This is a genomic window from Streptomyces sp. NPDC041940 (genome assembly GCF_055589465.1).
The window spans coordinates 1-57,671 of sequence record NZ_JBVJBP010000035.1; the positions used below are offsets into that span (position 1 = coordinate 1).

Here is a 57,671-nt window from a genome sequence, read left to right on the forward strand (position 1 = left end):
CCCCCCCCCCCCCCCCCCCCCCCCCCCCCCCCCCCCCCCCCCCCCCCCCCCCCCCCCCCCCCCCCCCCCCCCCCCCCCCCCCCCCCCCCCCCGGCTCCGGGCGATCCGCGGGCAGGCGGCAGGGCCTCCGCGCCCACCCGGCGGGACCCTTCTCACCGGCCGCGCACGCGCCCCAGTTCCGCCAGGGTCCGTGCCGCGGCGCCGGCCAGGCGGGGCCGGTTGCGTACGAAGCGGCGCGCGGCCCGGGCGGGCTCCCGGCCCAGCCAGTGGACGGCTCCGCCCGGCACCGGCCGTACCACCGCCCCTTCGTACACCCGCAGGTCACGGGTCTTGAGCGACTCCTTGTAGCGGGCGGGTCCGCTCCCCAGGTCGACCGTCCCGACACCGTCGGCCGCCGCGGCCTCCAGCATCTTGAGCTGCAGCACGAGACCGGGGGAGTACTTGGCGTAGGCGCGGTCGTACGCCGGGAACCACCAGGACAGCACCGTGCGCGAGCGCAGGCCGAAGTGCGCGGCCACGGGCCGGTCCGCGGCGTAGAGCACGGACAGCACGCCACGGCACTCCGGTTCCTCGCTCTCCCCGAGCAGCGTCACCAGCCGGGTGATCCACTCCTGCGCGAACCGGTCGCGCCGGCCGGTCCGCCGGTACTGCGCCGACTTCCACTCCATCAGCGCCCGCAGAGCGTCCGGGTCCCGGGCGTCGTACACGAACCGCACCTCGCCGACCTGCCGGGCCAGCTTGCGCTCCTTGGCCAGGGTCTGTCTGAGGAAGCCCGGCGACTTCGCCCGCAGCCGCTTCGCGTACAGCTCGAAGCCCTCACCGATGTCTACGACCGGGGAGGCGAGTTCCTCGGCCGCGTGCGGCACGAACAGCCCCTGGCCGGCTTCGAGGTTGTCGAACTCCCAGGACGACAGCGCGCAGGACCGCAGCAACCCGCGGGCGTCGAGCCGGATCCCGGGCCGCAGCACGGCCCCCTGACTGTCGGACACCCCGAGCCCGATGGCCCGGCCCTGCCCCAGGGGTCCCCTCTCGTACGGGAAGAACCCGACCGGGGAGCCGTCGTCGAGCAGTACCGCCACTCTCGCTCCCGGCCTGACCTGTCCCACCGCGGTGGTGAACGCCGGGTCGAGAAAGGGATTCGCGGGGGCCGCGGACTCCGTCCGTATCTCCCGCCACATCTTCTGGTCGTTCGGGCCCAGTTCGTCCGGCCGCAGAACGAGAACGCGCTTTCCAGGCAACTCTGCCTCCTGTGTCATCGGCATGGGGACACCCGAAGGCCTGTACATCGCCGCGAATCGGCACCAGGCAGTACTCAGGCCGCACGGCGCAGGCCCCTGTCGGTACTGCCGTCACTCAGCAGCGGAACGTCTGCAGCTCCACGGTGTTCGGGGCGGAACCGGCCGTCCCCGTACACCGGCTCGTCCCCGCCGCCCGGAGGTACGTACCGCCCCGGTCCGCCACGGTCGTCCCGGTCACCACCACGCTCGCCCCGGCCGCGCCCGCGGCCCTCGGTGTCCGTGCCGCCAGGCACCGGAGCGACGGCTCCGCCTCGCACGGACAGGGCTCCCCGGCTCCTTCGGCCTCAGGTGTCGATGCCGCACCGGCCGCCCGCACCTCCACGGCTGCCGTGACCGCGGTCCCCGCCGTGCGCTCGCCCTGCGCGGGCCCCGGGGCGACGAGGTGCAGCAACAGCAGGCAGGCCACCAGGCCCACCACCGCTGCCCATCGTCGCCGCACCATCAGACCCCCCGACACGGCCGCTGCGCCTACCAGTAGGCCGAGCGCATCTCGCCCGCGTCAAGCCCTTGTGGGCCGATTCGCCCCGGTCGGCCAGTTGCTGCCGAAATCCAACGGAAAGCGCTGCCGCCCTCCTCGCCGGACGGGTCAGCCGCTGCCGCCGGGCAGGCTCAGCACCTCGCCCGCCTTCGGCGCCCGGATACCGAGGGGCTCGTCGAAGGCGCTGAACGCGGTGGTGGTGTGCTGTGCACCGTTCTTGTAGACCGTCTTGAGCAGGTAGGGCTCGCCTTCCTCGGCCACGTAGAAGGTGTACGTCCCTTCCTTGTCCGCCTTGTCGGTCACGATCAGCTCGACGGCCTTCGTGCCCCCGACCCGGGTGGAGCCGCCCTTCCTCGCCGTGCCGAACGAGTCGAAGGGCCGTTCGCAGGAGGTGAGGCCGTTGCCCGAAGCGGCCGGGTCCACCGGCGTCTTCACCCACATGCTCTGCTCGCCCGTGACACCCGGGTTCTTCTTCCACTTCTGCAGGTAGGCCCGGTTCGGCCGGACGAAGTCGGTCCGGCCCAGACGGATCTGTTCCAGGGCGGCGCCTCCGGGCATCTCGGTCTTCGACCTGCACCGGCTGTCCAGGTCGGTCTCCAGATGGCTGGTGACGGTGCCTCTGGTGGTGCGGTTGGTGATGTCGACGGTGACGGAGTCCAGCTTTCGCATCGTCGCGTTGGCCTCGTCGAGGAGGTCGCCCGCGGACTTGTCCTCGCCGGTGCCGCCGGAGCCGCACCCCGCGAGGACCGCGCCCGCCAGCAGGCACGCGAGCGCGGTCGTCGTCACGGTAGCCATGGCCCGCACGGAGCCCCCCAGATGTTCGTGTCGGCCGATGATCAGCACGGGAGCCTACCGGTCCGCCGGTGCGCGCGGCGGACAGGCTGGGTTCATGCTCCGGTACCGGTCTCCCGGACCAACTCGATCGCCCGGCCAAGGGTGTCGAGCCGGTCGTCCAGGCTCTCCCCGGCCGGATAGAGACGGACCGTGTCCACGCCGGCGTCCCGCCAGACCCGCAGCCGTCGCCGCACCATCTCCTCGGTGCCGATGAGCGTGGTGGCCAGCACCATCTCGTCGGTGACGAGACCCGCCGCGCCGTCCCGGTCGCCCGCCTGCCAGCGCTCCCGCACCTCCGCGGCGACCTCGGCCCAGCCCTGACGGCCGTAGGCCCGGTTGTAGAAGTTGGTCGACGCGGAACCCATGCCGCCCAGGCTGAAGGCGAGTTCCTTCCTCCGGTCCGCGATCATGGCGCCGAGCGCCTCCTCGTCCCGGGCGAACGCGACCTCGGCGCCCTGGCAGACGTCGAACCCGGCGCGTCCGCGCCCGGCTGCGGCCAGCCCCTCGTCCAGCGGAGCGAAGTAGGCGTCCGCCGCGCCCTCCGGTACGAAGCTGGTGCCGAGCCAGCCGTCCGCGACCTGGCCGGTCAGCCGCAGCATCGCGGGCGACAGCGCGGCCAGGTAGACGGGGACGGGGTGCTCGGCCCGCATCGACAGGCGCATCGGCACCGCTTCCCCGCCGGGCAGCGGAATCCTGAACTCGGAGCCCGAATGGGAGATCTTGCCGCCCGCGACCACCTGCCGCACGATCTCCACCGTCTCGCGCGTCCGGGCCAGAGGGCGGGCGAACGGCACGCCGTGCAGGCCCTCCATCACCTGCGGTCCGGACGGACCCAGACCCAGCAGAAAGCGCCCGCCGGACAGGTTGGACAAGGTGATCGCCGCCTGGGCGAGGGCCACCGGCGTGCGCGTCCCGACCTGCATGACCGCGGAGCCCAGCAGCATCCGCTCCGTACGGGCCGCGTAGAAGCCCAGGGCGGACGGGGCGTCCGACCCCCACGCCTCGGCCACCCAGCAGACGTCGAGCCCCAGCTTCTCCGCCTCGACGACGAAGTCGGCCTGCCGTGACCAGGAACCGAGGGCCGCCGCCTCGACGGTCGTCGCCGTGCGCATCACGCCTCCGCCCGCTGCCTGATGTGCTCCAGCGTGGCGGTCATGCCTCGTTCGAACTCCCGCAACCTCACGAACACGATCTTCTGCTCCTTCTCCGGCATGGCGTCGATCGCGAAGGAGAGGCCGGAACGCCCCGGCCCCATCCGCATCCACTGCGACAGCTCGGTCCCGCCGTCCCCGGGTCGCAGCCCGAACCGCCAGACGGCACTGGGCTCGGCCGGATCGCCGACCGCCCAGGCGAACACCCGTTCCGGGTCGCATGCGACGACCGTGGAGGTCGTCTCCCACTCACCGAGCGACTCGTGCCTGCTCCGGCCGGTGAAGCGCGCCCCGACGGCCGGCCCGGCGGCTCCGTCGACCCACCCCGCCCACTGCAACTCCTCGCTCAGCTCCGGCATCCGCGTCACATCCGACACCAGCGCCCACACCCTCCCCGGCGGAGCGGCGACCCACGTCGTCACCTCCACCGTCGGCCCGTCCGCGTACCGCGCGCCCGTCCACTCCATCGCGTGCCGGCCTCCTCCTCGACAGGGGCTGTGAGCATCAGAGTTGCGTAATGAGACTCACGAGGTCAAGGGAGCGTGGGTGTCCGGTTCCCCAACGGGCGGTGAAGGTGAGCACCGGCGTGCCCCGGTGCGCGGATCCCCGCTCGCAGGGCCGCGTACGCTACCGATGGCTGCACCCCGGGGGATCTTCACGTCTGACGTGCCCGCCGGTGGGGAGTCATCAGGGACGGCAGTGGCCGAGCCGATCCGTCGGCGGGCACCATGACGCACGGCCGGGCGTGGCAGCGAGGGGCGCCCGAGCCGGTCTTCGAGCGGAGGAACGAGATGGGATCGGCGATGGGCGAGCGGGATCACCGCCGGCAGAGATGGGCGGCCAGGGGAGCCCTGGCCGCGGTCGCGCTGGCCGCGTTGCTGCCCCTCGTCTCCGGCGGCCTGAAAGGACTGCTGCTGCTCCTGGCCGGCCTGGCGGGACTTGCCCTGACCGCGGCGGCCCTCTGGTGGGTCCTGTCCCGCCGCGGACCGGCACGCATGGCGGCGGCCGTGCTGGCCGTCGTCGCCCCCGTCGGCGTCATCATCCTCTTCGCGGCCGCGAATCTGATCTGGGTGGTCTTCGCCTCGCTGCTGCTGTGGTGTCTCGCGGTCTGGAGCGGCCGCTACGCCCTGCGCAGCACGGGCCTGCGGCCGGTACGGGTCAAGGAGTACCGCACACCGCCGCCGCAGCGCCCCTTCCTCCTGCTCAACCCGCGCTCCGGCGGCGGCAAGGTCGAGAAGTTCTCCCTGAAGGAGAAGGCCGAGGAGCTGGGTGCCCAGGTCGTCCTGCTCGACCCGGACCACCACCAGGACGTCACCGCCCTGGCCAAGGCCGCCGTGGCCGACGGCGCCGACCTCCTGGGTGTCGCGGGCGGCGACGGCACGCAGGCGATGGTCGCCGCCGTCGCGGCGGAACACGGCCTTCCGTTCCTCGTCATCTCGGCCGGCACGCGCAACCACTTCGCCATGGACCTGGGCCTGGACCGGGACGACCCGTCCACCTGTCTCGACGCCCTCACGGACGGGGTCGAACTCCGCGTCGACCTCGGCTTCGCCGACGACCGTCCCTTCGTCAACAACGCGTCGTTCGGGGTCTACGGGGCCGTCGTCCAGAGCCCCGGCTATCGCGACGACAAGGTGGGCGCCGCGCTGGAGCGGCTGCCCGAGCTGCTCACCCGGCAGAGCGGCCCACGTCTGACGGCCAGCGCCGACGGCACCACCATCGCCGACCCGCAGGCCGTCCTGGTCAGTAACAACGCCTACCGCATGGACGACCCGTTCGGCTTCGGCCGGCGCGAGCGGCTCAACTCCGGGAAGCTGGGTGTGCTCGCGGTCCGCGTGGACAGCGCCGTGGAAGCGGCCGAACTCCTGCTGTCCCCGCGCCCGGAAGGCCTCACCGTGCTCACCGCCCAGCATGTGGTCGTCCACTCCGACGAACCGCATCTCGAAGTCGGCCTCGACGGCGAGGCGCTCACCCTGCCCGCCCCCGTCCACTGCCGCATCGCACGCCGGGCCCTGCGCGTCCGGGTGCCCCGCGACCGCCCCGGAGTCCCCGAGGCGCCGCCGCGCCTGGACTGGCGCCGGCTCCGCAAACTGGCGGCCGCGGTCGGCCGTACCGCCGCGCCCACGCGCTCCCGGCGCCCCTGAGCCTGAATGTGCGAGGTCCCCCATGCCTGAAGCGGCATGGGGGACCTCGCGCGTGTGCTCAAGCGGGCTACGCGCTCTTCGGCCCCGCCTGCTGCACGACCTCGAAGGACCACAGGGTGGAGTCGCTCGCGGCGGGCCTGGGCCGCTCGCCGCCCTCGCCGCCGCCCTGGTGCGCGGCCTTCATCGGCCCCTCCATCCAGGCCTGGAACGACGCCTCGTCACGCCACCGCGTGTAGACGAGGTAGGTGTCGGTGCCCTCCACCGGGCGGAGGAGCTCGAACCACTCGAACCCGTCGGAGCTCTCCACGGTGTGCGCGCGGGAGGCGAACCGCTTCTCCAGCGTCTCCCGCTGCTCGGCGGGCACGGTCAGCACATTGATCTTGACTACGCTCATGGCCCCATCTTGCCCGATGGCACGTCCGCGCCGACCGGGACCTGTGCCCTCGGATGTTTTGAACGCGTTCAAATATGGGCTAGGGTCGATCCCACACGTCGAGGGGGAGACCTTCATGAAGATCGTGATACCCGGCGGGACCGGACAGGTCGGCACGGTCCTCAAGCGCGCGCTGAGCGCGGCCGGACATGACGTCGTGGTGCTGAGCAGGCGCCCCGCCCGCCCGGGCGAAGTGCACTGGGACGGTGCGACCCCGGGGCCGTGGACGGAGGAGATCGACGGCAGCGACGTCGTCGTCAACCTGGCCGGCCGGAGCGTCAGCTGCCGCTACACCCCGGCCAACCTCCGCGACATGATGGACTCGCGGGTCGACTCCGCCCGGGTCGTGGGCGAGGCCATCGCCAAAGCCGCCCGGCCGCCCCGGGTCTGGCTCCAGATGAGCACCGCGACCGTCTACGCCCACCGCTTCGACGCGCCCAACGACGAGGCCACCGGCGTGATCGGCGGCGCCGAATCCGACACCCCCGGCTACTGGTCCTACAGCGTCGACATCGCCAAGGCCTGGGAGCGGGAGCAGGAGGCGGCCGACACGCCGGACACCCGGAAGGTGGCCCTGCGCGCCGCCATGGTGATGAGCCCGGACCGCGGCGGAGTCTTCGACGTCCTGCTGCGCCTGGCCCGGCTCGGCCTCGGCGGCCCGGTCGCCGGCGGCGCGCAGTACGTGTCCTGGATCCACGACCGGGACTTCGTCCGGGCGGTGGAGTTCCTCGTGGCCCGCGACGACATCGCGGGCCCGGTCAATCTCGCTGCTCCCACGCCCCTGCCGCAGCGCGCCTTCATGCGCGCCCTTCGTGCCGCCTGGGGAGTGCCCGTGGGTCTGCCCGCGACGCGCTGGATGGCCGAGGCCGGCGCCTTCGTGCTGCGTTCGGACACCGAACTGCTGCTGAAGAGCCGACGCGTCGTCCCCGGCCGTCTGCTCGAAGCGGGCTTCGGTTTCGACCACCCCGGCTGGCCGGAGGCCGCGGACGACCTCGTACGGCGGCTGCGGGTCCGGGGCGATCGGCCGGAGTGAGCCGGTGTCAGCTCTGCCACTCGGTCAGCGGCGGCCGCGGAGCTTGCCCAGCAGGCGCTGTGCCTGGGCCCGCTTGCGGGGGTCGGCTGCGGCCCGCCGCGCCTGCTCGACGGCCCGTCGCCCCTGCGGACTCCGGGCGAACTGCTTGATGCGATCCAGGATGTTGGCCATGAGGCACCTTCGCTCGTGTTCTGACGTGCTGATTGTCTGTAGCCCGCCTACCCCTCCGACGAGGTGCTCAGCCCTCACCCGGCCGGATGGTGCGCGACCGAACGTGTTTGGCGACGGAGTCAGAGGCAAGTCGGTGTCCATGACTGAACAGAACAAGCGCACGAATCAGAAGCCGACCACCATCCGGACGACGGAGTCCAAGGCGCGCAGCGCGGCGGACAAGGCGACCGCCCCGACGTCCCAGGCCGCCAAGCGCGCGGCGGCCAAGGCCGATGACGCGGGGTCAGCGGTCAAGGCCGGCGCCGAGCGCTCCGCCGAGGCCACGACGGCGGCCATGCAGACCGCTGCCAAGGGCGTCGAGGCCGGCCGCCAGGCGGTCGTCACGGCCTCGGGCCATGTCGCGGCCACGGCGAAGACGGCCTGGACGGTCATCGCCCACCGCAAGCTCGTCGCCGCGGGCGTCGGAGCCGGCCTGACCGCCCTGAGCGCCGCGTCCTACGCGGTGGGACGCCGCTCGGAACGCGGCACGCACGGCCCCGTCACCCGGTTCACCGGCGGACGGATCTGACCACGGCACGGCGTTCGACGTGACGGCCACGAGGAGGGCAGGCGGCGCGGCGCGCATCACCGGACTTCCCGGTGGTCCGCAGCGCCGCCTCCTTGTGGTCCCGGGCGCGCCTCGGCACCCGAAGGCACCGCCTCCGCGTGCTCCATAGCAACTCCCGCCGCCCGAGGTGCCTCCTTCTCGTGGCTTGGCGCACATCCGGCCCTCGTAGTGGTGTCCCCCTCGCGCGGCACCGCCGTGACGAGGAAGGATGAGACCGCAAGCGAAGGATCAACCCATGCGGAGGAGCGGGCCCATGCAGCACGAGCGAGCGGGCGATCCGGCCGGTTTCGAGGATCTCGTCGATGTGGCCCGGCTGGTGACCGCGTACTACGCGCTCCACCCCGACCTGGACGACCCGGGGCAGCGCGTCACCTTCGGGACCTCCGGACACCGCGGATCGTCCCTGGCGAGCGCGTTCAACGACGACCACATCGCCGCCACCAGCCAGGCCATCTGCGAGTACCGAGCCGGCCAGGGCATCGACGGCCCCCTCTTCCTGGGCGCCGACACCCACGCACTGTCGGAGCCCGCGCGCGTCACCGCCCTGGAGGTGTTCGCCGCCAACGAGGTGACGGTGCTGATCGACGACGCCGACGGCTACACGCCGACCCCGGCCGTCTCGCACGCCATCCTCGCCCACAACCGCGGCCGCACCACGGGGCTCGCGGACGGCGTCGTGGTCACGCCCTCCCACAACCCGCCCGCCGACGGAGGGTTCAAGTACAACCCGCCCAGCGGCGGCCCCGCCGCCTCCGACGCCACCTCCTGGATCCAGGACCGGGCCAACGAGATCATCCGGGGCGGTCTGAAGGACGTACGGCGCATCCCCTACGCCCGGGCCCTCGCCGCCCCCACCACCGGCCGCTACGACTTCCTGGGCACCTATGTCGCCGACCTGCCCGGCGTGCTCGACCTGGACGCGATCCGGGCGGCCGGGGTGCGGATCGGGGCGGACCCCCTGGGCGGGGCGTCCGTCGCCTACTGGGGCCGCATCGCCGAACAGCACGGCATCGACCTCACCGTCGTCAACCCGCACACCGACCCCACCTGGCGGTTCATGACGCTGGACTGGGACGGCAAGATCCGCATGGACTGCTCGTCGCCGTACGCGATGGCCTCGCTCATCGAGCGGCGCGACCGCTTCGACATCTCCACCGGCAACGACGCCGACGCCGACCGGCACGGCATCGTCACCCCGGACGCGGGCCTGATGAACCCCAACCACTACCTGGCCGTCGCCATCTCCTACCTGTACGCCCACCGCGACCGCTGGCCGGCCGCCACCGGCATCGGCAAGACCCTGGTGTCCTCCGCCATGATCGACCGTGTCGCCGCTGACCTGGGCCGCGAACTGGTCGAGGTGCCCGTCGGGTTCAAGTGGTTCGTGGACGGACTGGCCGGCGGCACCATCGGCTTCGGCGGGGAGGAGTCGGCCGGGGCCTCCTTCCTGCGCCGGGACGGCTCCGTGTGGACCACCGACAAGGACGGCATCATCCTGGCGCTGCTCGCCTCCGAGATCACGGCGGTCACCGGCAGGACACCGTCGGAGCACTACGCCACGCTGGCCGCCCGCTTCGGCGAGCCCGCGTACGCCCGCATCGACGCTCCGGCGTCCCGCGAGGAGAAGGCCCTCCTCGGCAAGCTCTCCCCGGCCCAGGTCAGCGCGGACACCCTGGCCGGAGACGCGGTCACCGCCGTCCTCACCGAGGCTCCGGGTAACGGTGCCCCCATCGGCGGCATCAAGGTGACCACGGACAACGCCTGGTTCGCGGCCCGCCCCTCGGGCACCGAGGACGTCTACAAGATCTACGCCGAGTCCTTCCTCGGCCCCGACCACCTCGGCCGGGTCCAGGAGGAGGCCAAGAGCGTGGTGCTCACGGCACTGAAGGGCTGAGCACCGACAGGACCGCACACGGCCCGGGCCACGACGACGTGGCCCGGGCCGTCCGGGCTGCCGGCTCGTCGTGGCGGACCGCGATACAGGACACTGAAGGCAGATCCGATCCGGGAAGGACCGTCACGTGATCATCTTTGGCACCAAGGGGTACCTCTACCAGCTGGCGATACTGACGCTGGTCTGCGGGCAGTGCGGCAACCCCGCCGCGCACACGCTCAGGAAGCGCGTCACGAAGTTCACGCTGTTCTTCGTGCCGCTGTTCCCGATCTCGACGAAGTACCTCACGCAGTGCACCTTCTGCGGCGCGGAACAGAAGGTGACCAAGGAACAGGCGGAGCAGCTGCAGACCCAGAGCGCGGGCGGCCAGGACGGTCAGCCGTACGGGCAGCCGGAGCAGCGGCAGCACCGCTTCTAGGCACCGAAGGCACAGATCTGTGTGGCAACCCCAAGATCTCGGGTACCCGCCCCGCCACGGGCCCGGACCGTGAAGCGGGCCGATGGGCCTCCTGCAGTCGACCGGTGAAACGGAGGCATACCGAGATGAGCACCATCAGGGAAACCGTGGAAGTCGACGTTCCCGTCCACACCGCGTACAACCAGTGGACGCAGTTCGAGGAGTTCCCGAACTTCATGGAGGGCGTCGAGGAGGTCAGGCAACTGGACGACCGCCACAACCACTGGACCACCAAGATCAGCGGAGTGCGGCGCGAGTTCGACACCGAGATCGTCGACCAGCTCGCCGACGAGCGCGTCACATGGCGCACGACCAGCGGAGACGTCGATCAGAGGGGCTCTGTCCGCTTCGAGCGCGTCGACGACACCCACACCAGGGTCGAGCTGGTGATGGACATCGAGCCCAGCGGAGCCGCGGAGAAGGCGGCGGACATGACGGGCACGATCGACCGCCGGGTCAAGGGCGACATGAAGCGCTTCAAGCAGTACATCGAGGAGCGCGGAGCCGAGTCCGGCGCCTGGCGCGGGCGCATCCAGCCCGGCGGCACCGGTCCCGCCCTCTGACCTGAACGCTCGCACCGGACCCGGCCTCCCTCGTGGAGGCCGGGTCCTTCTTCGTCCGCGCACGCGGAGAGAAGGTGATGATCCGGCCACGTTATGACATGCACCTGTCTATTTCGGTCTCCTGGTGGCACGCTGCCCTCTGACTGTCCGCAGTGACACCCCTGCCTGACCGGGCGGACGGTTCCCCGCCGCCCGGCCCCCGCAGCAGAAGGAGACCGCGTGATAGGCAGACCCCGCAGCCTTCGATCGTCCGGCGGCACCACCCGCGTTCGCCACACCGTCCTCGGCGCGCTCGCCGGCGTCGCCGCGCTCCTGGCGACCGGTGTCACCGCCGCACCGGCGAGCGCCGCACCCGAACCGGGAGTCATGGCACCCTCGGCGCGGGAACGCGCCCTCGACTTCTGGACCCCGCAGCGGATGCGCGCGGCCACCCCGCTCGACGTCCTGTCCGTCGACCGCTCCGACGTACGGGCCTCCGCACCGCGCAAGGGCGGGGCGACCGTCGTGGCACCCAGCGCACCCGTCTCCGACGTGGGCCCCATGGCGATCCCGCACGGCGGCGGCCCCTGGTCCGGCGGGGGAGCGGTGGCCAAGACCGCGGGGCGGGTGTTCTTCACCTACCAGGGGCGGACCGCCTCCTGCTCCGGCAACGCCGTCACCAGCGCCAACAAGAGCACCGTCCTCACCGCCGGGCACTGCGTGAAGATGCAGGGAGCCTGGCACACCAACTGGGTGTTCGTGCCCGGCTACCACGACGGACAGCGCCCGTACGGCACCTGGGCCGCGTCCAGGACCCTGTCCACGCCGCAGTGGACGGCCAGTGAGGACATCAACTACGACATCGGCGCCGCCGTCGTGGCCCCGCTGGACGGGAAGCGGCTGACCGACGTCGTCGGCGGCCAGGGGCTGGCCTTCAACACCGGCTACAACAAGCCCATGTACTCCTTCGGCTTCCCGGCCGCCGCTCCGTACGACGGCGAGAAGTTCGTCTACTGCAGCGGAACCACCTTCCGGGACTTCCTGCTCTCCAGCGACCACGGTCTGACCTGCAACATGACCGGAGGCTCCAGCGGAGGCCCGTGGTTCACCCAGTTCGACGAGGCCACCGGGACCGGCCTGCAGTCCTCGGTGAACAGCTTCAAGTACAACTTCCTGCCGAACGCCATGTACGGCCCGTACTTCGGCGCGGACGCGCAGAACCTGTACCAGAGCGCCCAGTCGTCCTGAGCCGTCGTACCAGCCGGGAGCCGGGTCCTCCGCCCCACGCGGTCGAGGACCCGGCTCCCGCGCGCGACGCGCCGGGTCGGCCCCGGGCCACCGCGAGCCGCTCTCCCGCCTCGTAGATCATGTACGGAACACCGCCGTCGGTGCCGAAGGAAGGCGCCCGGGCACGCCCGTTCTCCGGCGCCGCGCCGCGCGAGTTGCAGCAGGTGCGGGCCGCCGACGTTGACCGCACCGACGTCACTGTGCCGGATCAGCGGCGTGGTGGCGTACGACGCCGTCCATGTCGACGATCCGTACCGGCCGGAGTTCCTTCCGCAGACGGCGGTGCGTCCGGGTGCCGTAGACGGTGTGGGCGGAGGTGCCCGCCAGGACGTGGACCGCGGCGGGGTCGGCCCTGAGAGACCGACCGGATCGTGCCAGGCGCCTCGCTGGAGCGGATCCTCGCCGTCCGCGCCGAGGCGGAGCGGGCGGTCGTCGCCCAGGGCGTCGCCGCCGAGGGCGTCGAGGTCGAGGTCACCGTCGACCACAGACCAGCACCGTGCGCGCGGTCGCGACCTGGCCGCGGCGGCACGGAGCCGTTCGGTGTCGTCGGCACGGTGGGCCCGGTCCTGGGTGCGCAGTTCGCTGGCACCGCCTCGCACGGGCGACGGCCCGCCCCGGGTGGTGGAGCCCAAGCCCGGCACCGACACAAGGCCCACGCCGTCCGGCAGCTGACGCCCTTGGCCGGCCGCGGCACGTGGCGGCGGTCCCGGGGGTCCGTTCCGCAGGTGCCGCGAAATGTGGCTGTCAGCTCCAGCCGAACCGGCGGTCCACCACCGCCGCGAACTCATCGAGGGTCAGTACCGCGTCCCCGTTCTGGTCGGCGGTGTCGAACAGCGCGGAAGAAGCGTCGACGTCCTGCACCCCCCAGAACGGCAGCACGCCAGAGGCGGCCAGGGACGGTCCGTTCGTCCGCAGGGCGACGATCACCTCCACGCGGGTGAGAACCCCGTCATGGTCGAGGTCGAGCGCCTCGAACAGTCTGCGGGCCTTGTCACTCATCCTCGTCCCCTCACCTGTCGGGAAGACCGGTGGATCCATCCCGCTCACTGAGGAGGACGCCCCGCATGGCGACCGGGTTGCCCCATCGGGAGCCCCGAATCCACCGCGCAGACACGACCAGCGAACGCGGGGCAACCTTCGCCCGGCTCGCCGGCCTTCCTCCTCGAAGCGCTGAGCAACGGCCCACGGGCCCCACAGGCCCCACGGGCCTGAAGCGCCGCAGCCCATCCACTCCACGCACCACCCACACCACACCGGCGATTCTCGGACCCCTGCCCCCGTACACCGTGTGTCGTCCGCCCCGCCGGGCCACACTGGGACCCATGCGGCTGGTGATCATGACGGCGGGATCGCGCGGCGACGTCGCGCCGTACACCGGGTTGGGCGCGAGGCTGGCGCGGAGCGGGCACGAGGTCACGCTCGTCACCCACGGACTGTTCGAGCCGCTGACGGCCGGCTCCGGAGTGCGTTTCCATCCGACCCCGGTCGACCCGCACGCCGAGTTGCACTCCGAGCGCGGCCGCGGCCTGCACGCCAGTACGACAGGGCTCGGCAAACTGCTGCGCGTCGTCTCGATGGCCCGGTCGGCGGCCGAGGAGATGACCGACGACCTCGTCCGGGCGGCCCGGGGCGCCGACGCCGTGCTGGCCGCCGGTGCCGTGGCACCGCTGGGCCGCGCCATCGCAGAGGGGCTGACCCTGCCCAGCCTCGGACTGTTCCTCCAACCCCAGCACCCGACAAGGGAGTTCGGGGCACCCATGCTCGGCGGACGCTCGCTCGGCGCCGTGGGCAACCACCTGGGCGGAGTGGCCGTCACCACCGCCGTCGACCAGGTCTTCACCCGGGCCGTGCGCCGACTGCGCACCCGGCACGGCATGACGCTGCCCGGCCTCGCCGCGATCCGCCGGGCCCATGAGCGGGCGAGGTGGCCGGTGCTCCACGGCTTCAGCGAGGCGGTGGTGTCCCGCCCGCGGGACTGGCGGCCCGGGCTGGAGATCGCCGGGTACTGGTGGCCGTACGACACCCGGACCCTGCCCCCGGAACTGGAGGAGTTCCTCGCCGCCGGGCCCGCCCCCGTCTTCGTAGGACTGGGCAGCGCCACCGTGCCGGACCCGGAGCGCCTGAGCGGCGAGATCGTGCGCGCCCTGCGCGCGGCCGGACTGCGCGGCATCATCCAGCAGGGGTGGGCGGGCCTGGCCGCCCGCACCGACGACATGATCACGGTCGGCGACGTGCCGCACGCGCAACTGTTTCCCCGTACGGCCGCCGTCGTCCACCACGCCGGAGCCGGCACCACCGCGGCCGTCCTGCGCGCGGGTGTCCCGACCGTGCCGGTGCCGGTGCAGTTCGACGCCGGATTCTGGGCGGCCCGTCTCGTCGCGCTGGGCACCGCGCCCTGCGCCGTCCCGCTGCGCCGCCTTACCGCCGACGCGCTCGCCCCCGCCCTGCGCCGGGCCGTGGGCGACCCGGCCCATCGCGGCCGCGCCCAGGAGGTCGCACGCCGCCTGGCCGAGGAGGACGGTGCGGCACCGGTCCTGGCGGCACTCGACCGACTCGCGTCGTGAGCGGCGACCGGGCGCGGCGGCCTACGACAGCGGCACCGTCGATCCCCTGATCACCACCCGGCAGGGCAGGGTCTCGACACCGGAGCGGCGCGTGCCGCCGGAGATCGCCGTGAACAGGGCGTGCGCGGCGGCGCGCCCGACCTGTTCGAGGTTCATGTCGACACTGGTCAGCGGCGGCCGGGACGCGGACGTCAGGACCCGCCAGTTGTCGAATCCCATGACCGCCACGTCCTCCGGCACCCGCCGGCCGCGCTCGCGCAGGACGTCGATGACGCCCCGGGCGATCTGGTCGCTGCCGCACAGCACGGCGTCCACCTCCGGGTGCTGGTCGAGCAGCATCGCGGTGGCCGCACGCCCCCAGCCCTCCGACCACGCCCCGAAGCGAGGCTCGCCCACCAGGGCCAGTCCGGCGCCGTCGAGCGCGCCCCGGGCACCCTCGGCCCGCTCCTGCGCGGCGGCGTATCCGGGGTCGCCGGTGATGTGCGCGATCCGGGTACGGCCGCAGGCGAGCAGATGCTCCACGGCGATCCGGCCCGCGCCGACGCTGTCCGGGACGATGGACAGATCCTCCGGATTCTCCGACGGCGCGTACGCGTACACCACGGGGACCGGCAACTCCCGTCCCAGGGACGGACGTGGGTCGGTCCGGCTGCCGACCACGATGAGACCGTCGACCCTGCGGCCCAGCAGCGCGCGGACATGGTGCTGCTCGCGGATCGCGTCCCCGCGGGCATCGCACAGGAACACCGCGACCTCGCCCGCTCCGAACGCGTCCTCGGCGCCCATGAGTATCGGGATGCTGAACCGGCCCTCCAGGTCGCTGGTCAGCAGCCCCACGGTGCCCGTCCGTCCGGCCAGCAGCCCCCGGGCCACCTGGTTGGGGCGGAACGCGAGGCGTTCGGCCGCCTCGATCACGCGTGTTCTGGTCTCCGCCCGCACCTGGCTGCGGCCGTTGAGGGCCTTGGACGCCGTCGCGATCGACACGCCCGCCAGCCGGGCGACATCGCTGAGAGTGGCGGGCTGCGAACGCGAGGGGCCGGTGGCCTGTGCCATGGGTCATCTCCTGTCTCGCGTCGCCTGCCGACGCCGTCGAGGGCACCCCGAACAGTACGCGGAAATTTTCGGTCCCGCCCTGCTCCGGGTTTTCGAGTTCAGCTCAGTAACCGCTTCACGCAAGGGGATTGACGGGTGGTGGGATGCGTCCTTAGCGTCTCAGAAAGCCTTTTCGGCCCGTTTCCGCCACTCAGTTCAGTGCCACCACATCATTGTCCCGACCGGCAGGCCCGCGCACGGCCCGCCGCGACACAAGGGGAATCGACCATGGGGAGCACGGGGAGCACGGCCGGACCGCGTGGACACAGACGCCGCCTCGTCACAGGTGCCATCACCCTGCTCGCCACCGCGAGCCTGGTCACCGCATGCGGCTCGGACAACGACGGCACCGGCGGGGGAGGGGACAAGGCGGCGGCCGCCGGCGGCGTCGACGACGGCACCAAGCTGACGATGTGGACGCGCGCGGCGACCCGGCCCCAGAGCGAGGCCCTGGTCGAGGCGTACAACGCGAGCCACCAGAACAAGATCGACCTGACCGTCGTCCCCACCGACGACTACCAGGCCAAGGTCGGCGCGGCGGCCGGCTCCCGCGACCTGCCCGACCTGTTCGCCTCCGACGTGGTGTTCGTGCCCAACTACACCTCCAGCGGCCTCTTCGCCGACCTCACCGACCGCGTCGACGCCCTGCCCTTCGCCGAGCACCTGGCCCAGTCGCACATCAAGGCCGGCACGTACGAGGACAAGAAGTACGTCGTCCCGCACACCCTCGACCTGTCGGTGCTCTTCTACAACAAGGAGCTCTACCGCAAGGCGAAGCTCGACCCCGAGAAGCCGCCCGCCACCCTGGGCGACTGGGACCGGCAGGCCCGGGCCGTGGACGCGCTCGGCGGCGGTGTCGACGGCACCTTCTTCGGCGGCAACTGCGGCGGCTGCGGCGTCTTCACCTGGTGGCCGTCCGTCTGGGCCGCGGGCGAGGACGTCCTGAACAAGGAGGGCACCGAGGCGAATCTCGCCTCCGACACCGCGAAGAAGGTCTACGACACCTATCGCGGCTGGGTGCGCGACGACATCGTGGCGCCCGGCGCCCGCGAGGAGACCGGCACGACCTGGACCGGGATCTTCCCGAAGGGCAAGGTCGGCGTGATGCCCATGCCGTCGACCACGCTCGGGCTGATGCCCAAGGAGCTGGACCTCGGCGTCGCGCCCATCCCAGGACCCGACGGCGGCAAGTCCACCTTCGTCGGCGGCGACGCCATCGGCATCTCCGCCACCAGCGAGTCGGCCGACCAGGCCTGGAACTTCCTCGCCTGGTCCCTGGGCGACAAGGCGCAGGTCGACGTGGTCGCCGCGCACAAGGACGTGGTGGCCCGCACCGACCTCGCGTCCAACAAGCACTCCAAGGCCGACCCGCGCCTGGTCACCATCAACGAACTCGTCGCCGAGGGCCGCACCCCGTACGCCATGAAGTTCGGGCAGACCTTCAACGACCCCAACGGGCCCTGGCTGGAGCTGATGCGCCACGCCGTCTTCGGCGACGGCAAGACGGTCGAGAAGGACAACGACGCCGTCACCGCCTCACTGGCCGACTGAACCGACCTCCCGATGTCCGACGGCTGAGACGTTCTACGGCTAAGGAGAGCCATGCCGGTGAAAGTGGCCGACCGGGCGACGGCCGCGCACATGACCTCGCCGCAGCCGCGGGGCGGCACACCCCCGCCCCGCTGGCGCTCGCGCACGGCCAAGGGCCTGGCCTACGCGGCCCCCACGGCGGTGTTCGTCGCGGTCTTCTTCCTGCTGCCCCTGCTGCTGGTCGGTCAGATGTCGCTCAGCGACTGGCCGCTGCTCGGGGGAGACCGGGGTGTCAACGCGCCCGAGAACTACACCGACATCACCGACAGCACCCTGTTCTGGCCCGCGATCCGCTTCACCCTCCTCTACACCGTGATCGTCACGGTCGTCCTGCTCGCCCTGGCACTGCTCCTGGCCCTGCTGGTGCAGGAGTCCCGCCCGGGCGCGGGGTTCTTCCGCACGGTCTACTTCCTGCCCGGCGCCCTCGGGCTGGCGTCCGCGTCCCTGCTGTTCTGGGGCCTGTACAGCCCGACCACCGGACCGCTCAGCCGCATCCTCGAAGGCCTCGGCCTTGTCGACGACCCGGTGTCCTTCCTCGGCTCACCCACGTCGGCCCTGTGGTCGACGGTGTTCCTGATCGTCTGGAAGTTCGCCGGCTTCTACATGCTGATCCTGCTCGTGGGCCTGCAGCGCATCCCGCACGAGGTGTACGAGGCGGCGCGGATGGACGGCGCGAGCCGCGCCCAGATCTTCCGCTCCATCACCCTGCCGCTGCTGCGCCCCTCCCTCGCCCTGTGCCTCCTGCTGTGCGTGACCGGCTCCCTGCTCGCCTTCGACCAGTTCTTCATCCTCACCAAGGGCGGCCCGGACAACAGCACGGTCACCGTCGTCCAGCTGATCTACCGGGAGGCGTTCCAGCGGCTGAACCTCGGTACCGCGGCGGCCCTTTCGATCCTCGTGCTGGCCGCGCTGCTCCTGCTGAACGCCCTGCAGTTCCGGGGCCTGCGCCGCGCCGACGAGTCATGACACCCGCCGCCTGATGAGAAGGGACACCACGGTGCTCACCCGCGCCCTGGGCCGGACGCCCCACTACGTCGTGGCCGGCTCTCTGGCCGTCATCTTCCTCTTCCCGCTGCTGTGGAACGCCTGGGCGTCGGTGAGCGGCCAGCCGGGCACCGCCCAGCAGTCCGGCTACGGCCTCGGCAACTACCGGACGCTGCTCGACTACGACGCGGGCCTGTGGCGGTACCTGCTCAACAGCACGGTCGTCTCGGCACTGACCGTCGCCCTGACCCTGGGGGTGTCCCTGCTGGGCGGCTACGCCTTCGCCCGCTTCGACTTCCCCGGCAAGAACCTGCTGTTCCTGCTGACCCTGGCCATCCTCATGGTCCCCTACGCCACCCTCCTCATCCCGCTCTACGTCCTGCTGGGCCGCCTCCATCTGCAGAACTCGCTGATCGGGCTGAGCCTCGTCCTGGCCATGTTCCAACTGCCGTTCGCCACCTTCATGATGCGCATCTCCTTCGAGGCGGTGCCCCGCGAACTGGAGGAGTCGGCCCTCGTCGACGGCTGCGGAACGGCGGGCGCGCTGCGCCGTGTGCTCCTGCCCGCGGTGCGGCCGGGGCTGATCACCGTGGGACTCTTCGCGTTCCTCGCCGCCTGGAACGACTTCATCGCACCCCTGATCCTCATCTCCGACAGCGAGAAGGCACCGTTGCCCCTGGCCGTCGCCAACCTGCGGCAGCAGAGCATGGGCGCCGTCGACTACGGCGCCACCGAGGCGGGCGTGGTGGTCCTGGCCGTGCCCTGCCTGCTGCTCTTCCTGCTGCTGCAACGGCACTACATCAGAGGCTTCATGTCCGGCGCCCTCAAGGGCTGAGCCCGCACAGAGCCGCTTCGACGGACACGACGGACCACCGGAAGGACGTGGACGAAGGCATGGACTGGTGAGGGAGAACACGGCACGCCCGCTCGTGCTGCCGGTGGCGCCGACCCGGGGCCGGCTGCGCCCGCTCGGCCTGGACGAGGTCCGGATCACCGGCGGCTTCTGGGCCCGGCGCCGCCACACCAACGCGACCGCGACGCTCGGCCACTGCCGCGACTGGATGGAACGCGAGGGCTGGACCGGCAACTTCCGGGCCGCCGCCGAGGGACGAATCCACCGGGACCGGCGGGGCCGGGAGTTCGCCGACTCCGAGATCTACAAGCTTCTGGAGGCCATGTCCTGGGAGGGTGCTTCGCACGAAGGAGATGTCGCCGCGCTCACCGACGTCATCGCCCCCGCCCAGCACCCGGACGGCTACCTGAACACCGCCTTCGGCAGCCCCGGACAGCAGCCGCGCTACAGCGACCTCGAATGGGGCCACGAACTCTACTGTCACGGGTTCCTCATCCAGGCGGGTGTGGCGCAGGCCCGCGCCCGGGGCGAGGGCGAGCTGACGAAGATCGCCCGGCGGGCCGCCGATCACCTCTGCACCGCCTTCGGACGGGGCGGCAACCAGGGCATCTGCGGACACCCGGAGATCGAGACGGCCCTGGTGGAACTGGCCAGGCTGACCGGGGAACAGCGCTACCTCGACCAGGCAGCCCTCTTCGTCGACCGCCGCGGACACCGCACCCTCGCCGACGTCGAGTTCGGCCGCGCCTACTTCCAGGACGACATGCCCGTGCGGGACGCCACCGTGCTGCGCGGACACGCCGTACGTGCCCTCTACCTCGCGGCCGGTGCTGTCGACGTCGCCGTGGAGACCGGGGACGACGCCCTGCTCGCCGCCGTCGTACGGCAGTGGGAGGCGACGGTCGCCCGGCGGACCTATCTGACCGGCGGGATGGGCTCGCACCACCGCGACGAGGCCTTCGGCGACGACTTCGTGCTGCCGCCGGACCGCGCCTACTCGGAGACCTGCGCCGGTGTCGCCTCGGTGATGCTCGCCTGGCGGCTGCTGCTGGCCACCGGCGAGCCGCGCTTCGCGGACCTGGCCGAGCGGACCCTGTTCAACGTGGTCGCGGCCTCCCCGTCCGAGGACGGCCGGTCCTTCTTCTACGCCAACACCCTGCACCGCCGTCACCGGGGCACCGCGGCCCCCGCGGACCGCGTCAGCCCGCGCGCCGACTCGGGCCTGCGCGCCCCCTGGTTCGCGGTGTCGTGCTGCCCGACCAACGTGGCGCGCACGCTCGCCCAACTGCCGGCGTACGTGGCCACGGCGGACGACGACGGCCTGCAACTGCACCAGTACGCCGACGCGGAACTCGCCACCGCCCTGGGCGACGGGCAGGGCGTGGCGCTGCGGGTCCGTACCGACTACCCGTCCGGCGGGACCGTGGCCGTACGGATCAGCCGCTCCCCGGCCCGCCCCTGGACCCTGTCCCTGCGCGTCCCCGCCTGGACGGCGGGGGAGACGGCCTGGCTGGTCGGCCCGGACGGGAGTCGCCGTAGGGTCGCCCCCGGCACGGCGCAGGTGACCCGGGTCTTCCTGCCCGGCGACGAGATACGCCTCGAACTGCCCGTCGTCCCGCGCTGGATCCGGTCCGACCCCCGCATCGACGCGACACGCGGCACGGTCGCCGTCCAGCGCGGACCCCTCGTGTACTGCGCCGAATCCACCGACCTGCCGGACGGACACGATGTTGACGCGCTCCGCGTGGACCCGTCCGCCGCACCGGAGGACGGGCCCGGCGACACCGTCCTCGCCCCCGGTGAAATCGCCGAACCGCAGAACACCGCCTGGCCCTACCGGCCGGTCGACGAGGCCACCGCGCCCGCGCCCGGCCCCGAGGCCATCACCCTCGTCCCCTACCACTCCTGGGCGAACCGCGGCCCCTCGACCATGCGCGTGTGGCTGCCGACGACCCCGCCCCCGACCACGCCGACCGAGAGGTAGCGGTGCCCGCACAGCGAAGACGACACCGCCGCGGCATCCTGGCCGGGGCGCTGGCCCTGGGCCTGCTGGCCCCGCTCGCCGCCACCACCGAGGCCGTGGCGGACAACTCGGCGATCGGCTACCCGGTCTACTCCGGATCCGACCACCCCGTCCCCACGCTCCCGGCAGGCTTCAGCGTCCACCGCACCCTGCGCGCCCAGTACGAGGCCGACCGCAGGGCCGGGGACGGCACCGACTTCTGGATGGACCGCATGCTGGCCCGCAAGGGCGAGGACCCGGCCGGGGACTGGCTGTTCACCCGGGGACGCGCCGTGTTCATGAAGGAACACACACCGTCCCAGCTGGGCTTCGGCGGCAAGGTCGCCTACTGGGAGAGCATCGACAACCGGTCCGCGTACACGATCACCCTGAACGTCGACGGCGAGAACCTCACCCTGCGGGAGAACACCGGCGCCCGCACCCAGACCCCCAGCCACTGGCGCAGCGAGTTCACCCACGAGGCCACCGGCCTGAAGGTGACACAGACCAAGTTCATCACCGAAGCGAACGCCGCCGTCACGAACCTGGCCCTCACCAACTCCGGCCCCGAGCGCCGTGAGGTCCGGCTGCGCGCCACCTCCCCGTACACGACGACCGCCGAGGGCCGTGAGCTCACCGGCGCCGTGCCCGCGAAGAACAACCTCACGACCGTCTTCCCCCGCCTCAGCGGTGACGGCTTCACCGTCGAGGGCGAGTCGCTGACCCGCTCGCTGACCCTGCCGGCGGGCCGCACCCTCACCACCAAGGTCCAACTCGGCTTCGTCACGGAGGAGATCACCGACTCCCGCCCCGAGTACGACTCCGTGCGCGCCGCGTCCCCGGCCACCGCCTTCCGCCGGCATGTACAGACGTACAACCGCTGGTGGGCCGAGAACCTGCCCTACCTCGACGTACCCGACGACAACATCGAGAAGACGCTGTACTACCGCTGGTGGCTGCTGCGCTACAACTACCTCGACGCCGACATCCCGGGCAGCGACTACCAGTTCCCCACCTCCATGGAGGGCGTGCTCGGCTACAACAACGCCATCGCCCTCACGGTCGGCATGTTCGTCGACGACCTCAAGTACCTGCGCGACCCGAGCTACTCGTACGGCCCGTGGGTGTCGGCCGGTGAGGTCTCGAAGAACGGCAAGTACACCGACAACCCGGGCGACCCGGAGAACTGGTCCAACGGCTACACCCAGTACATCTCCGAGGCGGCCTGGCGCTCCTACCAGGTGCACGGCGGCCCCGACGGCATCGTGCGCAACCTCGCCCGGTACGCCGAGAAGGACGTCCGCGGCCAGCTCGAGAACTACGACGAGGACGGCAACGGGCTGATCGAGTACGACTGGGGCGCGATGACCGGCAACGACGCCGACGCGGTGTCCTTCGACTGGAAGTCCGGCAACCTGGACCGCGCCGAATCCGCCTACGTCTACAGCAACGCGACGGCGGCCGCCCGCGCCTACGACCTGCTCGGCGAGAAGGCGAAGGCCGACGAGATGCGCGGGACGGCGAACCGGGTCAAGAAGGCGGTCCTCGACCACCTCTGGGACCCGAAGGACAAGCTGCTCAAGCATCGGCACGTCGCCAGCGACACCCTGGTGCCCTGGAAGGAGATCAACAACTACTACCCGTACAGCGTGGGCCTGATGCCCACACCGGAAGAGGACCCGCAGTACCTGGAGGCGCTGCGGCTGTGGGCGGACTCGAAGCAGTACCCCGTCTTCCCGTTCTTCACGGCCAACCAGGCCGACAAGGCGGAAGCGGCGGAGCAGGGCCACCCCGGGAGCAACAACTTCTCGGTCATCAACTCCACCGTCACCTTCCGCTTCCTCTCCTCGGTACTGCGGAAGTACCCCAGCAAGTACATCGACCGCACCTGGTACAAGAAGCTGCTGTCCTGGAACGCCTGGGCCCACTACATCGACGGCGACAACCGGTACCCCGACCAGAACGAGTTCTGGTCCGACGGCCGGGCCGATCCGCAGAAGATCGGCTACCGCTCCTGGATCCACCACACCATCCTCGGCACCACCAACTGGACCGTCATCGAGGACGCGATGGGGTTCAGGCCGCGCGACGACCGGAAGATCGAGCTGTGGCCGATCGACGTCGACTGGCCGCACTTCGCGGTCACCGACATCAACTACCGGGGCACGGACGCGGCCGTCCTGTGGGACGAACCCGGCGACGGGAAACGCCCGTACGGCAAGCGGGTCCCGGAGGGGTACTCGCTCTACCTCGACGGGAAACTCGCCTTCACCGCCGACCGCCTCACCCACCTCGTCTACGACCCCACGAACCGCAAGGTCACCTTCCCCGACGGCGGCGGAGCCAGGGCGAGGACCACCGGCCTGCGCACACAGGTCGCAGCGCCGCGGGACGTCACCCACGGCCCGAAGGAGCGCGTCACCGACCTGTTCGCCAAAGCCGGCCGGGACCTCACGGGCACGGCCGGGAACAACCTCGCCGACGGTGCCACCGCCCGCGCCTCCCACGAGGCCGAGGGCCGGGGCGTCGCCGGTGCCGTCGACGGCTTCACCGTCAACGAGCCCTCCTGGGGCGCCCGCGGCTCGGGCAACACCGAGGACTGGTACGAGATCGACTTCGGCCGCAGCCACACGGTCGACGACGTCCGGCTCCACTTCTCCAGTGACAAACGGCCCGGTGGATACGCCGAACCGGCCCTCTACACCGTGCAGTACCAGGACCGGGCCGGCCGGTGGAAGGACGTGGCCCGGCCCGCCAAGTCACCGGCCCACCCGCGCGCCAACCTCAACCGGGTGCGCTTCCAGGAGGTGACCACGGCCAAGCTGCGCGTGCTCATGCGCCACCGTGACGGCCACACCAGCGGCCTGAAGGAGATCCAGGCCTACGACACCGACGCCCGCCCGCCGACGTCCCGCAACCGGCCTCCCTACGTCGAGGCCTGGCCGGACCCGACGTACACCCGGCCCGGTCAGGTCAGGCTCACCGGCATCACCGAGGACGACGGACTGCCGAACAGGGAACTCTCCGCCTCCTGGAAGACGGCCGGCGGCCCCGACGGCGGCACCGTCATCTTCGACGACTCCCGTGCCCCCACCACCGTCGCCCGCTTCACCAAGGCAGGCACCTACACACTCGAACTCACCGCTACGGACGGCGCGTTGACGTCATCGAAACGGGTCGTCGTGAAGGTCGAGGAGCTCGGTGACGGCCGGGTGAACCTGGCACCGTCCGCGACCCCGACCGCGTCCTACACCTCCGGCTGGGAGTCGGTGGCCGCGATCAACGACGGCCGCGAACCGGCCTCGTCGTCCGACGCCCCGCGCTGGGGCAGCTGGCCCCGGAAGGACACCCAGTGGATCCAGTACAGCTGGGACGACCCGGTCCGAGTGGACGGCTCCGACCTGTACTTCTTCCGCGACGCGCAGCCGGGCGCCGCCGACGGCGTGGGCGTGCCCGCCTCCTGGGTCATCGAGTACCGAGACGGCGACACGTGGCGCGAGGTCCCCGCCCCCAGCGGCTACGGCACCGCCGAGAACCGCTACAACCGGACGACGTTCACGCCGGTCACCACCACCGCGCTGCGGGCGAGGCTCACCGGCCACCCGAATCTGGCCCTCGGCGTCCAGGAGTGGAAGGTCTACGCCGAGGCACCGGAGTCGGTGCGCGAGACCCACATCCCCACCCTCCGCGGCACCGTCCCCGACCTGCCCGAGCAGGTCACGCTCGTCTACCCCGACGGCTCCACGGCCCGCTCACCCGTGGCCTGGCCGGCCCTGACCGAGGACCAGGTCGCCGAGGGCGGCACCAGCGTCACGGTCACCGGCCTCGCCGACCGCACCGCCCAGCCGGTCACCGCCACCGTGTGGGTACGTCACACCGACGCGGTCGAGATCACCAGCGTCGCGGAGGAACGCGTCACCACCCGCCCCGGCAGGCCTCCCGCGCTCCCCGCCACGGTGGTCGCCACCTACAACGACGGCTCCAGGGACAGCCGGACACAGGTCACCTGGGACCCGGTGGATCCGGACCAGTACGCCGGACCCGGGACCTTCGAGGTCAGGGGGACCGTGCCGGACACCTCGCACCGCGCCACGGCCACGATCACCGTGACACCCCCGCGCGATCCGGGTGGGACATCTCCCGCCCGCCGATGACCCACGACGATCGGAGTGCGCCATGTTCCAGCCACCCACCCGACGCCGCGTGCTGAGCCTGACCGCCGGCGCCGCGGCCACAGCGACCCCGCTCATCGCCTCCGGCCCACCGGCCCAGGCCGCCCCCGCCGGCTCCACAGCCGAGGCCGCCGCGCGAGCGCTGCCCGCCCCGCCGACCTGGGCGGTGCGGCCTTTCGGCCTGGATCAGGTCACCCTCGGCGGGGGCGTCTTCCGGGCCAAGCGCGACCTGATGCTCGACTACGCCCGCGCCTACCCGGCCGACCGTGTCCTGGCCGTCTTCCGCGCGAACGCCGGCCTCGACACGCGCGGCGCACGGCCGCCGGGCGGCTGGGAAACCGCAGACGGCAACCTGCGCGGCCACTACGGCGGCCACTTCCTCACCCTCATCGCGCAGGCGTACGCCGACACCCGCGAGGCCGCCCTCAAGACCAAGCTCGACTACCTGATCACGGCCCTCGGCGAGTGCCAGCAGGCCCTCGCCGAACACGGCGACCCGAAACCCAGCCACCCCGGCTACCTGGCTGCCTACCCGGAGACGCAGTTCATCCTCCTGGAGAGCTACACGACCTACCCCACCATCTGGGCGCCGTACTACACCTGTCACAAGATCATGCGCGGCCTCCTGGACGCCCACACCCTGGCCGGCAACCAGCAGGCGCTGACCATCGCCGCGAAGATGGGCGACTGGGTGCACAGCCGTCTGGGCCGGCTGCCGAAGGCACAGCTGGAACGCATGTGGTCGATCTACATCGCCGGTGAGTACGGCGGCATGAACGAGGTCATGACGGACCTGTACGCCCTCACCGGCCGGCCGGAACACCTCGCCGCCGCCCGCTGCTTCGACAACACCGCACTGCTCACCGCCTGCGCGGAGAACCGCGACGTCCTGGAGGGCAAGCACGCCAACCAGCACATCCCGCAGTTCACCGGCTACCTCCGCCTGTTCGACCACACGGGCGAGGAGACCTACGCCGCGGCGGCCCGCAACTTCTGGGGCATGGTCGAGGGTTCCCGCACCTACGCCCTGGGCGGCACCGGCCAGGGCGAGATGTTCCGCGCCCGCGGCGCCATCGCGGCCACCCTCGACGACAAGAACGCCGAGACCTGCGCCACGTACAACATGCTCAAGCTGAGCCGGCAGCTCTTCTTCCACGAGCCGGACCCCGCCTACATGGACTACTACGAGCGGGGCCTGACCAACCACATCCTCGCCTCCCGCCGGGACACACCCAGCACCGACAGCCCCGAGGTCACCTACTTCGTCGGCATGGGCCCGGGCGTACGACGCGGCTACGGCAACACCGGCACCTGCTGCGGCGGCACCGGCATGGAGAACCACACCAAGTACCAGGACTCCGTCTACTTCCGCTCCGCCGACGGCAACACCCTGTACGTCAACCTGTACCTGGCCTCCACCCTGCGCTGGCCGGAGCGCGGCCTGGTCATCGAGCAGACGAGCGACTACCCGGCCGAGGGCGTACGCACCCTGACCTTCCGCGAGGGCGGCGGCCGGTTCGCCGTCAAGCTCCGCATCCCGTCCTGGGCCACGACAGGTGTCACGGTCACGGTCAACGGAACCCCGCACCGGGCGAAAGCAGTGCCCGGCACCTACCTCACCCTGGACAGAGACTGGCGCCGAGGTGACCGCGTCCGCCTCTCGACGCCCTACCGGCTGCACATCGAACGAGCCCTGGACGACCGGACCGTCCAAGCCCTCTTCTACGGCCCGCTCCTCCTCACGGCCCAAAGCCCGGAGCAGCAATTCCGCACCTTCTCCTTCTACAAGGACTTCACGCTCCGCGGCGATCTGGCCGACACGATCAAACCCGCCTCCCGCCCTCTGCACTTCACCACGCACAACCTCACCCTCGCCCCCTTCCACCTGGGCAACGACGCGCCCTACCACGCCTACTTCAAGCGCTCCGAACCCGTCATCGCGTTCGGCACCGCCGACTCGGGCGTCCCCAACCGCGCCCGCCCCGAAGGCGAGAGCTTCCTCGATGCCCTGTGGCAACAGGCCCCCTTCCCGTCCTCCGCCTCCTTCGTACGTGCCGTACGCACCCTTGCGGACCGCTGGGTGGCCGAGAACCTGTTCACCCGCACCGAACGCGAACGCGTCGTCGCGGCCGCGAACAACGCGGACCTGAGGCGCTGAACGCTCCGAAATCGCCAAATTCGGACCGGAAGTCGTCTGGACCACTTCCGAGTCTTGAACGCGCCTGTCCGGATCTGCTTGGGTGTCGACTCAATAGCCGCCATCCGGTGGCGTATTGGGGGGAATGGTTTCTGTGCTGGGCCGGCAGCAGGGCATGAACACGCCATACGACGGGCGACCTCACCGGCCCCTTCCGTCCGCCTGGATCCCGCACCGCCACTGAGCGGGCGGGCCAGGCGATCCCGGTCTCACACCCTTCACACCCCTTGATGCAGACCTGAGGAAGGTGCATGAAGTACTTCCGTCTGCTCGTTCTGGGCAACGGCATCTCGGCATACGGCAGTTACCTGAACATGGTGGCGCTGAACGTCTTTGTCTACGACGCCACCGGCAGCGCGCTGGCCGCCGGCCTCTTCATGGCCGTACGCCTGGCGACCAGTGTCGTGTCGGGCTGGGTGAGCGGCCGGCTCGTCTCGGCCTACGACCGCAAGCGTCTGATGGTCGGCGCCGACCTGTGCCAGGCCATGGCCCTGCTGTCGCTGCTGCTCGCCCCCGACGGGATACGCCCCGGACTGCTGTACGTCCTGGCCGTGGTCACGGGCGGCTGCTCGACGCTCTCCCAGGTGGCCCTGCGCAGCAGCATCCCCGAGATCGTCGGCGCGGAACACCGCGTCCGGGCCAACGGGCTGCTGGTGACCGGACGTTCGCTCGCCATGATCGCCGGTTTCGCGTCGTCGGGCGTGGTCGTGGCGCAACTCGGCTACTCCGCGGCGTTCGCCCTGGACGCCGCGACCTTCCTGGTCTCCGCGACCATGCTCTTCCTGCTGCCCGTCCGCACCAGGTCCGCCACCGCCCCCGCGGGCACCGCCTCGGCGAAGGACTCCGGCGCCGCGCGCTGGACGGCCCGGATGCTGCTCGGCACCGCACCCGTACTCATGGCGATGGTCGCCATCAGGGCGGTCGACGGACTGGGCTCCTCGTCCCACAACGTCGCCCTCCCCATCTACTCCAGCGGCCTGGACCCCGACCATCCGGCCACGTTCATCAGCCAGTTCTGGGCCACCTGGGCCATCGGCAACATCGTCGCCCAGCAGGTCATCGGCCGGGTCACCAAGAGATCCGGACAGACCCCGGGGGAGCGGGCGTTCGCGCTCGGCGCCTGTGTGATGTCGGCCGGGTTCATCGTGGTCTTCAGCGGGCTGCCGACCGTGCCCGCCGTCATCGCCGCGCTCGTCGCCGGAGCCGCCGACGGGTTCACCGAGATCGTCTACGTGTCGAGGCTGCAGACCGCCCCCGACGAGCAGCGCGGCCGTCTCTTCGGGCTCACCGCCTCGGTGGAGAACTTCGGGTTCGGGCTCGGCATGCTCGTCAGCGGCGCGCTCCTGGAGGCCTTCTCGCCGCTGCAGGTGGTGGGCGCCTTCCACGGCCTCGCGATCGTCCTGTGCCTGATCCTGCTCGGCTGGCTCCTGCGCCGGGGCAGGAGAGCCCCCGACCCGCCCGCGGAGGAACCGGCCGGCCATGACCAGCCGACGGTGACGGAGGGACGCGGCTGATGAGCACCAGCGAACCCGACCTGCGGATGGCCGTCATCGGCATGGCCTTCCGGCTGCCCGGCGCCGACACGCCCGAGGACTTCTGGCGGATCATCCGGGACGGCACGGACCGCATCACCCGCTTCACCGACGAGGAACTCGCCGCCGCCGGTGTGCCCGCCGAGGAGTACGAGGCGGAGGACTTCGTCGGCGCCTCCGGGCTCCTCGACGACATCGCCGGCTTCGACGCCCAGCACTTCGCGATGAGCCCCCGCGAGGCCCAGCTCACCGACCCGCAGCACCGCATGTTCCTGGAATGCGCCCAGCACGCCCTGGAGAACGCCGGCTACCCGGGCGAACGGGACGGCACCCGCGTCGGCGTCTGGGCCAGCACCGGCTACCACCTCTACACGATGCAGAACTACCTGCTCAACAACGTCCTGCCCAGCGGGCCGGTGCCCGACTGGACCTCGGGCATGCAGGTCACCGTCGGCAACTACGCCGACTTCACCGCCACCCGGGTCGCCTACCGGCTGGGCCTGACCGGACCCGCCGTCAACGTCCAGACGGGCTGCTCCAGTTCCCTGGTCGGCGTGCAGTCGGCGGCTCAGTCGCTGCTGATGGGCGACTGCGACATCGCCCTCGTCGGCGCCACCGCCGTCCATGTGCCGCAGGTCCTGGGCTACCGCTACGTCAAGGGCTCGATCCTGTCCCGGTCCGGCCGCCTGCGCGCCTTCGACGCCGGCGCCGACGGCACCGTGGGAGGCACAGGCGTCCTGGCCGTGGTCCTGAAGCGCCTGGCACGGGCGGAGGCCGACGGCGACACCATCCACGGCGTCGTCCGCGGCTGGGGCATCAGCAACGACGGCGCGGACAAGAAGGCGTTCACCGCCCCGAGCGCCCGGGGCCAGCGCGCGGCCGTCCGACAGGCCCTGGCACGCGCCGGCGTCGGCGCCGACACCATCGGCTACCTGGAGACCCACGGCACCGGCACGCTCAAGGGCGACCCGATCGAGTTCGACGGCGCCGCGAGCGCCTACCGCGAGGACACCGACCGCGAGGGCTACTGCGCCCTGGGCTCGACCAAGGCCAACATCGGCCACCTCGACGCCGCCTCCGGACTGGCCGGCCTCGTCAAGGCCCTGCTGGTCCTGCGCCACGGTGTCATCCCGCCGATGGCGAACTTCAGCGAACCCAACCCCCTCATCGACTTCGACCACAGCCCCTTCTACGTCCCCCGGGCCGCCAGGCCCTGGCCGGAAAACGACGTACCCCGCCGCGCGGGCCTCACCTCACTCGGCGTCGGCGGCACCAACGTCCATCTGATCCTGGAACAGGCCCCCGAGCCGGCACCCAGGACCGGCGACCCCGCGCCGCCGGATGTGCTGCTGGTCTCGGGGAGCAGCCGGGAGGCCCTCGCGGACAACGCCCGCGCCTTCCGCGACCGGTTACGTCAGCCGCCCGCACCGCACCTGGCGGACCTCGTCACCACCGCCGCCCTCGGCCGCGCCCACGGACGTCACCGCCTCGCGGTCCGAGGCTCCACCCCGGCAGCCCTGGCCGAGTCCCTCGACGCCTGGCTGACCGGAACCGCCCCAGCGGCGGTCACCACGGGGACGGCAGCCGGGGAGGGCACCCCGCGCGTGGCGTTCCAGTTCACCGGGCAGGGCAGCCAGTACCCCGGAATGGCCGACGCCCTCTACGCGCGTTACCCCGCGGTACGCGAAGTGCTCGACAGCTGCGAGCAGCACTACCGCGACCTCACCGGCGACTCATTGCTCGACGTACTCCGCACGGCGGAGCCGGCGGCCGTACCGGAGGAAGGGCCGGTCGGGGGCACGGACACCGCGCAGCCCGCCCTGTTCGCCCTGCAGTGCGCCCTCGTCCGGCTGTGGCGCGACGCCGGCGTCGAACCGCACGCCGTGACCGGGCACAGCGTCGGGGAGTACGCCGCGCTGTACGCGGCCGGAGCCCTGTCCCTGCGGGACGGGCTGCGCCTCACCACCGAACGAGGCCGGCTGATGCAGCAGCGCTGCGCACCGGGCGCGATGGTCGCGGCGCCGATCGACCGGGCGGCCGCCCTCGCCCTGGCCGCCGAGGTTCCCCGACTGGAGCCGGCCGTGAGCAACGGAGACCGGACCCAGGTGCTCGCCGGGCCCGTCGCCGCCGTCGACCGGGCGTGCGCGCTGCTGGACGAACGCGGCACACCGGGGCAGCGGCTGCCGGTGACCCGTGCCTTCCACACCGCCTTGATGGAACCGATGCTGGCGGAGTTCGAGAAGGTCCTCGACGACCTGGACTTCCGGCCGGTGCGCATCCCCTTCGTCAGCGCCCTGGACGGTGCGACCCGCCCGCCCGGCTGGATCCCCGGCACGGACTACTTCCTGCGCCATACCCGCGAGCCCGTCCGCTACGACGAGGCGTTGCGCGGCATCGGCACCGAGTCGCCCGGCGTCCTGCTCGAGATAGGGCCGCACACCACGCTCAGCGGCCTGGCCCGCCGGGCGCTGCCCGACGTACCGGCGCTGCCGTCCCTGCGGCGCGGCACCGGACTCGGCTCCCTCTGGGGTGCGGCGGCGGGACTGCACTGCGCCGGAGCGGACGTCGGCTGGGACGCGCTCCTGGCGGGCAGCGGTGGCAGACGCGTCCCACTGCCCGGATACCGATTCCAGCACCAGGACCACTGGACGGGGCAGCGGTCGACGCCCCCGAATACGAGAACAGCAGCGAGAAAGGGAACCGAAGTGGTGCAGCAAGAGGCAGCGGTCGCACGGGTACTCCAGAGCGTCGTCGAGGCGACCGCCCGGCACCTCGGCGGGGATCCGTCGGCGATCGTCGGCGACGCGAACTTCTTCGACCTCGGCGCCGACTCGCTGCAGATGATCAGTGTGCTGCGGGAGCTGGAGCAGGCGCATCACGTCAAGGTGACGATGAGACAGCTGCTCGAGGAGACGGGCACGCCGCGTCGGCTGGCGGAGTTCATCGTCGCCCACATGCCGGACCCGACCGGAACAGCGCCGGCCGAATCCCCGGTCCTGAGCGCCGAGCCGGCACCGCCTGTGGCACCGGCACCGGCACCGGCAGCACCCACCCCCGTCGCACCGGCACCCGCACCCACTCCGGACCCCGCCCCCGCCGGCACGGCCCCCGCTCCCGAGTACGCGACCCGCGAGGAGCTGGAGGACCTCGCCCACAAGATCCAGCAGATGTCCCGGATACAGCTGCAGATGATGTCCCAGCTCTCCCAGCTGCTCGCCCTCCAGACCGCCTCGGTGACGGACCGGCTCAACGGCAAGGTGGCCAAGTGACCGGGCTGAACGGCATCTCCGCGGCGCTGGACCAGGACCTGGCGGCGATGACCGAACTGTCGCAGCGCATCGCCGAGCAGATGGGCGGACCCGCGGCTCCGGCCCCGCGGCCGCCGCGGGTCCACGGCCCCCGAGTGACGGTCGCGAAAACCTCCGGCATGGTCCAGGAGGTCTCGCCGCACACCCAGCAGGAGCACCTGACCGACCTCGTACGCCGCTACACCGCCAGGACGCCGACCTCCAAGCGGATCGCCCAGCGTTACCGTCGCGTCCTGGCCGACAGCCGCGCCGTCGTCGGCTTCCGCAGCGGCACGAAGGAGATGCTGTACCCCATCGCCGGCCGCCGGGCGAGCGGGGCACGGCTCGAGGACGTCGACGGCAACGAGTACGTCGACATCACCATGGGCTTCGGCGTCCTGCTCTTCGGCCACGAACCCGGCTTCGTCACCGAGGCCGTGCGCGAGCACCTGTCCCGGGGCATCCAGCTCGGCCCCCGCACCATCGAGACCGGCGAGGCGGCGGAACTCCTCGCCGACCTCACGGGGCTGGAGCGGGTGGCCTTCGCCAACTCCGGCACGGAGGCCAACTCGGCGGCCATCCGCCTCGCCCGCGCCGCCACCGGCCGCGACAAGATCGTCTCGTTCCTGGGCGCCTACCACGGCCACGCCGACAACGTCCTGGGCCGGTCCTCCCACAGCGGCGCCGACCAGATCACCGTGCCCGTCTCCCGGGGCATCCCGCAGGCCGCCGTCTCCGATCTGCTGGTCCTCGACTACGGCAGCGAGGCCGCCCTGGAGGCGATCGCCCGGAACGCCGGCGACATCGCAGCGGTCGTCGTGGAGCCGGTGCAGAGCAGGCACCCCGAACTCCAGCCGGTCGAGTTCGTGCGCAGGCTCCGGGAGCTGACCAGCCGCCACGGCATCGTGCTGCTCTTCGACGAGATGCTCACCGGCTTCCGCCCCGCCCCGCGCGGCGCCCAGGAGCTGTACGGCGTGACCCCGGACCTCGCCACCTACGGCAAGCTCCTCGGCGGCGGCTTCCCCATCGGCGCCATCGCGGGCCGCGCCGACATCATGGACGGCGTCGACGGCGGCTACTGGTCCTACGGCGACGACAGCTACCCGCCCGCCGACACCACCTTCTTCGGCGGTACGTACATCCAGCACCCGGTGTCGATGGTCGCCGCCCGCGCCGTACTGACCCACCTCAAGGAGCACAGCCCGCGCCTCCAGGAGCGCCTCAACGCGCGCACCGCCGAACTGGCCGCGACGCTGAACGGCTTCTTCGAGGCGGAGGAGTACCCGCTGCGGATGAGCCACTTCGGCTCCCAGTTCCGCTTCGAGCACCGCGCCGACATGGAGCTGCTCTACCACCATCTGATGCTGCGCGGCGTGCACGTGTGGGAGTGGCGCAACTTCTTCCTGTCCACCGCCCACTCGGACGGCGACATCGAGTTCATCGCCGACGCCGTACGGGAATCGCTGCGCGAGCTGCGGTCGGCGGGCTTCTTCCCGGGGACGCGGCCCGTGGCGCCGAGGGCGGCTCCGCCGAAGACGGCACCGGTCTCGCCCACACCGGCCTCTACCCCGGCGGCCCCGGTGGCTGCCATGGCCTGGAACGCCGCAGCGGTCACCGCGCCGGCACCCGCGAAGGAAGCCGCCCCGCGCACACCCGACTTCAGCGTCTACTTCTTCGGCGACTACCCCCAGGACACCTCGGCACCCCGCCAGGGCCAGTACGAACTCCTCATGGACGTCGCCCGGTTCGCCGACCGGCACGGCTTCCACTCGCTGTGGATGCCCGAACGGCACTTCCACTCCTTCGGCGGCCTCTTCCCCAACCCGGCGGTGCTCGCCGCCGCGCTGTCCCGCGAGACCGAACGCGTCCGGCTCAACGCGGGCTCCGTCGTCCTGCCCCTCCACGACCCCATCCGGGTCGCCGAGGAGTGGTCCATGGTCGACAACCTCTCCCAAGGGCGCGTCGGCATCGGAGTCGCCAGCGGCTGGAGCGCAAACGACTTCGTCTTCTTCCCGGACCGCTTCGGCCGGCACAAGGAGCTGATGTACGAACAGCTCGAAGAGGTCCGGAAATTCTGGCGCGGCGACGCCGTGCGCCGGACCGGCGGGGACGGCGAGGCCGAGGTACGGCTCTTCCCCCGGCCGGTGCAGGACGCCCCGCCCCTGTACACCGCGGTGGTCGGCAACCCCGCCTCGTACGAACTCGCCGCCCGGCACGACCTGGGCATCGTCACCAACCTGATGACCCAGACCGTCGAACAGCTCCGGGACAACATCGCCCTCTACCGGCGCACCCGGGCCGCACACGGCCTGGACCCGGACGCCGGGCGCGTGGCCGTCCTGCTGCACACCTACCTCGCGGACGACCACGACACCGCGCGGACCGAGGCGTACGAACCCCTGTCCCGCTACATGCGCGCGTCCCTGTCCGTGTTCAGCGGCGTCACCAACAGCCTCGGGCACAGCATCGACCTGGCCGACCTCAGCGAGGACGACCTCGATGCCGTGTTCCGCCGCGCCTACGGCCGTTACTGCGACCAGCGCGCCCTGATCGGCACCGCGGACAGCGTGCGGCCGGTGGTGGACGCGGTGACCGCGGCCGGCGTCGACGAGATCGTCGCCCTCGTGGACTTCGGGGTCGCGGAGGACGCGCTGCGCGGGGGGCTGCCGCACCTGGACGCCCTGCGGCGCCGCCACCGGGAACCGGCGCCCTCCGCTCCCCGTGACGCGCCGTTGTCGCCCGGCCAGGAACGGATCTGGTTCCTGGAGCGGCTCCTTCCGGGGCGTACCGCCTACAACGAGGTCAAGGCCATCCGCCTCGACGGCCCACTCGACGTACCCGCACTGCACGCGGCGCTGCGCGGACTCGTCGCCCGTCACGAGGGGCTGCGTACCGTCTTCCTCGAAGCCGGAGGGGAGCCCCGGCAGGCCGTGCGGACGTCCGCCGAGCCCGACTTCGAGATCGTGGACGGCGCGCTCCAGGACGTCCTCGCGGCCGAGAGCGCACGCCGCTTCGACCTGGCGGACGGCCCGCTGTTCGTCACCCGGCTGGTCAGGCTCGCCGAGGCGGAGCACGTCCTCGTGCTGTCCCTGCACCACATCGTGGTCGACGCGGCCTCCGCCACCGTTCTCGCCCGCGACCTGTCCGCCCTCTACCGCGCCGAACGCGACTCCACCACCCCCGGCCTCCCGGAACTCACCTGGAGCTACGCCGACCACGCCCGGGAACTGGCGGCGTCCGCGAACAGCCCCGAGGCCGAGGAGGACCTGGCCTACTGGCGCCGCACCCTCGGCGGCGAGCTGCCCGTCCTGGCCCTGCCGACCGACCGGCCGCGCCCCGCGACGATGACCTCCAACGGCCGGGCGGTCTTCCACACCCTCGACCCGGAACTCTCCCGTCGCCTGCGCGAGTTGAGCCGCACGAGCCGCAGCACCCTGTTCATGACCCTGCTCGCCGGATACGCGACGATGCTGCACCGGATCACCGGACAGACGGACATCGTGGTCGGCACCCCGATCTCGGACCGTCCCGAGCGGGCCGAGCACCTGCTCGGCTTCTTCGTGAACACCCTGGCGCTGCGCCTCGACCTGTCCGGGGACCCCGCGTTCTCCGGGCTGCTGGAGCGCGTGCGCACGGCCGCCCTCGACGCCTACGACCACGCGCGGGTGCCCTTCGAGACGGTGGTGCGCGAACTCGCCCCGACCAGGGCGGTCGACCGGACCCCGGTGTTCCAGGCCTTCGCCGAGTTCCAGCGCGCCGAACCGTTCCGCTTCGACCTGCCGGGCATCGAGGCCACCCCCCTGGACGCCGGCCCGGACAAGTCCCTCACGGACCTCACCGTCTACTTCACCGACCAGCCGCACGGCATCCGCTGCCATCTGGAGTACAACACCGACCTGTTCGACCAGCACACCGTCGACCGGTTCTTCGCCACCTTCCAGGACCTGCTCACGGCGGCGGTCGACACCCCCGAGGCACCCCTGTCACGGCTCGCCGCCACCGCCGTCGGCCCAGCGGCCGAGGGCGACCCCGTACCGCGGTCCTGGCAGCACGGACCCTCCCGCCCGTCGGCGGACACCACCGTCCACGCCCTCGTCGCCCGGCAGGCAGCCGCGCAGCCGAACAGCACGGCGGTGCTCAGCGGAGACTCCCGGCTGACCTACCGCGAACTGGACGACCGCGCCGAGCAGTTGGCTTCCGCCCTGCGAGCGCGGAACGCGACGGCCGACGGCACGGCGGGGACGGTGGCCCTGTGGCTGCCGCGCTCCGCCGACCTCGTCGTCGCCATGCTCGCCGTGCTGAAGACGGGCCGCGCCTACGTCCCGCTCGACCCCTCCCTCGGCCGGGCACGTGCCGAACAGGTCATCGCCGAGTGCGGGGCAGGGACGCTGGTGTCGACGCGCGAGGAGGCGGAGGCCCTGAAGCTGCCCGGGCACGTCACCGTCGTACCGCCGGACGCGACCGCACCGCCCCGGCGTGACGTGGCGTCCACCTCCGACGACCGGTCCCCGTGCTGTGTCCTCTACACCTCGGGCAGTACCGGCACGCCCAAGGGCGTCGTGGTGGCACATCGCGGCGTCGTCGACCTGTGTGAATGGCAGCACCGGCGCTTCGCCTTCACCCGGGCGGACCGCAGCGCCGTCGTGTGCAGCCAGAGCTTCGACGCCTCGCTCCTGGAGATCTGGCCGGCGCTGACCGCGGGAGCGTCGGTCGTCATCGCCGACGAGGAACTGCGCAGGGATCCGCGGTCCCTGGCCCGCTGGTACGCCGAGCAGGCCATCACCTTCTCGATCCTGCCCACGGCCCTCGGCGAACAAGTGCTCCGCCTGCCCCCGGCCGACCAGCCGCCCCTGCGCCACCTGCTGCTCGGCGGCGATGTGCTGCGCACCCGGCCGCGGCCCGAGGCGCCGTACGAGACGGTGAACGTGTACGGCCCGACCGAGGTCACCGTGCTGTGCACCACGCACACCGTGCCCGCACAGGGCGAGGACCCCGCGGCCGCGATCGCGCTCGGGCGCCCGGTCGACAACGTGACGCTGAGCGTGCTCGACGCGGCCGGCACCCCGGTGCCCGTCGGCACGGTGGGGGAGTTGTATGTCGGCGGCCCCGGCGTGGCCCTCGGCTATCTGCACCGCGCCGAACTCACCGAGGAGCGCTTCCTTCCGGACCCGCACGGGGGCCCGGACGCCCGCCGGTACCGCACCGGCGACCTGGTCCGCTGGAGCGGTGACGGGACGCTGGAGTTCTGCGGCCGGGCCGACGACCAGGTGAAGATCCGGGGCTTCCGGGTCGAGCCGGAAGAGGTCTCCCGCGTGCTCAACGCCCTGGACGGAGTGCGCGAGGCGGCCGTGCTGGCCCGCCGCAACGACCGGGGCGAGGCCTACCTCGCGGCCTACGCAGTCCCCGCCGACCTGATCGGCACGGCGGCCGACGACCGGCAGGCGTTCGCCGACCTCGTGGCCGAGGAACTGGCGGCCCGGCTGCCGGAGTACCTGGTACCGCGCGCCTGGCGGGTCCTGCCGGACCTTCCCGTCACGGGCAACGGCAAGCTGGACCGAGCCGCGCTGCCGGCGCCCGACCTCGTCACCACGGCCCCGAGCCCCCGGCCGGGCACCACCGTCGGCGATGCCCCCGAGACCCGTCACCGCACGGACGTCGAGCGGTGCGTACGGCAGCTCTGGGCGGACGAGTTCGGCATCGACGCGGACGGCATCGCGGCCGACGCCTCGTTCTTCGACCTGGGCGGCCACTCGATCACCGCGATGCGGCTGGTCAACCAGGTCCGTGAGGAGTTCGGCACCGAGTACCCGATGCTGAGCTTCTACCAGGAGCCGACCCTGCGGGCCATGACGGCTCAACTAACCCTGGCGGCAGACGATATGACGTCGAGCCAGGGATCCGAACCCGACGAAGGACCCGGCTCGGTGGAACGCCGGGCACCCGCCACCGCCCAGCAGTCCCGGTTCGCCGCGGTACACGCCGAACACAGCCTGCCCCAGGTCTTCAACGTCGCCCTGCGGATCACCCTCTCCGGAGACCTGGACGCGGCCGCCCTGCGCACGGCCCTGACCGGCCTCGTCGAGCGGCACGAGGGACTGCGGACCCGCCTGGTCCCCAGCGGGGACGGCTGGGAACAGCAGGTGCTCCGGCCCGGTGCGGTGGAGCTGCCGATCGAGGACCTCACCGCACGGCCCGCCGGCGAGCGGCGGACAGCCCTGGACAAGGCCGCCACGGAAGCCACCGAGACACCGATCGACCCCGCCCACGACACACCGATGGCCGTGCGCCTCCTGCGCACCGGCGACAGCACCTGGGTCCTGCTCCTCGTCCTGCACCACTCCGCATGCGACGGCTGGTCCGTCAGCCTGCTGCTGAAGGAACTGGCCGCGCTCTACGGCGCTGCCGTGCGGGGCGAACCCCACACCCTGCCTCCCGTGGAGTGCCAGCCCGTGGAGTACGCCCACTGGCAGCAGGGCCAGGCGGACAAGGCCGCCGACGAACGCAGGCTGCGGTTCTGGCTGCGCGAACTCGACGGAGTGCCGTTCAACGTCGACCTGCCCCTGGACCGCCCGCGGCCCGAGAAGGCGAGCGGCCGGGGCGGTGCCGTGATGTTCACCGTGCCGGCCGAGGTGCGGACCGCCGTCGAACGCCTGGCACGACAGCGCGGCACGACGCCCTTCGTGGTCACGGCGGCGGCCCTGGGCCGGCTGCTCGCGCGGAAGTCCGGACAGAGCGACGTCGTGTTCAACGTCTCCTACGCCAACCGTGAACGCCGCGCGTTCGAATCCCTGCTGGCCTGCACGATCACCGGCTTCGCCCTGCCCGTGCGCGACGGAGCCGCCGGTTCCTTCGCCGGCCTCACGGACCGCATCGCCCGCACCGCGGTGGAATGCATGGACCGGGCGATGCCGGTACGCCTGATCGCCCCCGCGCTGCGGGAGCGCACGGGCGTGGCCGTGCCGGACCGGTTGGACGTCGGCTTCGCGTACCAGAGCTCCCTGGACGCGGAGATCGAACTGCCCGGGCTGACCACGGCCATCGAGGACCTCGCCCCCGCCGCGTCCCGCACGGAACTCACCTTCGGCCTCGTCCCGGCCGGGGACCAGCTCCAGGGCTTCGTGGAGTACTCGGCCGACCTCTGGGACCGCACCACCGTCGAGGGCTGGACCCGCGACTACGTCGCCCTCCTGCGTGACGAGACCGGCAGCGTGCTCGGGGACTGACCCCGGTCCGTGCCGCTGCCCCGAGGGGCGGCGGCACGGACCACCCCGTCGACCACCCGCGCCAGACCGTGCGTTCCGCCTCATTGACAGGTCCGTACCAACACGCCACGCTCTGAGAGCGCTCTCAGAGTTTCCCGCATCGGCCCCCTGTCGAACGGAGAAAGAGGATGTTACGGACCCTCAGGCGCCGGGCCACGGCCGTCGGACTGTCCCTCGCGGCGGTCCTCAGCGGCTCACTGGTCGCAACCGGGGCCGCCGCGCCGGCCCAGGCCGCCGTCTCGGCGACGATCCCCCTGAAGATCACCAACAACTCGGCCCGCGGCGAGCAGGTGTACATCTACAACCTCGGCACGGAACTGTCGACCGGACGGCAGGGCTGGGCCGACGCGAGCGGCACCTTCCACCCCTGGCCGGCGGGCGGAATCCCGCCGACCCCCGCCCCCGACGCATCGATCCCGGGCCCGGCCGCAGGCCAGGCGACGACGATCCGGATGCCGAAGTTCTCCGGCCGCGTGTACTTCTCCTACGGCCAGAAACTGGTGTTCAAGCTGACCACCGGCGGCCTGGTCCAGCCCGCCGTGCAGAACCCGAGCGACCCCAACCGGAACATCCTGTTCAACTGGTCGGAGTACACACTCAACGACTCGGGCCTGTGGATCAACAGCACCCAGGTCGACATGTTCTCCGCGCCCTACGCGGTAGGAGTGCAGCGAGCCGACGGAAGCACCGCGAGCACCGGCCGGCTCAAGCCCGGTGGATACAACGGCTTCTTCAACGCCCTCAGGGGACAGCCCGGAGGCTGGGCCAACCTGATCCAGACCCGGTCCGACGGCACCGTACTGCGCGCCCTGTCGCCGCTGTACGGACTGGAGACCGGCGCGCTGCCGGCGAGTGTCATGGACGACTACATCAACCGCGTCTGGCAGAAGTACTCCACCTCGACCCTGACGGTCACGCCGTTCGCCGACCAGCCCGGCACCAGGTACTACGGCCGGGTCTCCGGCGGCGTCATGAACTTCACCAACAGCGCCGGCGCCACCGTCACCCGCTTCGAAAAGCCGGACGCCTCCTCGGTCTTCGGCTGCCACAGGAAACTGGACGCGCCGAACGACCTGATCCGCGGCCCGATCTCACGCACCCTGTGCGCCGGCTTCAACCGCTCCACGCTGCTGGTCAACCCCAACCAGCCGGACTCCGGCGCAGACGCCTTCTACAAGGACAACGTCACCAACCACTACGCGCGCAAGATCCACGCGCAGACGGTCGACGGCAAGGCCTACGCCTTCGCCTTCGACGACGTCGGCCACCACGAGTCACTCGTCCACGACGGCAGTCCGCGCCAGGCCTATCTCACCCTCGACCCGTTCAACTGACAGCAAAGTTGACGGTTCAGCAATTCTGGAAATCAAATACAACTTTACTGTTCCTTGGTGTAGATGAACTGCGGTTTACGTGAGCCTCATTGACACCACGCGGTGACTGCGGACCCTCCCGTAACAGGAGGGTCCGGTCACTGTCCCCCATGCGATGGTGAGAGGCACCAACGAAATGACGATGAATCGCACCCTGCGGTACGGCGGCCGCACGATGGCGTTGACGGCGACGGCCCTCGGGGTGATCGCGACGGCGGCCGTGCCCGCCTCGGCCGAGGAACAGCCCACCGCGGAACAGATCATGACCGACTGCGCCTCCGGGGAGGGCAAGTGCTCCTTCAACTCCCCGGAGCTCGGCAAGGCGTACCTGGGTGAGCCGCGTCAGGTGTCCGAACTGCTCTTCAACTGCACCGACTCACCCGCCGCCCAGTCGATGTCCTGGGCCGACACCGTCGGTTCCTCCCACTCGGTGGGAGGCTCGGTCACCGTCGGCGGAGGCATCGAAGGCATCATCACGGCCAGTGTCACCGCGACATACAACTACACCTGGCAGAGCTCGCACACGGAGACGAGTTCCTTCACCGTGAACGTGAAACCGGGAGAAGTGGGCTGGATCTCCCGCGCCCAGGTGATGCGGCGGATATCCGGCACCTGGCAGACCCACTACGACGACCCCAAGTGGGATCACTACTACTGGTTCGTCCCTGACGTGGTCACCGGCCCGGCCCCGAACGGCATGGACGGCAAACACAGCGCGGTCGTGGTCAAGTCCCGCAAGATGACGGCTGACGAGAAGAAGCTGTGCTCCACCGGCAATACCCAGGACAAGGTCTTCACCAGGTCATGAGTGTGTTCGGTGGGGCCGACGGTCTTGAGCTCTTCCTCTCGCGCTGCCGCGTCATGACCGTCGGTTCCGTGCCGGTCTGTTTCGCCGCCACGGTCTTCTTCGTCAAGGAGGAGGGCTGGCACTTCGGCCTCGTCCTGAGTTGCGTTCTCCCGCTGATCGCCGCCTTCCTGGGGATCCGCGGCAAGCGGGAGATCCGTGCGGGGATGGCGGCCGCGGGGCTCGCCCTCGCGCTCGCCACGCTGCCGTTGACCTTCGTCGTGGCGTCACTCGGCGGCCCGTGACGCGATCGGCCCGCCGTACGGTGCACCGGTCTCGTGAAGTACCGGTGAAAACCCTGTGGAAGCGGTGTCGGTGGGGCGGTCTATGCTGCTCCGGACGATCACGCGGGACCAGGGGAGGGCGCGGCATGTTCGGCAAGCTGTTCGGGAGGGGCGCGGAGAGACCGGCGGACGATCCGCACGCCCTTCCCGTCCCGCGCAGACAGAAGAACGGCGTACACAGGCTGCGCGCGCTCGGGGACGCGCGGGTGCTCGCGCTGGTGGAGGCGGCCGACGCCGGTGACTGGGAGGCGGTCAAGGCGGCGCTGGCCCCCTTCGACCTCGGCCGCGAGCAGGCGATCCTGGGGGAGCTCACCGATGTCGACGGTGTGGAGGAGTGGATCGTCCGGGCCGCCGAGGAGGACAAGGACGACAAGGAGCTCCGGGCGACCGCACTGCTGATATCGGGTGCGCGCCATGTCGCCTGGGGCTGGGAAGCGCGCACGTCCGCCCGTGCCGTGGACGTCGGCCGCGACCAGTGGCAGACCTTCTACGAGCGGCTGCGCATCGCCGAGGAGCACCTGCTCGAGGCCGCCGAGCTGCGGCCCGACTGGGTCACGCCGTGGCGCCATCTGCTCACCTCGGGACGCGGCATGTCCCTCGACGACAGCGTCCAGGAAGCCCGGCTCGCGGCGGGTCTGCGCCGTGATCCGCTGAACCTGGACATCCATCTGGAGTGGGTCTCGCACCTCCAGCCGCGCTGGGGCGGAGAGCCGGGCCAGGCCCTGGAGTTCGCCCGGAAGGCCTTCGCCGGCGCGCCCGACGGACACCGGCTCGGCTGCGTCGTCGCCATGGCGCACATCGAGGACTGGGTGGAGTCCGACGAAGGCGACTGCCTCCAGCAGCCGCAGATCCGGACCGAGTTGAGAGAGGCCGCGGAGCGCAGCGTCCTGCACCACACGTACGAGCGCCGTCCGGGCTGGCAGGGCGACTACAACATGTTCGCCATGGCCCTCTCGCTGGCCGGCAGCAGCAAGGCCTCCAACGTCTTCCGCGAGCTGGACGGTGTGATGACCGAGTGGCCGTGGACCTTCATGGCGGACCCGGAGAAGGCGTACGCGCGCTTCCGCAAGGCCTTCTGAGGCACCGGCCCACACCGCCCACCCGTCTTCGGCCGGCCCCGCGGACCACCGCCCACTCCTGCCGTTCCCTTCACCCCGGACTGACCCATGCCCCTGCGCGACAACACCGCCGACCACGCCGCCACCGACCGCACTTTCCAGGTCGACCTCCGCGGCCTGGTGGACCTACTCTCCCACCACCTCTACTCCAGCCCCCGTGTCTACCTGCGCGAACTCATGCAGAACGCGGTCGACGCCCTCACCGCACGGCACGCCGTCGAACCTCACGGCGCCTTCGGCATCCGCCTGTACGCCGACGGCTCGGTCGTACGCGTCGAGGACGACGGCGTCGGACTCACCGAGGCCGACGTGCACACCTTCCTCGCCACCATCGGCCGCAGCAGCAAGCGCGCCGAGCAGATCGCCGAGCAACGCGCCGACTACATCGGCCAGTTCGGCATCGGCCTGCTCTCCTGCTTCCTGGTCGCGGACGAGATCCACGTCCTCAGCCGCTCCGCCCGCACGCCCGACGCCCCCGCCGTGGAATGGCGCGGCCGCGGCGACGGCAGCTACTCCGTCCGCACCCTGCCCGCCTCCGCCCGCCCCCGCCCCGGCACCACCGTCACCCTGACACCGCGCGCCGACGCGGCCGAGTGGACCCGCCCGGCCCAGGTGCACGCCCTGGCCCGCCACTTCGGCTCCCTGCTGCGCCACCCGGTCACCTTCGACGACGGTTCAGGCAGCGCAGGCGCGCCCGTGAACCCCGAGCCCGCCCCGTGGTCCCGTACGTACCCCACCCCCGGCGCCCGTTCCCGCGCACTGGCCGCGTACGGCGAGGAGGTCTTCGGATTCACCCCGCTGGACACCATCGAACTGGACCTGCCGGCCGTAGGCCTGAAGGGCATCGCCTGCGTGCTGCCCGAGACGGTGCCGGCCGGACGCCGCCATGGCCACCGCGTGCACGTCAAGGGCATGCTGCTGTCCGAGCAGGCCGAGGAGATCCTGCCCGAGTGGGCGTTCTTCGTCCGCTGCGTCGTCGACGCCGAGAGCTTGCGCCCGACGGCGTCCCGCGAGGCCCTGTACGAGGACGACACCCTCGCCGCCGTCCGCGACGCCCTCGCCGAGCGGCTGCGTGCCTGGATCGCCCGGGCCGCCGCCAGCGACCCGGACCTGCTCGGCCGCTTCCTCCAGGCCCACCACCTGGCCGTGAAGTCGCTCGCCGTGCACGACGACGAGATCCTGCGGATGCTGCTGCCCTGGCTGCCGTTCGAGACCACCGACGGGCACACCACCCTCGACGAGTTCGCCCGCACCCACCGCACCGTGCTCGTGACCTCCAGCGTGGAGGAGTTCCGGCAGGTCGCCGCGATCGCCTCGGCCGCCGGGCTCGGCGTCGTCAACGGCGGCTACACCTACGACCGCGAACTGGTCCACCGGCTGCCCGAGATCAGGCCCGAGGCCGCCGTCGCCGACCTGGACCCGGCGACCCTCACCGCCCACCTCGACCCCGTCGACCGGGAGACGGAACTGGCCGCCGCTGCCTACCTCGCCCAGGCCCGCGACGCCCTCGCCGTCTTCGACTGCGATGTCGCGCTGCGCACCTTCCAGCCCGCCTCCGCACCCGCACTCCTCGTCGACAGCCGCGAGGCCCGGCACGAGCGCACCCGCTCCCAGCTCGCCCGCGAGCAGGAGGGCGGCCTGTGGGGCGACATCCTCGGCGCCCTGCGCCAGGAGGCCCCGCGGGCCCAGCTGATCCTCAACCAGCTCAACCCGCTGGTGCGCACCGCCGTCACCATCGACGAACCCGAACTGGCCCGCACCAGCGCCGAAGCCCTCTACGGGCAGGCCGCGATGCTGTCCCGGCGCCCGCTCAGACCCGCCGAGTCGAGCCTCATCAACCGCTCCTTCCTCGACCTCCTCGCCCACGCCCTCCGCAAGGACAGCTGACGATGCCGACCGCACCCCACCCCCAGAACACGGACGAGCTGCACCAGGCGCTCCAGGAGAACGACCGGCGCCCCTACGGCCGCACCCGCACCGTCACCGCCGAGGAACTCGTCGACGCCGCCGAGCAGTTCGCCGACCCCGTCGCGCTCGTCCACGCGCTCCTCGAACTGCAGGAGGCGTACACCTACGGCTCCGAACCCCGGAAGTCGCCCGTCGTCTTCGCCCGCCTGCTCACCCTCTTCGACGAGCAGCCCGACGTCTTCGACGAACGCCTGCGCCACACGCTGTTCTGGCGGTTCAAGTGGGTCGCGGGCGCCCTGCGCGCGCTGCCCGAGATACCCCTGACCAGCCTGCGCCAGTGGCAGCAGGAGATGCGCGACCGGTACGAGAAGGCCGGCCTCGGCCTCCAGCCCTGCTACGGACAGGCGTACCAGCTCGCCGTCCACGTCGGCGAGGACACCACCCTCGCCTACGAGCTGTGGGCGAGCCGCACCCGCACCCGGCTCAGCGACTGCGAGGCCTGCGAAACCTGCGAGCGCGCCCTCCACCACCTCACGGCGGGCGACGACGAGCGGGCGCTGCGGGCCTGGGAACCCGTCCTGGCCGGGAAGGAATCCTGCCAGGAGGAACCGGCCCGCTCCGTCTCCTACGCCCTGCTGCCCCTGCTGCGCACCGGCCGCACCGACCGGGCCCGCGAACTGCACCTCGCCGGTTACCGCGGCTGCCGCCGCAACCCCTCGATGGCCCAGGAGGTCGGCAGGCACCTGGAGTTCTGTGCGCTGACCGGCAACGAGGCACGCGGCCTGGAACTGCTCGCCGAGAACCGGAGCCTGTTCGACGAGGTGGACTCGCCGCTGGACCTGCTCGGCTTCCTCACCGGCGTGGAGGTCCTCCTGCAGCGGGTCGAACTCCTCGGGCACGGCGAACTGCCCGCCCCCGGCTACGCGGGCCGCACCTGGACGGTGGCCGGCCTGCGCGCCGAGGTGCGGAGCCGCGCCGACGACCTCGCCGCCCGCTTCGACACCCGCAACGGCACCACGGCCCACACCGACCGCCGCGGGGCCCGCCTCGACCGTGCCCCGCTCCTGGAGTCGCTGGAACTGACCCTGCGCCCCCGCAGCCTCGACGATGTCGCCCCGGTGGCCGCCACCGCCGCCCGCACAGAGGCCGCAGTCCCCGAGTCGCTGCCCGAACTCATCCACCGGGCACGGACCCTGGACGAGCAGGGACACCCGGACGCACAGGCCTGCTGGGCACGGCTGCGCACGCTCGCCGCCGCCCGCGACTACACCCACCCCGACGACCCGGCCGTGGGCCCGCTCGTACAGCTGCGCGCGGACCTGCTGGCCGAAGAGGCCAACCGGGCGGGCGAGAAGGACGAGTTCGCCGACTCGGCCGCACTCCACGAGGAGGCCGCGGCCCTGTACGACGACGCCGCGGCACCGGGTCACGCGGCGCTCGCCCGCGCCTGCGCCCTGCTGGCCATGGCCGAACTCCCCGCGCAGGACGCCGACGACGCGGAGACGAAGGCCGCCGCGCTCACCGCCGCCCACGCCTCCATGGTCCGCCTGCACGAGGAGACGCCCGGCCTCACCCCGTACCTGGAGGCCCGCCTGCTGCGGCTGCGGGCGACGGCCCTCGCCCTGCGCCTGCAGAACTCGAGCAGCGAGGAGCACATCGCCCCGGTCTTCGCCGAGGTGGAGCAGCTGCACGCGTTCGCCACCCGGCACGACCTCGCCGGCCAGATCTCCGGCGCCCTGCTGCTCCGGGCCAGCGCCCACGCCATCTCCGGCGACCTGCCCACCGCGGTCACCGAGATCGACGCCCTCCTCGACCGGCTGAAGACGCGGGGCCCCGCCTGGCACCTGCCCCGCACGCTCGGACTGCGTGGCCGGCTCCAGCTCGGCCTCCAGGACACCCAGGCCGCGTACGCGGACCTGACCGAGGGCCTGCGCCGGGCCGCCGACTGGCCGGCCGACACGGTCGACACCACCCGCCTCCACGGCGATCTGACCGAGGTGTGCATGCACCTGGGCCGCCCCGACGAGGCACTGCGGCACCTCACGCGCTCCGCCGAGTTGGCCCTGCGCCGCGGCAGCCGCACGGACGCGTTCTGCGCCTACACCAACGCGGCCCAGCTGAGCCTCGACCTGGGCCGCGTCGAGGACTGCATCGCCCTCCTCGACTCCCTCCTCGCCGAACCCGACGCCGCCGCCGGAGAGTTGGACGACCGCCTCCTCGCCCAGCTGCGCCTGACCCGGGCCCGCGCCCTCCACGCGGGGGAGGACCTCAAGGCCGCGACAGCGGAGTTCGTCGCCCTCGCGGCCGAGTCGGCCGGCTGGGAGGACGACCCGGGGAGCCACGCCATGATCGCCGCCGAGACCGCCGTACTCCTCGGCGAGTCCGGCGAGTTCGGCCGGGCCCGAGAAGTCGCGGACCAGGCACGCGCCGCCCATGCCCGGGCCCCGCGCTACGAGCAGCTCAGCAACTGCCTGCGCGAACTCGCCCGCCTCCAGGCCCAGCAGCAGGGACCCGACGGCCTGCCCGACGCCCTCGCCCTGCTCGCCGACGCGGGCCGGATCGCCGACGAGGCCCGCGCCGACGGGTACGAGGCACGCGGCCGCTCCCTGGACACGGCCCTGGCCTACGAATACGGCCGGGTCAACGCCCACGCGGGCGAGTACGAGGACGCACTGGCCGCCCTGGACAAGGCCCTCGCCCTGCTCGGCGAGCCGGGGGCGGAGGACGACCTGGCCGAGGAATGGGCCGAGTGCGTCCGCCTCGCGGGTGCCGTGGAGGGCATCTACCTGGAACGCCCCGCCCCCGCTCTCACCCGCCTCGACGCGGCGATCTCCCGCCTGACCGCCCTGGGCCACACCGAGGAGGCCGAGTCGCTGACGTCCTTGGCGGCCCGACTGCGCGACGAGGAGTGACCCGGCGGGGGTGAGCGCCCCGCCCGCGGCGGGCCGCACCGGCGCCGCATGCCGTCGGCCGCCGGCGGGCAGCACTGAACCAGGCCTACGGAAGGTGGCGTTGTGCCCGGAGTCCACGTCTGCTCGCTCAAGGTCGACACCCCTCAGCTCATCGCGCCGGGAACCACGTACAAGATCGTGCGGTTCCCCTTCGGCGCGGCGGAGCCGACGGACGCATTCGAGATGCACCAGGCCGTCCAGCCGGACGGCTACGTGGTGGGCAACTGGGCGACAGACGACCGCAGTGGTCTGATCTGGCCGTCCAAAGCCGGCTGGGGCCATCTGCACGCGATGATCCAGTGGGAGTCCGCCAGTGGCACGGGCGGCTACACCGAGCTGCGCGACCAGTACGTCCGCGATCCGCTGGGCCTGACGCCCAACCCCAACGACACCACGGCGACCGAGCACCGCACGCCGACACCAGGAGGCCAGTACTACGTCAAGAACCACGGCATCTTCGTCGCCCCGGGCACCCCGATCGCACTCCGCGTCACGCACAACGACGCCGCCTCCCGCCTCCTGACCCTCGCCGAGTTCAAGCTCGTCATCCACGACGCCGCCTGACATTCCGGGCATGCCGATTCCACCGGATGCCTGACCGCCTCGTGTGAGCGGACGGGCAATGTGGGACCGATGCTCCATGCGCATCGTGCTCACCGGGTCGACCGGACACACCGGCTCCGCCGGACGCCGCCCACGGGCCGAGGACACGCACGCCCTCCTCGGCCGCGCCCGGCGGCGGCCCGACGGCCCCGACACATGCGACGACGCGACCCGCCAGACGCCGCAGGCGCCTGAGGCGGCGAGGTGACGCCGGTGACCACCGACGCGGCCGACACGGCCCCGGCGCGCCACAGACCGTCCCGTGTGCTCGCGCTGCTCGCCGCCGCCCACGGCGGGCCCGCTCTGGCGGTCACCGTCATCACGGGCCTGCTGGCGCTCCGCGCCGGCCTGCACCCGCTCCCCGCCGTCGCCGTCACGGCGGCGGTGTTCACCGGCCAGCTCACGATCGGCTGGGGCAACGACCTGCTCGACCTCGCGCGCGACCGCGCCGTGGGCCGCACCGACAAGCCGTTGGCCGTCGGCGCCCTCCCGGCCGGCTGGGTGGCGTGGGCCCTGGCCGCGGCCGCGGTCGCCTCCGTCGTGCTGTCCGCGCTCGGCGGCCGGCGCAGCGCCCTGGTCAATGTCGTCCTCGCCACCGGCGCGGGCCACGCCTACAACCTCGGGCTCAAGGCGACCGGATGGTCCTGGGCGCCGTACGCGTGCGGCTTCGGGACGCTGCCCTCGGTCGTCTCCCTCGCCGCCCCGGCCCCGGACTGGGCGCCATGGTGGATGACCGCTGCCGGCGCCGCACTCGGCGTCGGAGCGCATCTGCTCAACGTCCTGCCCGACCTCGCCGACGACGAACGCACCGGTGTCCGCGGCCTGCCGCACCGGATCGGCGAACACCGCTCCCGCGTGCTGGCCGCCGTGCTCCTCACCGCCGCCTCGGTGCTCGCCGTGGCCGGTCCCGCCGGTTCCCCTCCCGCGTGGACATGGCCGGCCCTGGCCCTGGTGGCCGTCCTTGCGGTGGTCACGCTGTGCGCCCGCGGGCGCGCTCCCTTCCGCGCCGCGGTGACCATCGCCCTGCTCGACGTCGTGCTGCTGACGGCCGGCTGATGGCGCGACAGACCTCGCGACCGCCCCGGCCGGGTGCTCGTCGCTCCCACCGCCCGATCCCAGGAGCCAGCATGACCATGCGTGTCCTCAGCGTCCGCGGCACCCTGCCCGAGCACTGCCACCGGCAGGAGGAGATCACCGAGTCCGTCACCACCACACTGGTCGGGAACACGGTCGATCGCGCCGTCGTCGAACGGTTCCACCGCAACGTGGGTGTCGAGACCCGGCACACCGTGCTCCCGCTGGAGGAGTACGGCCGGATCGAGGACTTCGGCCAGTCGAACGACGTCTTCATCCGGGCCGGCGTCGAACTAGGCGGTCGCGCGGTCGTCGACGCGCTCAAGAGCGTCGACCTCACACCGGCCGATGTCGACTTCATCGTGTCATGCACGGTGACCGGCCTGGCCGTACCCTCCATCGAGGCCCGCGTCGCGGCGGAGATCGGCCTGCGCCCCGACGTGGTGCGCCTGCCGCTGGTCGGCCTCGGCTGCGTCGCCGGCGCGGCCGGCATCGCGCGCCTGAACGATCTGCTGCGCGGCCGCCCGGACGCGGTGGCGGTGCTGATGTCCGTCGAGTTGTGTTCGCTCACGCTCCAGCGCGACGACACGTCGGTCGCCAACCTCGTGGCCAGCGGCCTGTTCGGGGACGGCGCCGCGGCGGTGGTCGCCGTCGGGTCCGAGCACCCCCTCGCCCAGTCCGACGACCCCGCCGCTCCCGAAGTCCTCGCCTCGCGCAGCCGCCTCTACCCCGACTCGGAACACATGATGGGCTGGGAGATCGGCTCCGGCGGGTTCAGAGTCGTGCTCGACTCCGCGGTCCCCGACCTGGTCCGCCGCCACGTCGGCGACGACGTCCGCGAATTCCTCGCCGATCACGGCCTGACCCGCGGCGATCTCGACTGGTACGTCGCGCACCCCGGCGGCCCCAAGGTCCTCGAGGCGTTGCAGGACGCCCTCGGCGTCGAGCGGGAGGCGTTGGGCGTGACCTGGGACTCGCTGCGCCGGATCGGCAACCTGTCCTCCTCCTCGGTGCTGCACGTCATGGCGGACACGCTCGCCGACCGACCGCCCCCGCCCGGCTCCTACGGGCTCATGCTCGCCATGGGCCCCGGATTCTGCTCCGAACTCGTGCTCCTTCGCGCCCCGGGCGGTGGGCAGTGACCAGCGAGACCCTGTTCACGATCCTGGTGCTGGCCGTCGCCCTGGAACGGGTCGCCGAGCTGGCCGTCTCCCGCCGCAACGCCGCGTGGAGCCTCGCGCGGGGCGGCGTGGAGTCCGGCCGAGGGCACTACCCGTTCATGGTGGTGCTGCACACGGGGCTGCTCGCGGGCGCCCTCGCGGAGGTGTGGATGAGCCGCCCGGACGTCGTACCGGTCCTGGCCTGGACCATGCTCGCCCTCGTCGCGCTCGCGCAAGGGCTGCGCTGGTGGTGCGTCACCACCCTGGGCCGGCAGTGGAACACCCGGGTGATCGTCGTACCCGGCGCCGCGCGGGTGACCGGCGGACCCTACCGCTGGATCCCGCACCCGAACTACGTCGCCGTCGCCGTCGAAGGGCTCGCGCTGCCCCTCGTCCACTCGGCCTGGGCCACGGCGATCGTCTTCACCGCGCTGAACGCGTCCCTGCTCGCCACCCGCATCCGCGCCGAGGACGCCGCCCTGGCACGGCTGGCCTGAGGAGACACCCATGGATCTGCTCGTCGTCGGCGGCGGACCCGCAGGGCTGGCCACCGCCCTGCACGCGGCCCGGGCCGGGCTCGACGTCTCCGTCTGGGAGCAGCGCCCCGGCATCGTCGACAAGGCATGCGGCGAGGGCCTGATGCCGGGCGCCGTCACCGCCCTGGCCGCGCTCGGCGTGCACCCGCCAGGGCACGACCTGCGAGGCATCCGCTACGTCGCAGGTCCCCGCCGCGTCGACGCCGACTTCCGAGCGGGCCCGGGGCGAGGGGTGCGCCGTACGACCCTGCACGCGCTGCTGCGCGAGGCGGTGCTGGCAGCGGGCGTACGCGTCGACCGGCGCACCGCGCGGCACATCGAGCAGGACCAGGACGGGGTGACGGTCGACGGCACCCGCGCCGGCCACCTCGTGGCGGCCGACGGCCTCCACTCGCCGATCCGCCGCGCCCTCGGACTGAACCACCCGCGCCGGGCCCGTCCGCGGCACGGCCTGCGGCGCCACTACACGCTCGCCCCCTGGAGCGACCACGTCGAGGTCCACTGGTCCCGCGAAGCGGAGGCCTACGTCACCCCGGTGGCCGACGACCTCGTCGGCGTCGCGGTCCTCACCACCGCCCGCCGCCCCTACGACGAGCACCTCGCCGCCTTCCCCGAGCTGCGGGACCGGCTGGCCGGGGCCGCCCCCGCCGGACCGGTACGGGGCGCGGGCCCGTTCCGCCAGACCGCCAGCGCGCGCACGGCCGGCCGGGTGCTGCTCGTGGGCGATGCCGCCGGCTACGTCGACGCCCTGACCGGCGAGGGCATCGCCCTGGCACTCGCGCAGGCGGCCGCCGCGGTCCGGGCCGTCACCGCCGGTGACCCGACGGCCTACGAGAGGGAGTGGCGGCAGCTCACCCGGCGCTACCGCTGGCTGACGCGCGCGCTCCTCGGCGCGACGAGACCGCTCCCGGCCCGCGCGGCGCTGGTGCCCGTCGCGCAACGCCTGCCGTGGCTGTTCTCCGCGGCCGTCGGCATGCTGGCGCGGCCGGCGGGGGAGCGGGAAGGGGTCAGCCCCCTGCCGGAGCGTCCGGCAGAGGGCTGACAGGCCCACTCGTCGGGAATCCGCGTCAGGCGATGGACGCCGACAGGATGGCCGACACCGCGAGATTGCAGGACGCCGTCACCCAGACCGCGGGGTGCGGCTCCGGCTCGACCAGCGCCGCGCCCAGGCGCCCCGGGGTGATCAGGTCCACCACCAGGAACGCCACCGCCATCATCACCAGACCCAGCAGCCCGAACGCGGCGGTCGAGACCAGTCCCTTGCCGAAGTCCTCGTAGGTCGTCCAGATGGACGTGAACACGATGCCACCGATACCGAGCAGCGCGGAGCTGAGCACCATCGCGGCGTTGCGGTTGCGCTGCTCCCAGATCTGCCGGCCCAGCTTTCCGGGCGTGAGCACGTCGACCAGGACGATGCCGAGGACCAGCAGAACCAGTCCCAGTCCGCCGTAAGCGGTGGCCCTGCCAAGTCCGTTGACGATGTCGCTCATGGGTGGGCGGCTCCGTAGCGTGAGAGATCGTGAATGATCGCGGTCAAGGAACAGCAAAATGTAACGCACCTGTTCGGCGCCCCGACCGGCCCCCTGGCGCTGTCACGGCAGGGGCAGCGCCTGCTCGCACCAGATCGTCTTGCCCGTGGCCGTCTGCCGGGTGCCCCAGCTCTGGGTGAGCTGGGCGACGAGAAGCAGTCCGCGCCCGCCCTCGTCGAAGGCCCGCGCACGCCGGAGATGCGGTGCGGTGCTGCTGGTGTCGGACACCTCGCAGATCAGCGTGTGATCGCGGATCAGCCGGAGCTGGATCGGGGGTTGCCCGTAACGGATCGCGTTGGTGACCAGCTCGCTCACCACCAGCTCGATGACGAACGTCGCCTCCGTCAGCCCCCAGGCGTCGAGCTGCTCGACGGCCAGCTTGCGAGCGCGCTCCACCTGCACCGGCTCCGCCGGGACCTGCCACGTCGCGACATGCTCCGCCGGCAGGGCGCGGGTGCGGGCCAGCAGCAGCGCCACGTCGTCGGCCACCCGGTCGGTGAGCAGGGAACCGATCACCGTGTCACACGCTTCCTCCAGCGAGTCCGCGGGCCGCGCCAGAGCGAGGCACAACTCGGCCAGCCCGACATCGATGTCCCGGTGGCGCGCCTCGACAAGGCCGTCGGTGTACAGGGCGAGCACACTCCCGGCGTCCAGTTCCAGATCGGTGACTTCGAAGGGGAGGCCGCCGATCCCCAGCGGGGGTCCGACATGGCCGGACACGACGTGCACCGTGCCGTCCGGAGCCAGGACAGCGGGCATCGGGTGCCCGGCCGCGGCCAGCGTGCACCGGCGGGAGACCGGGTCGTACACCGCGTACAGGCAGGTGGCGCCGAGGTCCGCCGCGGAAGACCAGAAGCCGTCCACCCCTTCGTCGTCCCCGTGTCCGCCCGGAACGGGGTCGCCCTCGGAGAGGTGCAGGATCAGCTCGTCGAGATGGGTGAGCAGTTCGTCGGGCGGCAGATCGACATCAGCCAGCGTGCGCACGGCGGTGCGCAGCCGGCCCATCGCCGCGGAGGCCTGGAGACCGTGCCCGACGACGTCCCCGACCACCAGGGCCACCCGGCTGCCCGACAGCGGGATCACGTCGTACCAGTCACCGCCGACCCCGGTCCGCGTCTTGGCGGGCAGGTAGCGGGAGGCCACCTCCACGGCCGTCTGGTGGGGCAGACGCCGCGGCAGCAGGTGACGCTGCAGGGCCAGCGCGGTGGACCGCTCCCGGGTGTACCGGCGCGCGTTGTCGACGGCGACCGCCGCCTTGGCGGCCAGCTCCTCGGCGAAGGCGACATCGTCGGGCCCGAACGGATCGGGCCGGCTGCGCCAGAAGTCCACCGTGCCCGCCGTCACCCCTCTGGCCTGCAGCGGTGTCCTGATCCTGGAATGGATGCCGTACGCGAGGACGCGCGCCGCCGCTTCCGGCTGCTCCGACGTCCACTCGGTGCTCTCCCGCAGGTCCGCGTCGAGCCTGGCCCGCCCGGAGAGCTGCCCCCGGGACTCGGGCGGGGGCGAGGTCAGGTCCGGCGGGTCTGCCAGACCCAGCAAGGGGGCGTCGTCCCGGACACCGTCCGCGGCCACCCGGCGCAGCCGCGTGTCGACTCCGGCGGTCGGCTCGTCGCCGCGCAGGACCGGCTCCAGCAGGTCGACGGTGGTGAAGTCGGCGAACCCCGGCACCGCAACCCGCGCCAACTCGCGAGCCGTCTGCTGCACATCCAGCCCCGTCCCCACCGACACACTCGCCCCGTACAGCAGCTCCATGCGCGTGTACATGAACTCCAGACGCTCACGTGCTTCCTCGGTCCGCGCACGGCTCTCCTGCAACGAGGCCGCCATGGTGTTGAACGACGCTGCCAGCGCGGCGACCTCCGCCACCCTGCTGGAAGGCACCCGTACGTCCAGATCGCCCTTCGCCAGCCGCCCGGCGGCCGAGGCCGCGCGCCGCAGCGGCCGCACGACGGACCGGTGCTGGAGCACGGTGAGCGTGACGATGAGCCCGGTCAGCCCGGCCAGTCCCGCACACGCCACGACCACCGCACGCTGGGCGCTGGCGTCCGTGGCGTCCTGGCGCTCCTGGAGTTGGGCCCGCTCATCGGTGATGTACGTCGTGAACCGGGCCCGCAGCGCGTCCACCCGCCGCTTGCCCTCAGCCGTCACCGCCGGACTCGAGGCCGAGCGGTCGTCCCGCCGAACCGCCTCGACCAGCGGTACCGAGTAGTCCGTGAGGAAGAGGCCGAAGTCCCTGTTGATCTGTCCTGCGAGACGCCGCTGCTCCGGGGAGGTCGCCGACGCCAGGAGCCGCCTGGCCTCGGCCGGATAGCTGTCCCGCGCCGCCTGCCAGGGCTGAAGGAAGGCCTCGTCCCGGGTGATGACGAAGCCGCGCTGCCCGGTCTCCAGGTCGATCAGATGCTGTTCCAGAGTGCTGGCATCGCTGATGGCCTCGCGAGAGGCCCGGGCGTCGGCCGTGAAGCCGCGGGAGTCACCGATGACCTGCAGCAGGACGGCGAACGCGACACCGATCAACACCGCCAGGAAGCCGCTCGCCAGGACCGAGGTGCTCGTCAGCCCCAGCCGCCTGCTCCCACCCCCGGGCCGTGTCCTCATGATCCGCCCACCTAGGGCCTGTCGTTTGGATCACGCCGCAGACGCGGGGTCTGGCACGCACATCTGCCGCGTTGTCGTCACTCGCCGACGCTCCGCGTCGACTCCCTCCTCCGCCTTGCAGCTGCACGCACCAGACCCCGCTCACCGGCGCTGACCAGGTGCCGCCGATTCCCTGCGACCTGATCCAAACGACAGGCCCTAGGTCGTCCGACCGCCGGCGGTGGACGCACAGGTTCCGTGCAGAACGTTCGTCGAGCAGTGTCCAGGCTAGTGGAGCCGGTCACCCATCGCACCCGGCTGCCGTGCCGGGAGAGGCCTCCGAAAGGTGATGTGGGGCAGAAGAAGTCATAGGGACTGATCCCTCTGCCACCGCCCCCAGGTCAGGAGGACGCGATGCCCAGGAGACTCCTCCCGGAAGGCGGCCCCTCGCTGCGTGACCGGCTCGGCAGGGAGATCTTCTCCCGCGTGGCGGGTCCGGAGGGCCCGGGCAACCGGGCGCGCATTCACGGCACACCCGGTCCCCGCTGGTTCGGCCCCGAGCGGCCCGTCAGGAGGGTGCACGGGGACGCCTCGATGTTCATCGGCGGTCTGTCGGCCCTGCTGCTCCAGTCGCTCCATCCCCTGGCCATGGCCGCCGTGGCCGGGCATTCGGGGTTCCGCGGAGATCCGTGGGGACGGCTGCAGCGGACCAGCACCTTCCTGGCCGTGACCACCTACGGGCCTGCCCGCAGCGCGCAGGAAGCCTGTGACCGCGTACGAGCCGTCCATGAGACGGTGCGCGGCACGACCGCCGACGGCCGGTCCTACTCCGCCGCGGACCCGCATCTGCTGTGCTGGGTGCACATCGCCGAGGTCGACAGTTTCCTGCGCGCCCACCAGCGCTACGGCGCGCACCCCCTCGACGACGAGGGACGCGACGCCTACGTCGCCGACATGGCACGCATCGCCATGGCGCTCGGTGTCCCGGACCCGCCGGTGAACGCCGCCGAACTCGCCGCGCGCCTGGCCGCCTACCGCGCCGAGCTGCGCGCCACCGAAGAGGCGCGCAGCTCGGCCCGCTTCCTACTGCTGAACCCGCCCGTCCCGCTGCTCGCCCGGCTCCCGTACGGCGTCATCGCCGCCAACGCCGTTTCCCTCCTGCCGCTCTGGGCCTCGCGCGCACTACGACTGCCCCGTCTGCCCGCCGTCGAAGGCCCCTGCGTCCGTCCGCTCGGCACGGCCGTGACCGCGGGCATCCGCTGGGCCATGTCACCGCCTCGCGACGCGGCATAGCACTCACCGGCAAGGCACCTCGACTCGCCGCTCCGAAGCTGGCACTGTGCCTGCGTATGAAGCTGGTCAAAACCGGGCAATCCGCAAGCTCGGTGCGCTTGAGACTCATGCTGGCCAGCAGCACCATGCTCTTCGTCGAGCTGGCGTTGATCAGGTGGGCGGGCGCCAACGTCGTCCACCTCAGCTACTTCTCGAACTTCATCCTGCTGGGATCGTTCCTCGGCATCGGCATCGGCTTCCTGATCCCCGCCGAGCGCGGACACCGGCTCAAACGCTGGACACCGGTCCCGCTCGTGCTTCTCGTCGTCCTGGTCCGCGAATTCCCGGTGCAGGTGCGTCAGAGCAGCGGCCAGGTCATCTACTTCACCGCCGTGAAGACCACCGGCCTGCCCGAGTGGGTGACCCTGCCCGTCATCTTCCTGCTGACCGCGGCGATCATGGCCGGCATCGGCAAGATCACCGCCGATCTCTTCCGCCTGCTCCCCTCACTCAACGCCTACCGCTACGACCTGCTCGGCAGCCTCACCGGCTCGGTGTCCTTCGCCGTACTGTCCTGGCTC

The 57,671-nt window shown here is 72.0% G+C and carries 42 protein-coding genes and 1 pseudogene (1 of these 43 running past the window's edge); 31 read left to right on the forward strand and 12 right to left on the reverse strand.

Annotated features, from left to right (window positions below):
- Positions 1-152: 152 nt before the first annotated feature.
- The 5 genes from ACZ6I3_RS37655 to ACZ6I3_RS37675 form a co-directional block, all read right to left on the reverse strand.
- The gene (locus ACZ6I3_RS37655; RefSeq protein WP_469420843.1) at positions 153-1,256 is read right to left on the reverse strand and encodes a GNAT family N-acetyltransferase; all 1,104 of its coding nucleotides are present in this window, start codon (positions 1,254-1,256) and stop codon (positions 153-155) included.
- A 97-nt stretch (positions 1,257-1,353) separates the two neighbouring features.
- Positions 1,354-1,740: a hypothetical protein gene (locus ACZ6I3_RS37660; RefSeq protein WP_469420844.1), complete on the reverse strand. Its 387-nt coding sequence runs from the start codon at positions 1,738-1,740 to the stop codon at positions 1,354-1,356.
- Between the two features lie 144 nt (positions 1,741-1,884).
- Entirely contained in the window at positions 1,885-2,571 is a 687-nt protein-coding gene (locus ACZ6I3_RS37665; protein WP_469420845.1) for a hypothetical protein, read from the reverse strand.
- Between the two features lie 92 nt (positions 2,572-2,663).
- Positions 2,664-3,722: an LLM class flavin-dependent oxidoreductase gene (locus tag ACZ6I3_RS37670; protein ID WP_469420846.1), complete on the reverse strand. Its 1,059-nt coding sequence runs from the start codon at positions 3,720-3,722 to the stop codon at positions 2,664-2,666.
- Positions 3,722-4,228, reverse strand: a complete 507-nt coding sequence (locus ACZ6I3_RS37675; RefSeq protein ID WP_469420847.1) for an SRPBCC family protein — start codon at positions 4,226-4,228, stop codon at positions 3,722-3,724. The genes ACZ6I3_RS37670 and ACZ6I3_RS37675 overlap by 1 nt, the downstream gene beginning before the upstream one ends.
- A 324-nt stretch (positions 4,229-4,552) precedes the next feature.
- On the opposite strand from ACZ6I3_RS37675, the gene ACZ6I3_RS37680 reads away from it, so the two are divergent.
- On the forward strand, positions 4,553-5,905 hold the full coding sequence (locus ACZ6I3_RS37680) for a diacylglycerol/lipid kinase family protein (RefSeq protein WP_469420848.1): 1,353 nt from the start codon (positions 4,553-4,555) through the stop codon (positions 5,903-5,905).
- A gap of 67 nt (positions 5,906-5,972) precedes the next feature.
- Here ACZ6I3_RS37680 and ACZ6I3_RS37685 read toward each other — a convergent pair whose 3' ends face one another.
- Entirely contained in the window at positions 5,973-6,299 is a 327-nt protein-coding gene (locus ACZ6I3_RS37685; protein WP_469420849.1) for an antibiotic biosynthesis monooxygenase family protein, read from the reverse strand.
- Between the two features lie 115 nt (positions 6,300-6,414).
- Here ACZ6I3_RS37685 and ACZ6I3_RS37690 point away from each other — a divergent pair, with 115 nt between their 5' ends.
- A complete protein-coding gene (locus ACZ6I3_RS37690; RefSeq protein ID WP_469420850.1) occupies positions 6,415-7,371 on the forward strand; it encodes a TIGR01777 family oxidoreductase in 957 nt (318 codons plus the stop codon).
- Between the two features lie 24 nt (positions 7,372-7,395).
- On the opposite strand, the gene ACZ6I3_RS37695 is transcribed toward ACZ6I3_RS37690, so the two are convergent.
- A complete protein-coding gene (locus ACZ6I3_RS37695; RefSeq protein ID WP_193482844.1) occupies positions 7,396-7,542 on the reverse strand; it encodes a hypothetical protein in 147 nt (48 codons plus the stop codon).
- 139 nt (positions 7,543-7,681) lie between these two features.
- Between ACZ6I3_RS37695 and ACZ6I3_RS37700 the strand changes: the two genes are divergently transcribed.
- The 5 genes from ACZ6I3_RS37700 (at position 7,682) to ACZ6I3_RS37720 (ending at position 12,290) form a co-directional block, all read left to right on the forward strand.
- On the forward strand, positions 7,682-8,110 hold the full coding sequence (locus tag ACZ6I3_RS37700) for a hypothetical protein (RefSeq protein ID WP_469420851.1): 429 nt from the start codon (positions 7,682-7,684) through the stop codon (positions 8,108-8,110).
- A 292-nt stretch (positions 8,111-8,402) separates the two neighbouring features.
- On the forward strand, positions 8,403-10,043 hold the full coding sequence (gene pgm / locus ACZ6I3_RS37705) for a phosphoglucomutase (alpha-D-glucose-1,6-bisphosphate-dependent) (RefSeq protein ID WP_469420852.1): 1,641 nt from the start codon (positions 8,403-8,405) through the stop codon (positions 10,041-10,043).
- Positions 10,044-10,170: 127 nt separating this feature from the next.
- The gene (locus tag ACZ6I3_RS37710; RefSeq protein WP_469420853.1) at positions 10,171-10,461 is read left to right on the forward strand and encodes a zinc-ribbon domain-containing protein; all 291 of its coding nucleotides are present in this window, start codon (positions 10,171-10,173) and stop codon (positions 10,459-10,461) included.
- 125 nt (positions 10,462-10,586) lie between these two features.
- Positions 10,587-11,063 (forward strand): SRPBCC family protein, encoded by a 477-nt coding sequence (locus ACZ6I3_RS37715; protein ID WP_469420854.1) that lies wholly within the window; start codon positions 10,587-10,589, stop codon positions 11,061-11,063.
- 219 nt (positions 11,064-11,282) lie between these two features.
- Positions 11,283-12,290, forward strand: coding sequence for a trypsin-like serine peptidase (locus tag ACZ6I3_RS37720; RefSeq protein WP_469420855.1), 1,008 nt, complete (start codon positions 11,283-11,285; stop codon positions 12,288-12,290).
- 79 nt (positions 12,291-12,369) lie between these two features.
- Here ACZ6I3_RS37720 and ACZ6I3_RS37725 read toward each other — a convergent pair.
- Both ACZ6I3_RS37725 and ACZ6I3_RS37730 read right to left on the reverse strand, forming a co-directional pair.
- Positions 12,370-12,571 (reverse strand): annotated as a pseudogene (locus ACZ6I3_RS37725) (hypothetical protein); the annotation flags it as partial.
- 502 nt (positions 12,572-13,073) lie between these two features.
- Positions 13,074-13,328, reverse strand: coding sequence for an EF-hand domain-containing protein (locus ACZ6I3_RS37730; protein ID WP_469420856.1), 255 nt, complete (start codon positions 13,326-13,328; stop codon positions 13,074-13,076).
- Between the two features lie 323 nt (positions 13,329-13,651).
- Between ACZ6I3_RS37730 and ACZ6I3_RS37735 the strand changes: the two genes are divergently transcribed.
- Positions 13,652-14,893, forward strand: coding sequence for a glycosyltransferase (locus tag ACZ6I3_RS37735; RefSeq protein ID WP_469420857.1), 1,242 nt, complete (start codon positions 13,652-13,654; stop codon positions 14,891-14,893).
- A 21-nt stretch (positions 14,894-14,914) separates the two neighbouring features.
- On the opposite strand, the gene ACZ6I3_RS37740 is transcribed toward ACZ6I3_RS37735, so the two are convergent.
- Positions 14,915-15,946 carry a LacI family DNA-binding transcriptional regulator gene (locus tag ACZ6I3_RS37740; protein WP_469420858.1) on the reverse strand — a complete coding sequence of 344 codons (1,032 nt, stop codon included), beginning with the start codon at positions 15,944-15,946 and terminating at the stop codon, positions 14,915-14,917.
- A 267-nt stretch (positions 15,947-16,213) separates the two neighbouring features.
- Here ACZ6I3_RS37740 and ACZ6I3_RS37745 point away from each other — a divergent pair, with 267 nt between their 5' ends.
- The 21 genes from ACZ6I3_RS37745 to ACZ6I3_RS37845 all read left to right on the forward strand — a co-directional run bounded on the left by ACZ6I3_RS37745 (position 16,214) and on the right by ACZ6I3_RS37845 (position 52,757).
- Positions 16,214-17,536, forward strand: coding sequence for an ABC transporter substrate-binding protein (locus ACZ6I3_RS37745; RefSeq protein ID WP_469420859.1), 1,323 nt, complete (start codon positions 16,214-16,216; stop codon positions 17,534-17,536).
- 51 nt (positions 17,537-17,587) lie between these two features.
- Entirely contained in the window at positions 17,588-18,541 is a 954-nt protein-coding gene (locus tag ACZ6I3_RS37750) for a carbohydrate ABC transporter permease (protein WP_469420860.1), read from the forward strand.
- Positions 18,542-18,572: 31 nt separating this feature from the next.
- Complete coding sequence (locus ACZ6I3_RS37755; RefSeq protein WP_468198258.1) at positions 18,573-19,394, forward strand: carbohydrate ABC transporter permease; 822 nt, start codon at positions 18,573-18,575, stop codon at positions 19,392-19,394.
- A 67-nt stretch (positions 19,395-19,461) separates the two neighbouring features.
- Positions 19,462-21,396: a glycoside hydrolase family 127 protein gene (locus ACZ6I3_RS37760; RefSeq protein ID WP_469420861.1), complete on the forward strand. Its 1,935-nt coding sequence runs from the start codon at positions 19,462-19,464 to the stop codon at positions 21,394-21,396.
- The gene (locus tag ACZ6I3_RS37765; RefSeq protein WP_469420862.1) at positions 21,351-25,568 is read left to right on the forward strand and encodes an Ig-like domain-containing protein; all 4,218 of its coding nucleotides are present in this window, start codon (positions 21,351-21,353) and stop codon (positions 25,566-25,568) included. Before ACZ6I3_RS37760 ends, ACZ6I3_RS37765 begins: the two co-directional genes overlap by 46 nt.
- Before the next feature lie 22 nt (positions 25,569-25,590).
- On the forward strand, positions 25,591-27,744 hold the full coding sequence (locus ACZ6I3_RS37770) for a glycoside hydrolase family 127 protein (RefSeq protein ID WP_469420863.1): 2,154 nt from the start codon (positions 25,591-25,593) through the stop codon (positions 27,742-27,744).
- Between the two features lie 290 nt (positions 27,745-28,034).
- Positions 28,035-29,297 carry an MFS transporter gene (locus ACZ6I3_RS37775; RefSeq protein WP_469420864.1) on the forward strand — a complete coding sequence of 421 codons (1,263 nt, stop codon included), beginning with the start codon at positions 28,035-28,037 and terminating at the stop codon, positions 29,295-29,297.
- Positions 29,297-32,584: a type I polyketide synthase gene (locus ACZ6I3_RS37780; protein ID WP_469420865.1), complete on the forward strand. Its 3,288-nt coding sequence runs from the start codon at positions 29,297-29,299 to the stop codon at positions 32,582-32,584. Before ACZ6I3_RS37775 ends, ACZ6I3_RS37780 begins: the two co-directional genes overlap by 1 nt.
- Entirely contained in the window at positions 32,581-39,825 is a 7,245-nt protein-coding gene (locus ACZ6I3_RS37785; RefSeq protein ID WP_469420866.1) for a MupA/Atu3671 family FMN-dependent luciferase-like monooxygenase, read from the forward strand. Before ACZ6I3_RS37780 ends, ACZ6I3_RS37785 begins: the two co-directional genes overlap by 4 nt.
- 167 nt (positions 39,826-39,992) lie before the next feature.
- Positions 39,993-41,198 carry a glycoside hydrolase family 64 protein gene (locus ACZ6I3_RS37790; RefSeq protein ID WP_469420867.1) on the forward strand — a complete coding sequence of 402 codons (1,206 nt, stop codon included), beginning with the start codon at positions 39,993-39,995 and terminating at the stop codon, positions 41,196-41,198.
- A 181-nt stretch (positions 41,199-41,379) separates the two neighbouring features.
- Entirely contained in the window at positions 41,380-42,045 is a 666-nt protein-coding gene (locus ACZ6I3_RS37795) for a hypothetical protein (protein ID WP_469420868.1), read from the forward strand.
- Entirely contained in the window at positions 42,042-42,326 is a 285-nt protein-coding gene (locus ACZ6I3_RS37800) for a hypothetical protein (RefSeq protein ID WP_469420869.1), read from the forward strand. The genes ACZ6I3_RS37795 and ACZ6I3_RS37800 overlap by 4 nt, the downstream gene beginning before the upstream one ends.
- 125 nt (positions 42,327-42,451) lie before the next feature.
- A complete protein-coding gene (locus ACZ6I3_RS37805) occupies positions 42,452-43,444 on the forward strand; it encodes a hypothetical protein (protein WP_469420870.1) in 993 nt (330 codons plus the stop codon).
- Between the two features lie 87 nt (positions 43,445-43,531).
- Entirely contained in the window at positions 43,532-45,370 is a 1,839-nt protein-coding gene (locus tag ACZ6I3_RS37810; RefSeq protein WP_469420871.1) for an HSP90 family protein, read from the forward strand.
- Between the two features lie 2 nt (positions 45,371-45,372).
- Entirely contained in the window at positions 45,373-48,303 is a 2,931-nt protein-coding gene (locus ACZ6I3_RS37815) for a hypothetical protein (protein WP_469420872.1), read from the forward strand.
- A gap of 102 nt (positions 48,304-48,405) precedes the next feature.
- The gene (locus ACZ6I3_RS37820; protein WP_469420873.1) at positions 48,406-48,906 is read left to right on the forward strand and encodes a hypothetical protein; all 501 of its coding nucleotides are present in this window, start codon (positions 48,406-48,408) and stop codon (positions 48,904-48,906) included.
- 76 nt (positions 48,907-48,982) lie between these two features.
- Positions 48,983-49,153, forward strand: a complete 171-nt coding sequence (locus ACZ6I3_RS37825; RefSeq protein ID WP_469420874.1) for a hypothetical protein — start codon at positions 48,983-48,985, stop codon at positions 49,151-49,153.
- 5 nt (positions 49,154-49,158) lie between these two features.
- Positions 49,159-50,001 carry a UbiA family prenyltransferase gene (locus ACZ6I3_RS37830; RefSeq protein WP_469420875.1) on the forward strand — a complete coding sequence of 281 codons (843 nt, stop codon included), beginning with the start codon at positions 49,159-49,161 and terminating at the stop codon, positions 49,999-50,001.
- 71 nt (positions 50,002-50,072) lie between these two features.
- A complete protein-coding gene (locus tag ACZ6I3_RS37835) occupies positions 50,073-51,161 on the forward strand; it encodes a type III polyketide synthase (RefSeq protein WP_469420876.1) in 1,089 nt (362 codons plus the stop codon).
- Positions 51,158-51,676 carry an isoprenylcysteine carboxyl methyltransferase family protein gene (locus tag ACZ6I3_RS37840; RefSeq protein WP_469420877.1) on the forward strand — a complete coding sequence of 173 codons (519 nt, stop codon included), beginning with the start codon at positions 51,158-51,160 and terminating at the stop codon, positions 51,674-51,676. The genes ACZ6I3_RS37835 and ACZ6I3_RS37840 overlap by 4 nt, the downstream gene beginning before the upstream one ends.
- A gap of 10 nt (positions 51,677-51,686) precedes the next feature.
- Entirely contained in the window at positions 51,687-52,757 is a 1,071-nt protein-coding gene (locus ACZ6I3_RS37845) for an NAD(P)/FAD-dependent oxidoreductase (protein ID WP_469420878.1), read from the forward strand.
- Positions 52,758-52,782: 25 nt separating this feature from the next.
- Here ACZ6I3_RS37845 and ACZ6I3_RS37850 read toward each other — a convergent pair whose 3' ends face one another.
- Positions 52,783-53,205, reverse strand: coding sequence for a DUF350 domain-containing protein (locus tag ACZ6I3_RS37850; RefSeq protein ID WP_184598941.1), 423 nt, complete (start codon positions 53,203-53,205; stop codon positions 52,783-52,785).
- Between the two features lie 102 nt (positions 53,206-53,307).
- On the reverse strand, positions 53,308-55,839 hold the full coding sequence (locus ACZ6I3_RS37855; protein ID WP_469420879.1) for a SpoIIE family protein phosphatase: 2,532 nt from the start codon (positions 55,837-55,839) through the stop codon (positions 53,308-53,310).
- A gap of 393 nt (positions 55,840-56,232) precedes the next feature.
- On the opposite strand from ACZ6I3_RS37855, the gene ACZ6I3_RS37860 reads away from it, so the two are divergent.
- Positions 56,233-57,111: an oxygenase MpaB family protein gene (locus tag ACZ6I3_RS37860; RefSeq protein WP_469420880.1), complete on the forward strand. Its 879-nt coding sequence runs from the start codon at positions 56,233-56,235 to the stop codon at positions 57,109-57,111.
- A 107-nt stretch (positions 57,112-57,218) separates the two neighbouring features.
- On the forward strand, positions 57,219-57,671 hold the beginning of the coding sequence (locus ACZ6I3_RS37865) for a spermidine synthase (protein ID WP_469420881.1). The gene runs 1,509 nt beyond the window's last position; 453 of the gene's 1,962 nt are visible here — the first part of the coding sequence; it begins with the start codon at positions 57,219-57,221; its stop codon lies off the right edge, out of view.

What these genes read in the sequence shown, in the direction of transcription:
- ACZ6I3_RS37665 (WP_469420845.1), bottom strand. Translation starts at nt 2,571, where the DNA reads ATGGCTACCGTGACGACGACCGCGCTCGCGTGCCTGCTGGCGGGCGCG.
- ACZ6I3_RS37800 (WP_469420869.1), top strand. Translation starts at nt 42,042, where the DNA reads ATGAGTGTGTTCGGTGGGGCCGACGGTCTTGAGCTCTTCCTCTCGCGC.
- ACZ6I3_RS37660 (WP_469420844.1), bottom strand. Translation starts at nt 1,740, where the DNA reads ATGGTGCGGCGACGATGGGCAGCGGTGGTGGGCCTGGTGGCCTGCCTG.
- ACZ6I3_RS37825 (WP_469420874.1), top strand. Translation starts at nt 48,983, where the DNA reads ATGCGCATCGTGCTCACCGGGTCGACCGGACACACCGGCTCCGCCGGA.
- ACZ6I3_RS37850 (WP_184598941.1), bottom strand. Translation starts at nt 53,205, where the DNA reads ATGAGCGACATCGTCAACGGACTTGGCAGGGCCACCGCTTACGGCGGA.
- ACZ6I3_RS37675 (WP_469420847.1), bottom strand. Translation starts at nt 4,228, where the DNA reads ATGGAGTGGACGGGCGCGCGGTACGCGGACGGGCCGACGGTGGAGGTG.
- ACZ6I3_RS37730 (WP_469420856.1), bottom strand. Translation starts at nt 13,328, where the DNA reads ATGAGTGACAAGGCCCGCAGACTGTTCGAGGCGCTCGACCTCGACCAT.
- ACZ6I3_RS37780 (WP_469420865.1), top strand. Translation starts at nt 29,297, where the DNA reads ATGAGCACCAGCGAACCCGACCTGCGGATGGCCGTCATCGGCATGGCC.
- ACZ6I3_RS37700 (WP_469420851.1), top strand. Translation starts at nt 7,682, where the DNA reads ATGACTGAACAGAACAAGCGCACGAATCAGAAGCCGACCACCATCCGG.
- ACZ6I3_RS37815 (WP_469420872.1), top strand. Translation starts at nt 45,373, where the DNA reads ATGCCGACCGCACCCCACCCCCAGAACACGGACGAGCTGCACCAGGCG.
- ACZ6I3_RS37745 (WP_469420859.1), top strand. Translation starts at nt 16,214, where the DNA reads ATGGGGAGCACGGGGAGCACGGCCGGACCGCGTGGACACAGACGCCGC.
- ACZ6I3_RS37685 (WP_469420849.1), bottom strand. Translation starts at nt 6,299, where the DNA reads ATGAGCGTAGTCAAGATCAATGTGCTGACCGTGCCCGCCGAGCAGCGG.
- pgm (WP_469420852.1), top strand. Translation starts at nt 8,403, where the DNA reads ATGCAGCACGAGCGAGCGGGCGATCCGGCCGGTTTCGAGGATCTCGTC.
- ACZ6I3_RS37740 (WP_469420858.1), bottom strand. Translation starts at nt 15,946, where the DNA reads ATGGCACAGGCCACCGGCCCCTCGCGTTCGCAGCCCGCCACTCTCAGC.
- ACZ6I3_RS37750 (WP_469420860.1), top strand. Translation starts at nt 17,588, where the DNA reads ATGCCGGTGAAAGTGGCCGACCGGGCGACGGCCGCGCACATGACCTCG.
- ACZ6I3_RS37795 (WP_469420868.1), top strand. Translation starts at nt 41,380, where the DNA reads ATGAATCGCACCCTGCGGTACGGCGGCCGCACGATGGCGTTGACGGCG.
- ACZ6I3_RS37835 (WP_469420876.1), top strand. Translation starts at nt 50,073, where the DNA reads ATGACCATGCGTGTCCTCAGCGTCCGCGGCACCCTGCCCGAGCACTGC.
- ACZ6I3_RS37715 (WP_469420854.1), top strand. Translation starts at nt 10,587, where the DNA reads ATGAGCACCATCAGGGAAACCGTGGAAGTCGACGTTCCCGTCCACACC.
- ACZ6I3_RS37680 (WP_469420848.1), top strand. Translation starts at nt 4,553, where the DNA reads ATGGGATCGGCGATGGGCGAGCGGGATCACCGCCGGCAGAGATGGGCG.
- ACZ6I3_RS37805 (WP_469420870.1), top strand. Translation starts at nt 42,452, where the DNA reads ATGTTCGGCAAGCTGTTCGGGAGGGGCGCGGAGAGACCGGCGGACGAT.
- ACZ6I3_RS37770 (WP_469420863.1), top strand. Translation starts at nt 25,591, where the DNA reads ATGTTCCAGCCACCCACCCGACGCCGCGTGCTGAGCCTGACCGCCGGC.
- ACZ6I3_RS37735 (WP_469420857.1), top strand. Translation starts at nt 13,652, where the DNA reads ATGCGGCTGGTGATCATGACGGCGGGATCGCGCGGCGACGTCGCGCCG.
- ACZ6I3_RS37655 (WP_469420843.1), bottom strand. Translation starts at nt 1,256, where the DNA reads ATGACACAGGAGGCAGAGTTGCCTGGAAAGCGCGTTCTCGTTCTGCGG.
- ACZ6I3_RS37775 (WP_469420864.1), top strand. Translation starts at nt 28,035, where the DNA reads ATGAAGTACTTCCGTCTGCTCGTTCTGGGCAACGGCATCTCGGCATAC.
- ACZ6I3_RS37690 (WP_469420850.1), top strand. Translation starts at nt 6,415, where the DNA reads ATGAAGATCGTGATACCCGGCGGGACCGGACAGGTCGGCACGGTCCTC.
- ACZ6I3_RS37810 (WP_469420871.1), top strand. Translation starts at nt 43,532, where the DNA reads ATGCCCCTGCGCGACAACACCGCCGACCACGCCGCCACCGACCGCACT.
- ACZ6I3_RS37860 (WP_469420880.1), top strand. Translation starts at nt 56,233, where the DNA reads ATGCCCAGGAGACTCCTCCCGGAAGGCGGCCCCTCGCTGCGTGACCGG.
- ACZ6I3_RS37845 (WP_469420878.1), top strand. Translation starts at nt 51,687, where the DNA reads ATGGATCTGCTCGTCGTCGGCGGCGGACCCGCAGGGCTGGCCACCGCC.
- ACZ6I3_RS37790 (WP_469420867.1), top strand. Translation starts at nt 39,993, where the DNA reads ATGTTACGGACCCTCAGGCGCCGGGCCACGGCCGTCGGACTGTCCCTC.
- ACZ6I3_RS37855 (WP_469420879.1), bottom strand. Translation starts at nt 55,839, where the DNA reads ATGAGGACACGGCCCGGGGGTGGGAGCAGGCGGCTGGGGCTGACGAGC.
- ACZ6I3_RS37695 (WP_193482844.1), bottom strand. Translation starts at nt 7,542, where the DNA reads ATGGCCAACATCCTGGATCGCATCAAGCAGTTCGCCCGGAGTCCGCAG.
- ACZ6I3_RS37670 (WP_469420846.1), bottom strand. Translation starts at nt 3,722, where the DNA reads ATGCGCACGGCGACGACCGTCGAGGCGGCGGCCCTCGGTTCCTGGTCA.